The following is a 57671-nucleotide window of genomic DNA, read 5'->3' as shown; positions in this document are numbered from 1 at the left end:
GCAAGAATCTCTTTATATCCATCTTCAAGCACACCGGCATAAGTAACCCGTCTTCCTGCGGCGATAGTATTATTCCTATGAACTCTTGTTACATGTTGTTGATTACATTTGATCATAAAGTTCTATATGTTCATTACAAGCAGAACATTCAACGCGTACAAGCGTACCAATGGATGTCGGAATACACAGATAAGTTAGATGCCCCCACCAATTGCTACATGATACTCGTTTTTACATTTATCCCATTCGTCGATTTGCTTTTCCTGTTCATCAGTAACGTAAAAAGTTTTCATTGTGCATTCTCCTTGAAATTACGATTTAAATGGAATTTAATACCCGTACTAGCACTAGCAATGGTGTTTGCTGATTACTATGAAGATGCTCCATAACCCAACTAAATGGATCCTGAAATGCCCCACTACCCATTAACGCCGCTTTGTCTCTTGCGATTGTAAATGGTTTTCTACCTGCTTTACATCCGGATCGGAATCTTTCTTTGAAAACCGACCAAATCACAGCGAGTGGATCTATCTCAGATGAGGACGCGGGGACGTTTTACAGTTACTGATCTTCTCTTCATAACACCATCACCATAATATCTTTTCTGTCGCTCACGCTTTAGGCCATGTTCTTGTTCAAAGTACTTACGCCTTTTTGTGCCTCCAATAAAACAAGCCTCACATGAATGACCACAACGATCTTCGTGGACTTCCGCATAGCCGGACCTTCAACATGTACTCGACAAACGTGATTCATTCTTATTCTTGTGGGTTCTGTGTATTGCGATGTTTGTCGTGTCCATTAAGACAATGTAACAAGCTTTACGCTTAGTTCCAAAGCTACTTTGTTATACTTGATTCATGATCTTCTGGTCGATAGGTTTTATAGAGTATTTATCACCAAAAACTTTGAAACACCTTACTTGATGTAAACACCATGAGGCAATAATTACACAGATATTATCAAGTGTTTCTTCTGCACATGAATGTGTAAGCCTTAATTCATTATTATACGCTTCAAGCATTCCCATTTCGGAGGAGGATTTATAAAAATTTGATTCAACTATCCACATATTGATTAAACTACTTACTCTAAGGTCATTGCACTGTTCTAGGTATCCCTTTAATGACAGTACCCCGAATAAAGTTATTCTTAAAGTTTTCTCAATTAATTCTCTGTATCCGCAAAGAACAAGTTGTTTGGAACTTCTAGATTTTGCGTCCTGAATTTCTTCATAAAAATCGACTAGATCCTGATATAAATAGCTTGATTGATTTAATTCAATTAGTAGTTTTTTTAAATTCATTTTATACATCCTCATGTCGTTATAATCTTTGTTGTTCATAATATAAAATGATTGAATCCCATTTCTAACCTTATTGAAGGGCGGTGAACATCGGAATGAGCGAAGGAACTAGTCCAGGGTGAATTCCTCCAAAAACTTATCGATCTTTAACATACGCCATACTTTAATACCTCGCATATGTCTTTTACTTCCCTTTCACTTCTTTATAAGGAGTGACTACGGTATATCCAGCGTATAAATTATCCGCTGTATCCCAAGAAACCCTATCGCCCCACAGATTTTGCATGTAACGCACATCAATATCACGTTTATACCACTTATTTAATTCAACTCCCGCTAGACCGGGATCGGTTGTGAAGCGTGTATATTCTGTCATTCGAACGATATAATCTGTTCTGGAATCCTCAGTTTTTTTCTGTTTAAAAGTCAAGGATAGATCAGTCACGAAAAAACTTTCTTGAATGTATTTTCCAGATTTGACTTGCTTGACATAAACATCAAATAGTTTAGGTAAATCAGCAGCCGAGTAATAAACTCCCCCATAAGTGAAGTCCTTACTGTAGTAACGGCGAATCTGATTTTTCCATGCATCACCAATCGTTCTATAATCAAGATTTTCATACAAATTCATAAACCCAACCATATCATTCATCGCTTGTGTGACCAATTCGGTATCATTAGTTGATGAATTATGTCCCATAGGATAAATCAAAGCATCGTGATTTTCAGCCAAAGAAGTACCAGTGTAATGATTAATCGGTAATTTACTTAACCGCTCAATATCCGCCTCTTTATCAATCCATGCTTCTAGTTGGCTTTTTGAGAACTTATGGATGTTTGGTTCACCCTTGAACTTTTCTAGCAACTCGCTCAATACCGGTTTTTTATTTTTGGCATCCAGGAAACGTTTAAGCATGACTGTCGCCTCTGCTCTAGATGCGGATTTATCCATTTTAAACGTCCCATCTACGTAACCATTAACAATACCAGAGCTGTTCGCCAACGCAATATAAGGCACATCAGATAACTTCATTTTGTCTTGATCATTAAACGGAAGATTGATTGCGGGTAGCTGCTGAAATTCTGTCAGAACAGCTTTCCACAGTGGGCTTTCTTGGGCCAAACCTCTAGCAACCATCTTACTAATTTCCAGTCGCGTAATGTTTTTGTCCGGCCCATACCCATATGGATATTCAGATTTCACAATGATACCTTCATCCACCAAGCCATTAATCGAAGATTCCGCCCAATGTCCTTCTGTGTCTGCAAAAGCATTTTTTTCGTCTTTCGCATCGATGACTTCAGAAAGAATCTTACTGAACTCTGATCTCGTAATAGTACCATCCGGTCGAAAAGTGCCATCCGGATATCCACTAATCGCTCCTTGTTCTACCATGTATTCAATGCCACTTTGAGCCCAATGCCCTTCAATATCATTGAAATTTGCTCCTGCTGCACTTACTGATTGTTCAATACCCAATGCCAACAACATCATTCCAATGATCATTGTTTTTCTCATAGTAATTTCCCCTCCTTGAAATTTTTCGTCTTGCTTAAACTTTCGCACAAAACCACGTTTACTACAAATCAAGGAATATTAAGCCCCTTTTGCAGCATGATGTGGATAGAAATGAAAGGGCTAGTAGTTCCGATGCCGCTGGCTCTAGTTGTAAAGGAGTTGTAGAAATAAGAGTTAGCAGTTGCTTGATTACGCGTTAAAACGAGCGTAACTCTTTCGTGAGGAACGAGATTCACCAGTTTTGAAAGCTCCTTTACATTAATGAGGGCCTTTCCTCTATCTTGTAGTTACCTAAAAAACCCGCTCCCATTTTTATGTAGGGAACGGGTGCTTAAAAATTTCTTTAATCAAACGTAGGATAAAGACTGGTACATTTTTGGAGGTTCTTCGCCTGGACCTATGTGAATCACTTTTAAATTAAGATATGTATTCTCAAATTCATCGACTGCTTCGCCTTCATGAAAGATACTAGAGAATTTCGCGTTTTTAAAATCTCCTGTTTCTGCATTCCATACTACCATCCAATAGTTCTGAATTTCTTCCATTCCTCTCACCTCATATTAATTTTTCCATCAAACACATTGTTAGAATCTTATGACGAATCAGTTCAAAACACTTACTTTTGCAATCTCTATACTCATTATACCAGTATTAATACTTATTTGCTTATTTTTTTGTTATCTTTATACGTGTTAATTCATTACATTCTATTGCTTACACTCGAACAAGGGGTGTAGCAATTATGTCTGATATTTTAAGAATGGTCGGCGATAAGATTAGAGAGTATAGAAAAGCAATCGGTCTCTCACAAGAGGAACTTGGTGAACGGGCCGATGTTCATTATACATACATCGGTGGGCTTGAACGTGGTCAAAGAAATATTTCACTGGCGAACCTATACAAGATTTCAAACAGCTTGGGCATATCCATTAGTGAACTTGTTGACATTGATAATCCTAAAAGCCATGATGCAAAAGATATGGTTATAGAAGGAATCCTTAACTTACTTTCTGAACTTAACGAAGATGAAGTGAAAATGGCTTCTGATGTTTTGTACAGGATTTTCCAGACACAAAAAAAATCGGAAAATTAAATATGGGGCTGTTTTTTTATGCGGTAAAAATAAATGTTTAACATCCGAACCTAGTGAATAAAGCCACATCCCAATGATTAGTGAGCTAGCCTTTCGTAGATTTCAAAAGAGGAGCGGGTGTGATAGGCTACTCGCTACTTTATGGGAAGTCTTAAACGCTTTGCTTTATCGTGGAGAGAGATTGATTTCGTTAGATGGAAAAAGGATTGAATATTCTCGGACAATCAAGTATATTAAGTATAAATAATAATCACTGAATGCGGAAGCACCGCAGATTTTGCCTTTAACGGGCGAGGTCTGTGGTTTTTTGCATTCAGTTGACACCTGGAGGATGAATAAGATGAATCGTTGTACTCTCTGTTCAAATGAAGCTGAGAAGTTGTTTAGTCATATGATTCATGATCTAGGATCACTCTGTATTGAATGTTATATGAAACTACATGGTTCATGCGGAGTATGCAGCCAACACTTCTTACCTTCCGAACTCAAACCAGATGTTACTTATCAAATCCAGGCAAAGTTCATCGGGTTAAGCAATAAGAGTCTCATAGTCTGCAACAAATGCTATGATGCAACTCGCCAGCAATTCCCGTATATGTTTGCCTGACAGGGGCATCGGGTATAGAGCAATGCCGAAAACCGCCCCAACCACTTCTTCCATTGCAAATGAAAACTATGATGTTTATTTACCTTCTATTTGATATTTTATTTTCAAACAATTATAATATAATTAAGAACATATGTACTCATTACTTGCGGAGCACGCAAAAATCTCTAGAAGATTTTGCGTGCTCTTTCTACTTCATTTTTTCATGCAAGGACATCACGGTTAATGACCTTGAACTCTACTCCGCACATTTTACTCCACACGTTAATAACCAATCACTTTAATTACTGCTTTTCTTTTTGTTGTATTATGTGTGTCCTGTGTTTATGTATGTTCCTGGTTGGCAAAGACCATAATGATTACTACACCCTAGTTTTGGAAAGGAGAGAACAGATCATGATTAAACAACAGGTTTTAACCCGAAGGCAAGCCGCATTCAGGAGTGAGATTTTCCCCAATCAATTTAATTATCTTATTCAACAAGAGCCCTTTTCCTCCTATCTCATTAAAGATGGAGAGCATGAATGGCTAGTGAATTCGGAAGTGATTCCAATCATTAAAGACTACTATACAACGCATAATCATTCTTTTCATTATTACAATGCTCATCCAGACTATCTGATTGCTTATCAAGTTGCTCCAATACTAAATAAAACAAACATGGAATTGCTTAGCGAGATTCAAAAAGGCACATGGGATGACATGATTGTGAAAGTCCCGCGGCTTGCTCCACCTAAAGTATCGTATATTGCTGCGGAGAAATTTCACTATTTTTTTCTTAAATCGGAGCTATTTAAGAATCAGTACAATACCATTGAACAAATTGCATTGAAAACCACGCTGATATCAAGAACAAGACTACAGGAATACCGAAATTTGGGATTGCTGCCGCAACCTGATCATTTAAAAGGGACTAATCTTTATAATGAGAAGGAGATTTTAGAAATACTCCCAAAATTGAAAATGGAATTCAAAAAACAGACTCCGGATTCAAAAAATCATAATGCATTTGATTTGTTATCATCAGAACAACAACAATTGATAACAAAGTATCTTAAATACCGAGAAAATAGTGGCGTGACAGAGTATGAGGGATATCGCTCATCCCCTTCAATCGCCAATAAAAAAAAGACCCTTGAGACCATGAAATCTAAGTTGTCGTCAACTTTTATATTGATCATCTCAGGACGCTGTGGTATTGAGGAGGATTTTCACAAAAACCCTTTAAATCGGAATAAGGTTCCTGCTGCCTTTAATCCAGAAGTGTTTGATGTGCTTAACATTTCAAAGGATGATTATGCTTTTCTTGCGTCAAACCGAGCGCCCATGACACTCCACCAAATTTACCATAAGCTGCGTCCATTTTATTATTTTCTCTTGGAAAATTTTGAAGAGGAAGCAATTGAGAGTGATGACCTAAAAGATTTTCGTGATTTTAGGCGGATTGCATTACGGGTTAAAAAGTTCCTGCAGCAATTCCCGCATACGATTAATGAAATCAATCAATCGGACTATGAACAGAAAACTAAATCATTTTTAACCAGAGAACAGATGATTTTAATTAAGCAATATATATTAGAAGATGTAAGGACAATAGATCCAATCAAAAATGCTACTATGTGGCAAGTATCTTGTACAATTGGAGTCAGACCAGAAGAATTACCTCAGCTAAAAATAAATCATTTCAAGCTGAATGCAGAGGGGTTTATTGACCAAGATGAAAATGGTTGGGGTAACCTCATGCTTCCTGCTCCCATATCAAAAAAAGGTAACAGTCCTTCTCACCGGGACTTTCATACGCCTGTCCCCAAGAGTACGGTTAACCAATTAAACCAGTATCTAACTAGACTATATAAGCGTCAAGGAGAAAACAACCCCAGGGGGCAAGGATATCTGTTTAGACCAGACTACACGCTGCCTAATCTTCAAACTAAACGGATTCGTTTTAGATTTATTGAACGCCTACGTAAGCGGTTAGACTTCCTTGAAGAAAATCAACGGAAGGATTTTATCTTTAAAGCATCGCGCCATTCTTTAAATAACACGATCATGCGTACATTCATCACTGAAGATCATAGCTTAAATGAGGCAAAAAGAACCGCTTCTGATCATCAATTACGGCATAAACCCACTAAAACGGTTGGAGAAGAATATTATTTAGACGACATCACTAAGGAACAGTACTATCAAGTCCTAGACGCAACAATCAATTTCCCATGGGATCTTGAAAAGTTAGTTCTATGGGAGATTGAAAAAGGATATAGGATTTCCGTTAATCCTATACAAAAGGAACCAGAAGAAAACGTTGAATTTCAACAGCAGCTACGAAGAATTGAGGAGCAGTTGGATGTGATTGTAGAAAAGCCAAAACATATGACCGAACTTCAGTGGACCAAACAACGTCATATGCTACTGGAACAAAAAAATATGATTTTATCACAAAAAAGAGGAGGTGGTTAAATGTCCATACCTCCTGCCAATCAATCGAATCCATTAAAAAATTACCCAATAATTGACGAACTCGATGATGATATCATTCTGACAGTCAAAAATATTTCTAAGCTAATAAAAGTCCACGAAGAGACCGTTAGAAGGTGGTGCCGTAACGGATATGTTAAGACTCTAAGTCCGTTTGGAGCATATAAAATTCGTGGTATTGACTTTAAGAATTTTGTTATTCAATGGTACGATATAAAAGATAAACACCGTTAAGTCATTTTTGACTTACGGTGTTTTCTTCATAGTACTTAATTAATTCCCTAACTTTACTATTAATCTTTGACAAACCAGGTTCATCAGGGTACTTTTTTAATAGACGCTCTACTAACTGGAAAATTATTTTTTGTTCTTTTTTTGGAACATACAACCTTCTAAATTTCCCATTACATTTTACGAATTCAATCAATCTCAAAATATTTCCACCTTGATTACAATTTTCACATTTCCAATAGGAAGTTTGGCTGCACATTATTGCTGCATTTTGGCAATCTGTGCATGGAAATTCTATAATACTTAAATCAGGTCGGTATATATAATCCACCTTATTCTCTTTGAAGAACGATAAATATACATATTCTCTACTCATTTAACATCTGTTCCCACCTTGATTTGACCATCGACTGTTTCATAAAGTTTTTAAAATCCGATCCAACTACAATATATTTATTTCCGAAATTATAACTTTGTAATTTCCCACTCCTGCACCAGCGTCGCACACTTTCAACATGCATTTTAGTTATGTCGGCAATATCCTCGACATGTAGAACAGCATCATCCTCTACGTCAAATATCTTATGTATTTTTGTTGTATTATCCATATCACATCACCCTAAAAAGTTATTTTTAACATTATAGACACAAAGCTCAACATTAAAACATACGCGACTGATGTGCGGTGAAAAATTAGTATTAGACCAAAGTAGTTGAAATACCGCGGTTTTGAAGTTGAAGAATCGTCAGCCTTTAGAAAACAAGTTATAGACTGATCCATTGAAGGGAATCAGCGGCGGACTAAGACTACTGCCGTTGCTTTGTTTAACTAAAATCTCCGAATTGGCGCATATATCAGTATCTGTATCAAGTGCGAAGCGACTGATGTGCGGTGAAAAATTAGTATTAGACCAAAGTAGTTGAAATACCGCGGTTTTGAAGTTGAAGAATCGTCAGCCTTTAGAAAACAAGTTATAGACTGATCCATTGAAGGGAATCAGCGGCGGACTAAGACTACTGCCGTTGCTTTGTTTAACTAAAATCTCCGAATTGGCGCATATATCAGTATCTGTATCAAGTGCGCGAAATCAGGTGGACACTCTTCTAAAGCGCGATGCAGACACCTGCTCTAAACACTTTTTGGAGTTGCGATTACTCCAAAAAGTTAAAACCACCCCCCACCCGAATCAATCTACTCCTATAGATGATTAATACCCGGTCGATGTCACACTGCAAGATGCCTATGTAACGAAGCGTCACCGAGGGGCTTGAATGGTTAAATATCTGCTGAAGTAAGACAATATCCGTTCCCAATTTATATGCATGGTATCCAAACGTCTTACGATGGCTGTGACATCCAATCGCTTCTCCTACTTCAACCGACTCAGCTGCGTAGTTCAATATGTTGTATGCTTGCTGCCTAGTCAATGCTCGCGGTTGTCCATCCTTGCCTTTCTTACGCGTTCTAAACAAGGGTAAATGCCGATCACAGCCGATACTCTCCCCAAGGTAGTTCAGCAATCACCTTCTTCACGTTATCCGAGAGAACGATCCTTCGGTAATTCCCCGTCTTTTTCACCCTAGCCTCAAAGAAAGCCTTGAGCCTCCCCCTTGGACCAATCACATCGCCTACTTGCAAAGAGAGAATATCGCTTATCCGTAAGCCACAATTGATCCAAAGCGTAAGCATTAGCAAGTCACGCTTATTGTGTTCCATGAACTTCTTCATAGCTTCTATTTTGCTGCGCTCGCGTATAGGTTGCACCAGCTCCATACCGACCATTTCCCGTATTTGTCATATGCAGCAGGAACAGTAGCACGAGTCAAATTCGTATGTCCAGTCACTCATTGTTTGTCCCGAGGAAGAAAGCTGTGTTTGGCGTTAGGGTATTTTGATACAATACCCTTAGATGAACTAGGGAGGACGGTCATATGCGCTTGAAGAAAAATCTGATCCAATGTCTATGTTGCAATGACATAATTGAGTCGGTGTATACCCACGACTACAAGACGTGCCGCTGCGGCGCAGTCTCAATTGACGGAGGCTTGGAGTACCCTAAGAGATCATTTCCTTCTGGTGCGCCCGAGGAATGGTTCAAGGAGCTGTCTGATTATGAAGCATGATAGCAAACAAGCTACGCACATGTTCATGACAGCAAACAAATAAGCCGAGAATCCAATTAATACTTGGATTTTCGGCTTTCTTTCTTGCGAATTTGCTTCACTTCTATTTTGTCAAATTCAATAGAAGAGAATCTGCTAACAATAGAAGTTTACTTTCGACAAATAAGATCAACTTCATCTTTGCATATGACAGAGAGCAAATCTTCACTTCAGATGAATTGCAACGTGATACGGCTGGAGTCATCGAACAATTAAATCACAAGAAATTAAAACTTACCGATAAGATAAGAACGAACAAAGAAATACCCTCTTTTATCAGTAATTTGTTTAATAAGAGAAATGTTAGTCCTAGTATGGTTTACAAGAACATTCATCTACGTTACTTTGATTCTCCACATACTTTGAGAGACTACTGTGAATTTGCAAACTATTCCGGCAGAGGATATGCAAAATAAAGCGGCTGAAATGGAGTGGTTTTTCGACTGTTATTCAAATTAATTCGGCATGTGGGGATCAGGATGATCACATAATCACGGCAATCCGGCAGAAGTTTTTTTCCATAAACAAGCAGTCAGGTTTCTCCTGACTGCTTGAGGAAGTTGCCGATCAGGCAAGAACGAGATATACTCCATCTATCGAACCCGAATCCAATAGCTCACATCGGGGTGCAGATAGAACTTCGTGTTACTGAATTCAATGAACCATTCGCAGTCCATTTCGATTCGGCAGGGCAAGAAATGTTGTCCGACCTTCAGGTCAAAGGCTTCGCCGCAATGTAAAGGACAGGGCTTGGCGTAGAGATCCCACACTGTCCAGCGGTCATACCTGGCATCATACAACATGCGACCATCTCGGTATGTTCGTGTCATGGGCATCACATCCCAAACTCCATAGCGGCGATGCGAATCAGATCAGCATCAATCTGTTCCGCTTTCCGCTGAAAGCCGTGCAAGAGCGAACGGACGGCGATCTTGTTCACCAAACGAGGGTACCCTTTGGTACACACGGCCAGCGCCTCCATCGCGCTATCGATGAAAATCGGGTGTTTCGCACCTGCAAGATGCATATGGTGTTCGACGTACCCTTTCACTTCGTCCTTGGTCAGCGGCTCTACCTGGTGGCTCAGCAGGAGTCGCTGTGCCAGCGGGCGGTTGTGGTTCAAGGTCAATCGGTCTCGAAGGTACGGAAGACCGCAGAGCAGAAGCAGAAACGGGTTCGACGAATCCATGTTAAAGTTAAATAGCAGATTCAAATCGCTGAGGAATACATCCTTGGCCATTTGCATTTCATCAAGAATAAAGACCGGCGTTATCTTTCGTTCGTGGAATGAGGTTGTGACGGCGTGCTGGATTTGGCGAAACAGATCCACCTTGCGCGTTTTCGGCTCTTCGCCCAGTCCAAATGCCAATCCCCGGTAGAAATCATTCACCGAACCGGTGGACATTGGAAAATAGACCACCTTGTACAGCGCTTGGTTCAGCGAATCGCTAAACACCCGCAGCGCGTAAGTTTTACCGGCGCCGGGCTCGCCGACGATCATGCCCATACCGCGTGTCTGTTTCAGATAGGACATGCATGCGCTCGTCTCCTGAAACGAAGCCGATGCGTAAGCATGCTCGGGCTTCACCTCTTTGGCAAACGGCGCGGAAGCGAGCGAATAGAAGGCTCTATACATCCGCCGCACCTCCCGACTCCTGTAGCGCTTTGAATGAAAGCGCTGGCCGCTCACGCTTCACGTGGGCGTTGTCGGCGAACCGAACGATCTTCGCTTGCGCTGCTGGCTTACCTTCCACGTACACATGCACGTCATTCTCGTCATAGCGGACTTCCACTTTCTGTCCGGCAAACGTCTCCGGCACTTCGTAGAGTCGGTTCTCGAGTGAGAATGTGGCATCATGCTTCACGGTCCGTTTGGCCCGCCGCAAAAAGAGCGTATCCAGCATGGCCAGATCGGAGACGGTGCGTACCTGTTCGATCTGAGACAGATACACCTCCAGTGGCATTTTCCCTTCCAGGGACGCATGCGGCCTGCGGTGGTAATCTTCCTCAAGCCACTTCCAGAATCGTTCGTTCAACTCCTCGATGGAGGATGCCGGTTCGGCTTGAAGTAACGTGTAGAATCGGGTTTTGCATGTTAGGAACATACGTTCTATTTTACCCTTACTTTGAGGATCATAAGCGCGGGTATGTAGAAGCTGGATGCCAAGTCCGGCGCAAGCGAGCTGTAAAATGTCCGAACGAAAGATTTTTCCGTTGTCGGTGTAGAGCAACTTTGGGATGCCTCGCCGGATGAGCGCTTCTTTCATCACGATGCGCAGCCCGTCGAATTTCTCCGTTGGGACGAACTGCGCAAAAGGCACCAGCCGCGAACAATCGTCAATGAAGGCGATCAGATGCGTCCGAACAAGCTTGCCGTCGATCCGAAGCCGCGGTCCCTCACTCATGTCCGTCTGCCAAAGCATATTGACCTTGTCATGAGCGAACCGTTTTCGTTCTGTCCCCTGTGTCGCCTCGCCGCTAAGCAGTCCATGCAAGTTCAAAAAGCGGTGAATCGTCGAATAGGACACGCGACCTGGCAGAATCTCGCCTTTGGCAACCAGATAATCATAAAATACCGTTACGGGCATCTCCGCATGCTGTTTTCTGAGCGCTAATACATGATCTTGTTGATCCGGTGACATCGTACGGGATTTTCCCCGATCCGAACGCGTTCCCGGTTTCAAGCCGTCAAAGCCTTTGCGACGGTAGAATAGCAGCCATTCCAGGATTGTTTTAGCCGCATACATCTTTTCCCCGTAACAGGGCACATCATGCTTCTTGGCCGACACTTCGGCCAAGTAAGCGGCTCGATCGACTTGACCGTTTAACAGCGGTGCGATCAGGCCATAGCGAAATAACGCAATCTTTTCTCTCATTCCTTCATCCATCGGTTAATAGCCTCCTTTAAATGGCAGGCTAGCCGGCTAACCGCTCTTGACAGTATAACCGGGCGGCAAGCGGGAAGGCGATGAAAAAGGTTTGTGGAAACGTTATTCTGTTTTCGCAACGCGTGAGCCATGGTATAATGATGCTGCCATAAAGCTGTTTACTCGATGACGCCACCACCTTCTGACGAAGGTTGCTTTCCCCAAAGCCTGGATCATCTGTAGCATTTTTATGGCCTTTTCTTTTCCTGCACTTGGCAGAAGAATCTGTTCTCCTTCCTCCCGAAAAAACAGTTCGATCTCCGTTTGTTTGCCGTACACGCGTTTTTCATAAAAACGTCGCAATTGACGTGCTACGAATAGGGAGGAAGTCATCCAATACGTAAGCAGGATGCGGATGATACACGCCATCGTGTACTGGAAATACGGCAGAAGAAAGGTTGGCAAGATCGAAACCGTCTTTCCACAGTCCGGACATAATAAGCGGCAAATTGGAATGCGATACGTCATTTCCTCCTCCAGCGCATTCCGTTCATAGAATCCGTGTCGTTGTAAACGATTCTTTGCCCGGCAAATCGGACAGCAGTCTATATCCGGAAAGTCATTCTCCTTCCCGAGTTCCGCATAGCGCGGTAAATCGATTAGAAATTCATGGTAGTAAATCAACTAAAACCCCTCCGCTATAATCTGCTCAAAGTTTAGCAGATTACAACGGCATCAAAATACCGGGAAACCGTTCCAATGTGAAAATAAGCACCTGTTTCCTGCGGAAACAAAGTGCTTATTCACAACTACTTAACTGGGAAGTAATTGATTACACTTCCTCGAATCGAAATTAAAGGTTAGTTTACACATTAAAAATAGGCATACACACACAGCGCACATTGTAACACTGTTTTTCCTGTTACCTGCACCAATGGAAAAGGATAGACTGTAGTATCTTGTGTGTTGTGGGTGTATGTATGAGTAAGCATCATATTACTTTCCACTAAATGAAAAGCACCATAAAATGGATCTACTTGTTTCGTAGACATTTTATGGTGCTCCCACTATGACTGATTATTTAATTTGATATTGGTTAATTATATAGTTAGTTTTATTTAAACAAATTGAGATGTATCTGGCAAGAAAAAGGTTAAAAGATTTTACTATAAAGTAATCGCCTTAATGAAAGGTGGTTTATTGAGCTATCGTCTCCTGTTAGTTGCAGGGTCATTTATTATAATATTTTAGTCTTATTCACCTACCATGCCGTCACCATCACGATCATCCATATATTTGTACAGCCAGTGGTCACTCGTTATTGGCATACTATAACCGGCTGCCTTTGCTTCTTTAATCGTTACCTTTCCGTTTCCGTTTGTATCGACACTAGAAAGATCCTCTGAACTAGTTGAATCAGAAGAATCACTGCCTGTTAATCCAAGTGATGCGTTTACTTCATCCGGGTTCACATTATCAAATGTATCAACAACTACGTTACCCTTTAACGAATAGGTATACTGATAATTTGAAGGAATCTGAGTTTCTGTATTCGGGTATGTGATAATTGCTTCGAAATCAGTAGCTCCGCCTGCTTTGCGTATCGCATCTTCCATATATGCTTGATCACCATGTCGGTTGAGTGTACTATCTTGAGGGGTGATATTATAAGCATTCGATACCCCTCCGAGAGAATCGGCAATGACATGTCCTTCATCTAATACATCGCTTTCGACACCAGGGACTTTCGCCTCATCAGAGCAATATCTACCAGCCGATGAGACAGACTCGTTACTGTCATCTTGTAGAATGATTTTGTCAGCAATGACACGCACTAGTTGCCCGTGTTCGTTTGTAAATGCCCAGTATTCACGCTCCTCGTAACCAACATCCACAACGACATTAGATTCACGATGCCCAGACAAATCACAACCATCCACTTCAATACGTTTGTATCCTGAGAATAGTTCGTTATTTGATTGGACTGGTGTTTCCTCGGCTACCGGTTCGTCAACAACGGTAATAGTTTCTTCAGGTTCTTTACCAACTGTGGTTACTTCTTGTTGAGCATCTTCTGTATTTGTAATAGTTAAATTTTCTGCATTGGTACAACCAACCATTAAGATGATCATTAACAGTAAGATTAAATAGTTCATTTTCTTTTTCATTCTAGGACTCTCCTATAATAGTTTTATACCTGTTCATTTTAAAAACGACGACTTTAAGTTATCTTGTTCTATTATCTTACCATAAAAGACTATTATCATATTAAATTATCCCGTTACCTCAACGAACAAAGGCAGCCGGCTGCCGTCATCTCGTGGTGCTATCGTTCCCAGTTAGGTTAACGCCTTGAGCTCCTTGATCAAATGTATATGCCGCATTTCATGTAGCTCTATCCGCTGATCAAGTGGCAGCTAATCAAAGACAGGATGCCCAACTGAGAGTTGGTTAAATTTCGGCTACGCTGCTAAGTGGTTTTAGTTATAAAGTTACTATTGATAAGAGTTCTGAAGCGATCCGATCGTTTGAGAGTAAAAACAATGCAACTGTTCAAGTGCCCACCTATTCTCCGATTAAACCTGCAAATGTAGTGACTACTTTTTTTTGAGAAAGGAAATCAACTTTCCATAAAATTGACGAATGATAATGAGATGATTAATGTAATAATACATCATTATGGGAAGAGACAATTCCCGGCGAACTTAGGGAAATTAGTTCTTTTAAACGATGGTACTGAGGCTCGATACCATAATGGCCCTAATGAAGCGGAATTCCTCGTTTTCCACAAGGGACCCTTAGAATACGGTATCATTAATCAAAAACACAATGATAAAGGTATTGGGCTGAAGGTGTTAACTCGTATTGCTAACTCCTTGAAATAAAAGTAAGCGCAAATCCATTCAAGGATTGCGCTTTTTTTTGTCAGTAGCCATAGCACTATCGTCTCCCGTTAGATCAATCGGTTAGGGCATATCTGCTGAATATCGGCTTTCCAATCAACTAACTCTAGGAGATCCTTACGAAGTAAACACCTTTCAATTATGATTTATACGAATCCAGGCGTAATAACATTATCATCCCAATACGGAGTCAGAACTCTTACCCAACCTTGTCGAAGTGCATAGAGGTAGAACATATTATTGGAATGTCCAACATGATCCAGAGGATTACGGACTAACCAACCTTAGTATCGTTTCTGAAGATAAGAAGTTTATTGTATCTTACCATGTAGGACAATTCTTTTCCCTTTTGAATTAACCCCCATAACTCGATTCCTCTCATTCCATGCCGTCTATTCTTTCCTTCAATTCTAGGGGGGCTAATTTTTTCCCTGCCCAGTAGTTGAAGAAACGACATCCGCTGGCCGACTGTCGTCTTGTAGCATCTTACATGTTGTGGAATCTTACATGATTTGACCAGCAACTGTCGCCGAAGAACATACTCACTCATGCTTCAACTGACTAAACTTTTTTAAGGATGATATGAAATTGTGACATTTTGTTTTGATAGCCGAGTGCATATTGAAGCGTATTATAACATTGGGCGATCTCGAGGTTATTTGGGTTTAGTATATGTTGGTATATCGTATTGGAGATAATATCTACCATCCGTAGACCAGGATCATTTTTCGAGTCTTCAAACTCGAAATTCTTTAACAATTCATTTAAAAAAAATGCTTCCCTACCATCCTCCATTGTAATCATGTAACGGTCAATAAAAGGATGACCCGTCTTCCATACATTCGGGATTGGGATAGTCATTCCCATCTTGGACTTACCGTCTAAAAATGCCTTAACATAGTTTAATATATATTTCTCCATTGCTGATAATTTATTCGGAAGTTTCCGATCAAATAAAAATATAAAGTCCTTAAAATTCCGTCTATGCTTTCGCTCCATAAAATACACAATGCAAAACTTAATAACCCTTTCCATCTGCTGAGTAAGCAAGAGGGCCTGTAAAAACTCCTCATCACTAAGTCTACTTTGGTACATTGCTAATTTCGCAATACGATCATATTCTTCCAGTACCTTCTGAACTTTCCCACCAGCATTAATATACCATTCTTTATTTTTTTGAAACGTTTCAGCTTGATTGGTTCTGAATAGGTTCAAATCCTCATGCGTTACCACTGAGGGCAGTACAATTGTCATCGTTGCTTTTAAATGATCCCTGTTCTTTTTCAAAAATTCACATACACGAAGACGCTGCTCAAAAGTTAAATCTGAGCCCTTAATTTCAGCACCGCCATTATAACGTTTCTCCATCGTATTCATGAAACGCTTTATGCCTTCATACATATCTTCAGTGCATATCAAGCTTGCCACCATGCTTGGACTCGTTGAGTTCTTGAGCGAAAAGTCACCTGATTCATCAGTGAAAATCTTCATATGTCATCTCTCTATTCTTTTTTTTAGTACCTGAAAATCCAATTCGATCATTCGTGAATTTATTCAATTAACGGTTGCAATAGGTAAGCGTTTGATGACATCTCAGGCTTTTCCCCTGCGCCACACCGGACGTGCCAGTTTCCCAGCATCCGGCGTTCTATCTAACCGAATCTACTTGTTCATAAGTTCCTCGTTACTCACGAATTTGGAATTTAACATCCCAGTTCCGTTAAGCTCGCACTGTGGCATCACTTCACTCGGAAGGATGTTCCCACGTTACTACCCGACCGGTGCAATTCACGTGGAAGATGTTCGTTCTTTTCGGTTAGACTTGGGGCTGTTCCTCCACTCCCATTACAGGAGGTTCTTCAGTCGTGCCCCTGCCTCACAAAGGTAAATGCCTTTCGGCTATGGCCTTATAGCAACCGTTTCAGGTGACAGCCCTTGATTCAACGTCCTTTGCTTTCCAAGCCCCTTACAGCCTAGCTATCCGTTCAAAACTTAGGTGCTTCCTCTAAGCCTGTGAGCTGGGTGCCGCCTTCGTCCGACACAGCGTATTTCATAGGAAAAATTCTTACTTCACGCCACTCACCCCATCGTTTGATGGTCCGTATGTTTCTATACGTTCTATCTTTAGACCTGTACATTCGGAAGTTCGTCAGTCCCATTTCGCGGAACATTCTCACCATATCTTGTTTTTCAGCCGCGCGGCATATCCGTTGGCATACCTTCCCTAGCAGGGTGGCTAAAACCGCCGTTCTGCCGACTCCACCTGTACTTCATACCCTATGCCCTGTCAGACATGACGCATGCAGGAGTATTGGCGGGATGGTTTCGGGATACATGGTTCCGTCATTCCCATCCTCGGTTGTAAAGTTGAAAGTCATTGTTTGAATCTCCTGCATTTCACGCCGAAGGGCGCTTATAGCAGAACTTGTCGTACTTTCCCGATAGCTTAATAGTAAATACCTAAAAATAGAAAGTCATCAACAACGTGAATATTATTAATGGAGATATCGCTATTGCATAGAATGGCCGTAAATCATGTAGTTGAAGTATAGGGAACATCATGCAGTTAAATAACACTGATGATGGTAAGTTATAAAACCATTTTCTTTACCAAGCCATTCTAAGGAGGAATAGATAATTATCCACTTCATTAGATGACCTAATTTGGCGATCTTATTTATTGGAAAGTTGGACAAAAAAAACATTACAGTACACGGGAATACAATAAAGCTGTATAAGTTATCCTTTACGAATTCGTTAGGGATGATTTCGTTCGTGAGATCAGAAATGATAAGTGCTATGAGCAATGTACTGATAAAGCAAACTCATGCTCACCATGTAGTATATAGTCGGAAGAAACCCCCGACACCGTTACCAATTAGCCCATTTCCAAGCTGCAATTAGAGCCTATACAACTTTGTTTTTAATTCTTCCGGCTTGCTATGAAACCCTTCATACTGACCAGTAGTAGTTTCAGCTCCATTTTCGCTAGCTCTTCATCTTGTTTTAAGCCTGCTTCATTTTTTCAGACAATCTATCATAATTACTATAATCAAGTACTTTATGAAATTTGCCTTCAAAAGTTTCATTAATTTTCTTTATCATTATATCGAGGTTATGGTTGTGATGAATATCATAGCAACTATTCATATTGTTTAAAAGCAAGTTATATTCAGATTCATTAAACTCAGAGATAATCTCCTCTATTAATCTCCAAATACTAGTAGCCCCATTAAAAGTCATATTTCCACCAAAATACTCAATGATATATCTTTTTACTGTTGCTTCATCACCTCTCTCCTTAGATTGGTGATAGAGTAATAGCAAATCGTCATGGATTAAAGAATCATAACGATTGACTTCAACCCAATTTTTTCTTAATGATGAAGTATAGAACAGTTCATGTACCTTTCTAAGTGAATTTAACTGAACATCAATACTTTCAAATGCATAGCAAGCTATGGTAATAAAGCGATAATTTTTAGTTGCTAATCCCCTTATTATTTGCTTTCCATCCTCAGTGAAATAATTAAAGAAATTATTGTATTGTGCTAAGAAGAAAATTAGTGATGTATTTGAATTCTCAAACTCAGTGATGTACTCTATGTAACCTCTAGTTTCCTTAATTTCTATTTGGCTATATCGAGCAGGATTATCTTTAACAACTTCATAGTAAAGTTTTTCGTCATTTCTGACCAAGTAGAACAATGTGTAATAGTTATACTTTCTATCAAAATTACAATTATCATTTTCTAGTTTAAATACAAATCTCCACAAGGAATCAAAGATTGCCTTTTTCACCCTATCATTAATTTTACTAAAATATCTTGCTTTCAGATATGATTCCAAACCATCTATACCTAGTTTTTGCTGATAATTTTTTGAATCATTAATTAAATCATCTAATATTTTTTTACTTAGTAAAGGTTCTTTTTTAAAAACTATTTCAAAGCAATTTCTTATTAAAGATCTTGTTTCCTCTTTTGTTGGATTACTAAGTTTATATTCGTTATTGTAAATAGGATGGGCAGAATAATTTCTACACAGCTTTAAGTAATCTATCTTCTCCTTTTCCATATCATCAATCAATTGAGTATTTTTATTTACTAATTCCACTAAAATTCTTTCCCAGTCCGAACTTTTCTTTTCTTCCTTTTGTTTCCGCTCAATCTCATCCAATATTTCTCTCGCTTTTTCATCATTATAAATCTCACTCAATGTCTTCATTTTTTCTATTAAATCAAAAATAACTACTGTATACAGTACAACAATTGCTGAACGATAGTTACCATGATTATATGAGGATACTACTTCTTTCAGATATTCTTTAGTTTGCGGACTAACCACGTTTTCCATTTCATCTTCCAAAATAAATGCAGCCACAATTTCCCCTCCATTACATTAAATACTCTTCTATATATACCAGAAATCCAATTTTAGAATTCCAAATTGAGCAAGCGTTAGCTTGCCCTTAATTTATCCCTCGTAATGGGTCAGCAGCACCGTCCAAGAATCTCCTGTAAACGTCTTACAAATAAGTTCACCATAATTGACAATTAGATCCCTTAACCAAATATCTTTTTGGAATATTGCTTGGATCTTCCAATGTGATGAGGGCTCTGAAAGAACGACTGATGTCCAAGTTTTTTACTCCTTTCCTGAATGACAAAAAGATAAAAACAAATTATCAGAGCGCGTGCTTTTATATACTAATCCACTTACTTTCTTCAAATAACCATGCAGTATACTTTTCCTTAAAATCTTGATTTAACTTTAAAAGTGCATGTGACTCTCTAACGCGATCAGAATGAATAACAGTAAATCCCCCTGATTCACTCAATTTTACCTCTGGGTTATGAAAATTCTTCTTTTCCGTTTCTTTAAGAGCAGAATTAATGATTGGTTTTTTCATGAAAATTAGGATAGACTCAACAAAATTAATAAAGTCTTTTGCCAAAGCAGGTGATTCTTCTTTAGGTTTAGTAAGTTTTTTTATTTTTTCATAATAACATCTATCTGAAATTTCATCTAAATTGTATTTTAAAAATTCAATCGGTATGTATCGCATATAGTGTTTATTCACTAAACGATTATAGACAAGATGTTCATAAATAACTTGAATTTGTGCGAAATATATATGTTTCTTTTTTCCATCAAAATCAGGGTTATTCAAGTATTGTGTAGCTTTATGTCCATCTCCAAATCTATTCGAGTTAGAATTAGTTTGGCCTACATATACAATTTCATCCTCCTTGTCCTCGACAATAATGAAGTAGATTGGACAGAAAAAACCAATATAACCTCCTGTGAATCCATTTTTAAAACTCCAGTATTTCTCTTGAGCTTCAATAAAGCTTTGAGCTGGAACTCTGTCATGGGCATCATATACGCCTTCATAATGATCGTAAATAAATAAATTGTATCCGTGAACCGTTAACTCTTGGTTTTTCGATTTTGGATCAATTGAATAACGTCTTTCAGTTGGGTCGAGCTCTAAAGGTCCAATATGTTTTTTAAAAATGGACATGTATATCCTCACCTATCTACGAAGTAATTTACATATTAAGATTATTGTACAACTTTTGATTTTGTTTTGTTAAGTAAAACTCCCTTTAGCTTAATGAAGAAAGGGAGCAGCTGCCGGCGGCAAACTACTCCCTGGTTTGGTTCAACTATCGTTCCCAGTTAGGATGGTTTACTCCTGATACATTAATGAATAACGGAAACAGAATTGTGGTTGCCGTTTTTCTTTACCAAGCTATTTTTCCCCACACAACTAAGAAATAATTGACATTTAAACAAATAAGGCTATTCTACTTTAATACTTGTCTCGCAAAAGTCGAAAAAATCATTTAGATCTGTAAGTTGCGCTATATTTTTAATTCGATTTTTATTTTCAATCTCTTCAATTTCAAGCCCTTTCATTTCAACATATTCCATGGCTGCCTGGTTTGTAACGGGATTAGATTTCCAGACTTCTAATTGTGCTCTAGCGTGACTAAGTGTGTAATTCAAACTAGAATTTGTCGAGGTATCAATATGGGTGAACCTCTTTGACATATAATCTTCTGTAATATTCAATCCTACAATCATATATTTTTCTTGAAAATACTTTGCTCTAAATTCTGAACGCTGTTGGAAATATGCATAGATATAATATTCTTTTGTTTCATAAGGAGCTTCTACTGCTTCACCATATTTGCCAACAATCTCAGTTGGGTATGTAATACAGTAATCGAAATAGTGAATAAGTTCATGAACGATAACGGATTCGATTGTGGTAACAGAAACACCAATACCCTCCAGCTTCGTCAAGTTTACAACAATAATAGGTTTGCCTATCCTTCTAGTTTCTTCATTTTGAAAATTAGTTGGTATAAATATACCATTTGTGTTTCCGTTTTCCTTTTCACTTGGATTAAAGTGTCGTTTTTTTACGTCAGTAATATAATCCCTTGACATGACAATATGAACCTTGATTTTTTCAATAGGCAGACCTATTTCCTTACTAAAATACTCAATCGCATTTTTGATACATTGATTATATTTAATACTGACTTGTGCTGAACTGATTTCTACAGTTATGTCTCCTACCAATGAAAAATCCATATCTAGATCACACCACCCTTCTGATGGTAAATCTCATAGCCCACTTCGACTAGTTCTGACCTTTTTTACCTTTACATAGTCAGGATACCACTGTCAAGTTATTGGGATATCCTATCTACGATATTCACGGGTATAAAGCACTTGCTCCGCACACCTCATTAGGATGACTTAATGGACGTAGATATTTGAATCCTAGAGCCAGGAATTTTGAATTATTAATGCCACGGTCTAGTATTGCGGTCTTGCCCAGGTATGTATTGCTGGGGTCGGGCATTGTAACTAGAGTTGAACTGAAAGAGCTTTTTCATTTGGAGAGATTGCTTCTGCCCTTTAGTTCAATGAAAAGAAGCAGCTGCCGCGGCGGCAAACTGCTCCCTGAATCTTTGAAGTATCGTTCCCCGGAAAAAAAATCGGCAGCCTCGTCGTGGTTGTCTAATAGAACTAACGTTACCTGTTGAATATCTAAGATATCACTTCACTTTGTCGCATCTTAAGTATTTTTATCAATATCGACGACAACGTGCTACTATCTATTTGGTTTACGCCCCAGCCAATAGGACTTTTCAGGATTTGTATCCAATACGAAGATATCGATTGGCCCGCCTACAGTTTCTACTTGATTCATGACCTCAACAAAGCCTTTTTTATAGAATTCTATAGTTTCTTCTAAAGTCCAATTATCCGTATCTTCTTCGTAGTAAGGCTTTATGATAGCATATACCGCATCGTCGCCTATGACTGCTTTTCTTCCACCAAATTGAAATTCATTAAAATGCGACTGATAGGTATGAATTTTTGGTTCTAGTTCACCAGTTTCATTTTCAACAAAACTTCCCAATGCAAAACAGTAACGATTCTCAAGACTAAATGGATTTCGGTGCAGCTTTTCACTAAGTGTTCTGTTCCAAGTCGTTACGATACCTTCCAAGAGCTGCTTGCTGTTTAGTTTCGAGAGCGTACTTTCATTTATCTTTAAGCAATGATTTGTAACATCGCCCATTTCTAAATATTCACCATTGCCTAGATACGCCTTCCTTAAGCCGGCATGGCCAATAGAAAAGCGATTGCGGACAGGCATGATTTTTTCATTTTCGTCTTCGAACTCAATCACATTCCCATTTTTATCCGTTCTAGATGACCTACTGTCTGCCATCATGACGACTTTATCTTGCCATGCATAGGCAATTACCATTGTCATTGTGTGTTCTCCCCGATCTTAGATTACACCTTCTATGATAAAAGCATTATCTGTCTTCAGTGTTTGGTTTACTTGGAATTGTGCCATAAATCCCTCCAAAATCCTACATATTAAATTTGGTTTTTGTTCTCGAGTTTGGACAAGAACTTATATCCTTAAGCAATAAAAATGCTATTTACGCGGTTTCTAATGCATATATGTTCTTGTCCTCAGACAACGACGGTACATTTGAGCCCTTTAGTTGCTCAAGAAGTTCTGTATTGAATCTAGATTCTATAATTTAGTCAGGCAAATATTGCATGATATCTATAAAAGTTCTGGTCTTGAGATTCCGCTACACTTGAATGTAATTGGGAGTAAATCTACAAAATCCACTTTGAACTCGGTATGTTCACTTGTTTTCCAGAACAGAAAGGCGCATCATACCTGAGCGCCTCTCTCCCCTTACATACTGGCCTATTCACTCCAATGTATTCGTCCTTTACGGAAAAAAAAGTGACTTTTGCAACCAACCTTTCGCCACACAGAAGGATGCAGAGTCCCCGTTTTATCCGGGTTATAAGTAAACGTCCACCTTGGCCTACCTTCTTGGTGGAGGCTCATTTGAAGAAGCTCATTACAACCACAAGGACATATCATTGCTGCACTCCAAAGATGTCCGTTCTCACCAAGGATGTAAAGCACCTTTTCTCTAGGAACATCGGGAAGCTCCTCTAAAAACTCTGTTAGATAAGGCTGCTCGGGAAAAAGTGTTCGCCATAACCGCTTGAAAAATTGAGTTATTGCACTCAAACAATAATCCCCTCTCTGCTAAGGCCAGGGTTACCCAGCAACGGGGAGATGTCGCCTCGACCAACAAACCTAGAATAGAATGGGCAAGGCTCTCCATCGGGGGTATCACTGATCATCCTACCGTTTACCAAATCCATGCTAATCACAGCTAATTCATCATTCTTAAAAGAACGATATGGATGAATTCTTGCCAAGAAATCATTAACTGCAACCGCGGCAATTAACGTGTTTATGCTGATTACTGCCGGACTGTTTTCATTTACTCCAGCAATGTAGCCTTCGCCACGACGACGCTCGTATTCGGCAGGATTTGTTCTTTTTAGTGACTCGGCCGCTAGCCTTTCTTGAACCACTACTTTGCGAGACAGCAAACTGGACCCACCTGGTTGCAAATAATGAGCATTCCCGCTGGCTTGGCTAATTCCACCCATGCCATCTGCTTTTAATCCGATTCCCAAATCAAAATAAGGGATGCAGTAGTAGGTACTCAATGAATTCAACAGTGAACGACCTTCAACAGAGTCCAAGCAGCCGAAAATGACATCACATTGGGCCAGCCTTTTAACCACATCTGGGTTGAAGAGAGTATCGTTTATAGGCACGACCTTCGTAGGAAGCCCACTACGCTTAATCGCATCTTCAGCGACGAATACTTTGGCCTTTTGCTCCCCTGCATCGCGCATCGAAGAGTTGAAAATCCGATTAAGATTACGTTCCTCTATGATGTCTCCATCTACTAGAACCAGCTCACCTACTCCTGTGCGATACAGGAGTTCGACCACTGGGCTACCCGTTCCGGAAACGCCCACAACGCCTATGGAGAGCTCTGAAAGCATTCTAATCGTACCTTCACCAAAAGTTTGGGCTGTACGCTCTGCGTACCCTTGAATGTGTCCCTCGGAACCTTGTTGCTTCCAGAACATAATGTCTGAGCCGGCAACCAGTACAGACTCCACATCGGAGAATCTCCCCTCACCATTAACAGCTCGTGCTCGGATCGAAAGGTCAGGGAACATGATCGCACTAACACCTGGATTTTCGTTATCAAGCCACTCTGATGCTGTACGGAAGAACGCATAGTCCGAATCATCATCCGTACTCGAAAATTCAGGGTAGCCGTATGGATGGCTATGAATCTTGAGAATACGCATTTGCTTAGATGCGGCTTCATTGAGAAGATTTACAGCAAAATCGGCTGGCCATTGAATTCTGTCTTCCTCGCGCTCGCATATACTATACGGCACTGGGTAAATCTTGTGAACCGTTATGATTACCCCACTTTCGCTGCTATGTGCCCCACAAAGAGCGAGTGCGACTGCCTCTTTGTTGTCTCCAGGGAATAGATGGCGAGAGAGGGCCGCATGATCGCGGCCTGACATTCTTAGCTTGGTTGTCATATCTTTCCCACCTTCTGGAACTCTCTTTCCAGCCAATCTTCAACGAGACTCAGATGCGTGATAATTGAGTCCACACCAGGTCGCCATGGAAATTCGGCTGTTCGGTGACGCGACCAGCGTTGATAATTCTTTTGATCGATCAGCTGTGGACTTAACGCTCCGATTAGCTGACCATCCGTCCGGGAAAGTTCCGGATATACCCACATCATATCGAGCTGTTCAATCGGATATTGCGCCGGTATGGATATTGCCACAGACGCATTAGCATGGTTATAGCCATTAGGAATCGGGAAGTCATGGAGGAGCAACCATAGTTGCCCTCCTTCATTCACAGTTTCCCATGACAATCCACGCGCATCCAGATGTTCAATATCCTCTTCAGGAAGCGTAAATTGTCTCCGCATATCTAGCCCTCCGTCTGGTCGAGTTTCAGGGTAAGGAACTTCTCGACACCTGGAGCGCGTAGATCGATCGTATCCTCAAGCTCGATCTTTTTAGTGCCACCGCCCTTCAACTTCATGTCTAGGCGATACTGGCTTACTGGCGTGAGGCCAGCCTCAAGGAGTATTTCTCTCCCCGTGAAGACGGCATGATCGACAGTGTACTTCTCTTTATCGATTTTGATGCGGTAGTATTTTGCATCAGTGGGTACTGCTTGGCCCGCTTTGGCATATGCCTCCACATCGATTACTTCTACTTCGTTTGGTGTATATTGATCTGTCATTTAAATGACCCCTCTCGTGTTCATAATTTGTTCACAAAATAATTTTGAATGTTTGCAGGAAATACATAAGAATTATAGAAATATTAATCATAAGATTTAGAATTACGACACTCTTCGACATTTGCTAGAGTAGAATCACTGGCATGTTTCTACTCTCAGTTTGACAGACAAAGGCACCACCGACTCTCTCTCAATATTTTGGTACCTATAGGCAGTACCCCAAAACTATATTACCAGTCCAAAATTTGGACAGCGCCATTTTTCGTTGAATACCGCCAAAAACCCCTAATTCCCTCCACGTATGCGCTTAAACACTATATATAGACATATTATCTTCTTATCGCCCTATATATGCTCGTTTTTTGAGGTTTGAGTTACTATTCACTATACTTAACTGGAGGCTTTGCATAAGTAACGTCAGATAGAACTACTTCTTACGGTTTGACCATAGAACAATTACTTCTCCTTACGAACACCCTTAAATGTTCCACCGGATGTCTTTTGATCCATGATACGCCCTGTGTCAGCATCACGTTTTGCCCAATTCCCATTCGGAGTTTGGAATTGGGAACGATCATTTACTGCTCCCTTGCGATATCCGTTTCCTGTGTTTTTAGCCATATTAAAACCCTCCCACAATTTTATAATTCTTTTTTTGTCATGAAGCAGCTCCCCCTGCCACAGAGCCGCGTAGTTGAATATAAACTTGGCTTCTAACCCGCTTTGTCAGCCTTCTCTTTACTTTTAGGCTTGGTGTTGCTCGTCTGTCACTTCAAAGTAATTTGCTTTCAATTCCATTTGAGCTGCAGTCAAGTGCTACACGCCCGTAGGTTCCCGACAAGGGAATTTGCGGGCTGCTATTTTATCTAACATATCTCTGTCACCCTATCCGAACAGTTTTCGCCACATTGACTTGAAGAAATTAATGTTATGCCTCTTAACTTCAACTGTGCGTTGTCCCTCAACCACACTCTTTTTCAGTAATCCTGGCTCAGTCACCGCGACAGTGAATGTATCACCGATTTTCACATTCTTGTACTTATTCAATTCGATTAACTTATTTTGCGCAACGTATGTATCTCCCTGGGTAAGAACAACCATCTTATCCTCATTCCACTCGATAGTTGCCTTACCTCCATCGATAGAAACAACTTTCGCTTTGTATTCGACTGTTACCTTATCGCCAAAGAATGAGTTATACGCCGACTTCCCCAATGGAAGAATTAACAGCACTACAATTAACAAGAACACTACCGATGGAATAGCAAATCTATAGATCAACCTTGGTGCCAACCCCACATAAATCACCTCCCCTCATCGTTTTCAAATATGAAATTGAAATCGACTTTATTGATAAGGATTGAATCTAATCGATTTCAATCCTTTATTTGAAGTCCATTGTTGTAAAAAGGAGATCTCTCTCCTCAAAATAGACTGCTATATACAAATTGTCTACCGCCTTCTTCAAGCTGCTCCTCTTTGCGCTTCAGCAACCTTTGCTCATGAAGTTTGTTGAGTTGGGTGCTTACAAGATTAAGTTTTTTCTCCAGTGTGTCCGAAGCAAACCTTGCGGTGACTTGCTTGTGCTTGTAAGTAAGTTCAAGAAGTTCTTTTGAAGCATCACCAAGATCGCCGATAATTTCAAGCGATATCCCATTCTGAGCAACTACTACAACATCTTCGTCACGCAGAGTTTTCCTGAGGTTGTATAAATGGTCTTCCTCTTCGCTTAAGTTAATAAGATACAGATACTTATCCTGGGTCTTAAACTCTTGTCGAAGCCATTTTAACGGCTTGACGATAACTTCATCAATTCCAGAACCATTCATGCCTTCAACTTGCTCCATATCGTAAACAAACACTGTGCCGTACGGAGCCTCAACGATCTGCTTCATTACTAAATGGTTCAGCGGTATCATTATCCGTCTACCGATTAAGCTTACCTGCTTTTGTCCATCAGTTAGTAAGTTAATCTTAAGCATAATGATCCACCACTTCTATATAGTTTGTAGGCCGAGTTCAATTTGGTATTTGAAAACAACCTCTTTATAAATTTAGTTTATCTTTTGTAATCTGTCAAGCTTTAGATTACACATTTATTACGATGTAGTAATAAGTCCCGTGAAAATAATTGCCCACATCCAGAAGTTCAAGCTTATTCTTATGAATCCTATATACACTATCATGGGTTCTGACGTAGAACTCAGCATCAGACGACCAATCAAAAGTTGTTTGCTTTACATCCAATAAGCCCTTACCCCGATCTTGCTCAGGTTTACTAGTTGCACGTGTAAAGATAGCTTGTTTTACGATATCGTGCCTGTCCTTATAACTTATATGCTCTTTCAACGAACTAACGATCCCTTGGCCAGAATCACATATAGCGATCTCGACTCGCTCAGGGCGTGTAGGTGATTTCTTATAATACTGAACACAGGAATAGCTATCCGTTTCAGCATGTTCTACAGCATTCTGACCTAACTCCGTGACGATACCGGCTATGTCAGTTATTCTGTTTCTGTTAAGTCCCTTTGCCCTCATGATCTTTTTAACTGATTTATCGAGGTCAACGATATCATCATCAGACTTGGATACGCGAAGCTCGTCCAATTCATTGTCCTTCTTATTTCGATTACGGTGATAGTAGGTATCCATGTCGTTACTCTCGTCAAAGGAGTCCTTCACGTCCGTTGGGCACAACTTCAGGAAATTCATTCGTTCCAGATACCCCAAGATATTTAAACGATCCGTTATTTCAACCGACGGAGATTCTGTCTTTAAGTAATAATACTTATCCAAATAGTTCAGGGTCGATAAAAGCACCGTTATCCCCGCAGGTGATACCCATTTCAGCTTACCCAATTCGATATTGAGATTTTCACCAGTATCAAGCTCTTTATAAATCTCGGCGCACCGATTCAGCCATACATGTATTTCATAAATGGATTCCATTCTCACAGTAGATTGGAGCAATATCCGGTTCCCCTCATCTCTAATAGTGTACTACTATCCAATTTTACTCCACGACTTTGTTTTAGGTCAAAGTGATTTTTGCTACTTATACCCTGCTTCAATAAATAAAACAAATTAATTCAATGAATGAAAAAAAACCACGCTGCAGATCACAACTCGGAATACTAGCAAATACCAGTAACGCTATTACAGCCACCTGATGGATTGAACATGGCGAGGGCGAGCAAAAGACCTGAGAAGGGCTGAACAGAGACGTAAGGGGCATTTGAGCGCGTAGGAAGAGCAGGCCTTAAAGAGCTGAGCCAATACTCATTATCCAGTTCATCAGGTCAAAAAATCCATTTGATATGTTTCTTGTTCGATACCGTTTTCTCGTATTCCATTGGTCCATGTATCGTAACCGAGTCTAGTAATACTGCAAATACTGCATTATTTCAGTAGTATATGGTTGTTGCTAACGTTTTGGATATGGAATATGGCCGTTACCCGCTGCTTGCCGTCAGATTTGAAGTTCCAAGCTTTTCGTGTTCATGTAGGAGCTGAACACCCTCCGTCAGTAAAGAACACATTCTTGTCGGAGAGGTGGCTTCCGATAACTTCGTCTAGTTCAGTTGTCCGAATACGCCTATTCCCAATAACGGCCAGAGTAAGTCATCTTCTGGAGGTTGCTGGAAACCAGACACAAATCTATCTCCCTTGATGCCGCGGTATTTGGCTTTGCCGCCGACGGTTTTACATAGCCAAAGATAAAGAAATGGAAGCCGAACAATTTGATTGTGTTTACAAGCCGAAACACAACAAATTTCATTACAAGTTTCATTACAAAATATAAAACAAACCTAATAACAAAACCTATTGAGAACCAGAAGACCATTCATTTTAATTCCCTCGATTCCTTAAGTGACAAGGGATCGAGCCAATTTTTGATTTTTCAGAAATCATCACATAGTTTTAGGTCAATTGATTCTAAGGATATGAGTTTTATTTTCTTTCCATGAAATCGATCTTCATGCAGCTTACTTTTATCACCATGAACTCTAATTTGATTCCCTAATTCGTTAGTTGAATGATTCTACATAATAATGGAAGTTTTAAGCATAAAAATAAACCTGTCATGGGTCGGTTGCGATCCATAACAGGTTTTAGATGGTTTCCGGGGGATGCAGCTGGCGGTCATTCATCCCGATACAAGTTTATGTGAAATACGAATAAGCCGTTTGTCTACTTTTTTAAAAAAGTGACAACAGCTTATTTTTCCAGTATCCAGCTGTATAAAGGTCTTTCCTTCGTATGCTCAAGTGGTGGTTTCATGGGTTGTTCTTTTTCAAGGTTATACTCGAATGGCAATCGCTTCTTTTTGAAGAAACGGACAATTTGCTTGATCTTTTTAGTCTCTTCCTCAAGCTCTTTTTGTTGAGATAGAAGTGACTTTTTAGCTAAAGAAACAATAAGTTCTCTTGTATTAACTTTGGTGACCGCTTCGGACGGAATGATCATTTCATTGTTTTTGAATTCTTTAACGATCATTTGTTGGAGAGTGATTCCGTGTCGAGTGTATACCGTTTCAATGGATTCGTGTAAGCTCGTCCATGGCTCTTCGGATCCTAATGAATCCGGATGCATGAGTTCATGGGCATTTTTTATCAATTGAATATCTTGATCGATAATGACTTTATGTTCATCGCTTGAGTATGCGATGAAATACTCCACTAATTTAGGAATAGATGTTTCGTCAAGGTTGTATCCTGCTGCAGCAATAGGTCCCCCCTCCCCTATCGCTGACTTGAGCGCGGCAACAATAACCTTTTTGACTTCTTCTAATAAATAGAAGTCAGAAAAGTAATTAGCTGCTTTTTCGAGAAGATCGTAATATAGAACGTCTGAGTGTTTCTCTTTAAAATACTTCTTTAAGGAATGACGATACATTTCCAATCCGGCTTGTCCGAATAACTCCATGAAGTCATTTTTCTTGCCGGTAATGTAATTAATGGTTTCGTCTCTCATATCTTCATGGAACAGTTGATAACGATCAGCAAAAATGCGAAGTTCTGTTTCACTTGCGCGATTAATAATCGATTCCTGGCTAAATACATTAGGATGAACTCTTAGGCCGATTACATGTTTACGCTTATTATATTTGCTTGTTCTGCCTTTTCTGTCATTCACGAAGTCGCATGTCAGGTGGAAGAACTTTTTGTGTTCATGGTTAGAAGCTTCCAACGTTAAGTCCGAAGCATTTTCCCTTGGGATCCGGATGTTAATAAGTCCTTTATCGTTAAGAATCATTAAATCATCAGATACCCTTTTATATGCATCATAAACACGCAAACCATGTTTGCTGTCATGAAGTTTGTTGTCATATAAGTTTTCGATGGCAACCTTGTTGTATTGATTGTGAATGTTCGAAGTCAAGATATACAAGAACAGGCGTGTCTGGTTCAAAGTCAAATTTAAGAAATCGCTTGTAAAGAGGATCGGCAAGCTCTTCTGGTATGTGTTTTCTCCGTTTGAAGAGATGTGGAAACAAGAAACATAATAACCATTTTCGTGGGTTAACAGATTCTTGCCTTTGTATGAAGTATTCATCAGTTCATTAAGTGCACGTTTAAATACCTGGCGTTCGCAATACATTTCCTTCCGTATAACTTCTTCGTCGATATGTATGCGGCCATCACGATCAATGTATGGAGTTAGGCGGATAATGAGGTTTATAGCTGTTTTTGTGATGTCGAGGTTTTTGTTAGCGAAATCTCTTAGTAGATTTCTGTCTAACTTTGGCATACTGATGCTAAAAGTTTTCAACTCCACCACTCCTCACGTTTTTCCCTATCTTTAATATAAAAAAGGACATAAAGATTGCATAGTGCAATCTTTATGTCCTGGTGCTTCCAGCGACATTATGACTCATTATTATTACTTTTGTTGAAAATATTAATGCATTATAGAACACATGTCAATTATAAAAAATTTGGTTCATTGAAATTCATTAGGTAATTTTATATTTTGTGTTTATACAGTAATATGGCACGGAACCTCCGCGGCATGTTGACCCGCGAAGCCGCGACCATTGGTTTTCTGTTTACCATCATGAATCAACTAGGGATTTTTTGGCCTATATGCATTGTGTAGTATGGAGTAAGGCAAAGACTTTCTATTTAAACGCTTCGAGGCATTGAAGGGTTTCGTTGCCAGAGACACTGGACAATTTACATTGTCAACTTTTTTACAGCTACAACACCGAATCCAGTCAAAAAATATTTTTAAAATTTTTATGTACTTATGTTCGCCATTCATGTTTGGTTAGGTTATCATGAAATTAGAAAAACTAAGTAATTAAATATAGACAAACGGAAGCACCGTGACCCATTTTTTGAAGAATTACTTTCTTCGAAGAATAGTTCACGGTGCTTTTTATTAACTGAAGTAAGTAAGAATTTCTCTTCAGTTACCATTCGCACATTTACTTTATGGAGGTTGATTTTATGAGTAAAGCAAAGAATCACACAACTTGGGAATCGCTGCCAGATACACTAACTGCCCAACATATTTCCCAATTCCTCGGTATTTCGAGAAGAAGAGTCTATGAACTATTTCAAAAGTCTGTTGTGTATGGTGGCATTCCAAACTTCGAGATCGGTGCTTCTAAAAGAGTGGATAAGCTTGACTTTAAGCAATGGACCGAATCAATGAAAAAGGAAAAAGAACAAGGAAAATTAAAAAATTCACAAATTTAGAGTTGTCTCTTCGCTATACTTCGTGAGGCAAGTTGCTATTTGCGCAACTAATAGAGAGACTTGACATGGAACCACTACAGAAATGATTTCAAGCGAACGGAGAAATCACAAGGGTTTAGCAAGACAAGCTAACCTATCTTGCCCGCCTCTCCTATAAAGTCGCAGTCTATAGCCCATTTCGACTAGTGAAGATACAAATTTAGTGTATTCACAAAAAGAGAATTAACTAGAAGGTGGCTTCCCTCCCCTTTTTATCCTCTAACAAGTATCGATCATATATATTATGGGCATAACTGCAAATTGATATTCAGATTTCCCATAAAAGGAAAGGGTGAAAACAATTGAGGGGATCCGTTTACAGAAGAAATTGTACATGTGGTGGCAAGGAAAAAAAGGAAAAAAAGAAAAAATGCACATGCGGTGCTAAGTATGCCTTTACAGTAGACATTGGCCCAGATCCAGTAACAGGGGAAAGAAGACAAAAACAAAGAAGTGGCTTTCAAACACAAGAGGAAGCTCATGACGCAGCTAATGAACTTTTGTATGAGGTAAGACATGGAACGTATATCGAGGAAAGCAAGATGTTATTTAAGGACTTCGCACCCCAATGGCTAGCCATGTATTGCGAAGAACGTGAAGTTAAACCGGGAACCCTTCGAGTCAGACGACATGAAATTGATAAACTCATGCCTTACTTTGCTCATGTAAAGCTGAAGAATATCACTACAGAAATGTACAAACAGGCTATATATGCTTTAAAGAAAAGTTACGCTGGTAACACAGTGGATGGGGTGCATCGCACGGGACGTATGATTTTCAAAAAAGCGATTGAAAAGGATCTGATTAGAAAAGATCCCACCGCATTTGCAGTATTAAGAAAAGAAAAAAAGACTTTTGAAGAATTAAAGGAACCGGAAGTTCCAAAGTATTTAGAAAAAGAAGAGCTCGCATTATTCTTGGATACAGCCAACAAAAAAGGATTGGAGATGGATTATTTAACATTCCTGGTCTTGGCTTACACAGGAATGCGTGTCGGTGAATTAGTGTCACTTCAGTGGTCAGATATTGATTTCAGGAAAAACAGCATTAGAATTATCAAAACGTACTACAATCCAAACAATAACACCATGCAGTACGAATTAGGCACACCGAAGACAATGGGTTCTGTTCGCACCATCGTTGTAGAGGATATCGTAATCGAGGCATTAAAAGAACACAAGCTGGCACAAGAAAAAGTCAAAAAACGCTTCGGTACCTCTTACTATGATGAGGACTTTATTTTCGCAAAAACAGAAAGACATCCGGGTTACCCCGTTTTCATTAAGACCATTCAAAACAGAATGAATCGCTTATTAAAAATGGCGGGATTAAATGAAAAACTAACACCACACTCTTTGCGCCACACCCATACCTCCTTGCTTGCAGAAGCAGGAGTCGTATTGGAAGATATCATGAAAAGATTGGGTCACACGGATGACGATACGACAAGGAACATTTATCGCCACGCCACAGAAAAAATGAAAAAAGAGGCTTCTCAAAAATTTGGACAATTAATGAGAAGCCTCTAATTCGGCCCTTGTTGTTAGCAAAATGTTAGCATTTCACTTTCACCTTACTGAAAAACCCTTATTTATCAAGGGTTTTCGGGCGGTGCTTACATCATGCCGCCCATTCCGCCCATGCCGCCCATGTCAGGCATGCCTGGTTTGTCTTTTTCAGGCTTGTCGGCAACAACCGCTTCGGTTGTCAGGAACATAGCCGCTACGGAAGCTGCGTTTTGCAGCGCGGAGCGCGTTACTTTAGCAGGGTCAACGATACCCGCTTCGAACATGTTTACCCATGTGCCGGTAGCAGCGTTGTAGCCTACGCCGATTGGTTCGTTTTTCAGACGCTCAACGATAACGGAGCCTTCTTGGCCTGCGTTCGCTGCGATCGTGCGAAGCGGCTCTTCGAGGGAGCGAAGCACGATGTTAACGCCTGTTTGCTCGTCGCCTTGCGCTTTAACAGCAGCAACGGCTTTGTATACGTTAATGAGGGCTGTACCGCCGCCCGATACGATACCTTCTTCAACCGCTGCGCGAGTGGAGTTGAGGGCATCCTCGATGCGGAGCTTGCGCTCTTTCAATTCGGTTTCCGTAGCTGCACCGACTTTGATTACAGCAACGCCGCCGGACAATTTAGCAAGACGCTCTTGCAGCTTCTCGCGGTCGAAATCGGAAGTTGTATCTTCCAGTTGAGCGCGAATTTGGTTAACGCGGGCAACGATGTCAGCGGAGTTGCCGCTGCCGTCAACGATGATTGTCGTTTCTTTCGTGATGCGAATTTGACGTGCGGAGCCGAGCGACTCAACGCCAGTAGATTTCAGTTCAAGACCAAGCTCTTCCGTAATCACTTGACCGCCAGTCAAAGCAGCGATATCCTGCAGCATCGCTTTACGGCGATCGCCGAAGCCAGGAGCTTTAACAGCTACGCAAGTAAACGTTCCGCGCAGTTTGTTCACTACGAGTGTAGCTTGCGCTTCGCCTTCTACGTCTTCTGCAATGATAAGCAATTGTTTGCCGGATTGAACGACCTTCTCAAGAACCGGAAGGATCTCTTGAATGCTCGCAATTTTTTTGTCAGTGATAAGGATGTATGGGTTGTCGAGAACCGCTTCCATCTTGTCCGTATCCGTGATCATATATGGCGATACGTATCCGCGGTCGAATTGCATACCTTCAACCACTTCAAGCTCTGTAACAAAGCCTTTCGACTCTTCTACAGTGATTACGCCGTCGTTTCCGACTTTTTCCATAGCCTCTGCAATAAGTTGACCAACTTCATCGTCAGCGGAAGAGATCGAAGCAACTTGTGCGATCGATTGTTTGCCTTCGATTGGTTTGGAGATTTCTTTCAATTCTTCAACAGCTGCTTTAACGGCTTTCTCGATCCCTTTGCGGATTACCATAGGATTAGCGCCAGCCGTTACGTTTTTCAAGCCCTCGCGAATCATCGCTTGTGCAAGAACAGTAGCTGTAGTCGTACCGTCACCTGCTACATCGTTCGTTTTTGTCGCTACTTCTTTTACGAGCTGAGCGCCCATATTTTCAAAAGCGTCCTCAAGCTCGATTTCTTTCGCAATGGTTACACCGTCATTCGTGATGAGCGGGCTTCCGAATTTTTTCTCCAATACAACGTTGCGGCCTTTAGGACCGAGTGTTACTTTAACCGCATTTGCAAGCGCGTCAACCCCGCGCAGCATTGCGCGGCGAGCGTCTTCACTAAATTTAATTTCTTTAGCCATTATCCGAAAACCTCCCAAAATAGTTTAAGTACTTTACGCATCGTACTTTCTTGCCTTCTATGTGTCCCTCATCGGGCTGTTTATCCAAAAATCGCGTGAATGTCGCTTTCTTTCATAATCAAATACTCTTTGCCTTCGTATTTGATTTCAGTGCCTGCATATTTGGAGAACAAAACGCGGTCTCCTTCTTTCACTTCCAAAGCAACACGAACGCCATCCTTCAGCGTACCGCTGCCAACTGCTACCACTTTACCTTCTTGCGGCTTTTCTTTCGCCGTATCCGGCAATACGATGCCGCTAGCGGTAGTTTCTTCCTTCGCGATTGGTTCGATCAATACGCGTTCACCTAAAGGTTTGATCATTGAAAATAGCCTCCTTCTAAATTTGTCGCTTATTTTTTTCGTTAGCACTCATAAGCTTGAAGTGCTAACAACCATTTTTATCATACTCATTTTCGCATTCAATTTCAAGTACTTGGAATCAATTTTCTGTTAATTTACACGATGCTTAACCGATCCGCCTAATTTCCCCATCTTTCAGCATGATGATACCACTCAGTAACTCATCACTTCAAAGCCGTATCGATGCCAAAAGCTTGCCCTGACCACGCTTTCTGCGAGGTCCACGCCTCCGGCGCTCCGCTCCAAAACGGATGCCCGCCGCTTAATCCCAGCGGCAGAAATACCGCTGCGCACAAATACAGGCTTCCGGTTGATATATAACGCTCGCCAATCTCCGGCTGATGCCCGCAGAAGCCGATCGTCAGCCAACCCTCCGGCGTAAAGTTTCCAGGCATCTCAAGCGTTCGCCTTATAACCGCGCTAAGGCCGCAGCGAACCTGCGCCGCGCTTATGCCCTCTGGCAAATCATCGCGCCAAGCGTTTTGCGCCAGGCTGTGAAATGCGCCGAAGCGGTACGCAAGCGAGCGTCCGATTGGCGGGTACGTGCCATCAACCGCGATAAGCCGCTCCTGAACGGCTGCAAACCGGCGGGCACGATTCGATACGTCAGCATGCATCCGCTTCCATTCCTCATACTGATCGCCCGCCGCATCCAGCACCTCGACCAGCATGGGCTGAATAACAAAGCTGTTATAATAATCCCAGTGGAAATCCGGCCCGTCGCCATAGGCTCCGTCTCCTAAATACCACTGCTCATGCTGCTTCAAGGCATAGTCGATACGCATCGGATCCCAATCGCTCTCACCCAACTTAAGCAAAGCTGCTTCAATCGTCGCAGCAAACAACAGCCAGTTAGAGAAAACAGGCTTTCGCGTACGCGTTTGCTTTAACGCCGTTATGACATTCGCTTTCACACGCGGCTCAAGCCTTTGCCCCAGCTGAACGGGAGCCCGAAGCAAGGCCAATGCCAGAAATGCGGCATCTACAATCGGCTGAAAGCCGTCGTTAAAGTTCATATAATCGGGCGACAGCGGGTCGGTCCCCGCATCGATGGCCTCCCGGGCGAGCGCGGCATACCTTTCGCGCAGCTCCTCCTCGTCGCCATCCGCGCCGCCGTTCTCCAGCCATGGCGCTATTCCGCTCAGCAATCGCCCCAAAGCCTCCAAATGCGTATATTGGGCTCTGTCAGCTAATAATGAAGCCTGTGTTTCATTGCCGCTTGCTCCTGAAGACTCCGCGCATTCAATCGGCATATCCGCCTTGAATCTGCGTTCAGCGAGCGACTCCAGTACAGGAGCGCTAATTTTCACAAGCTGCTCGATCCAATATTTCCGGTCCTGTACACCGCTTGTACTTTTACTCTCTTTTTGCACGGCTATCACTCTTTTCTACCAAAATGTATCCGAGTTTCCCTTTAATCGGGCCAAGCCCTCCACGAAGAAATAATCGCCATAGATAAGCGGTACATCGACATTTCTCCGCTCCGGGTAATGGCTGGTGCCATGCAGAATCAAGCCCTCTTCTTCCTGATTATCCCATGCTCCGTAGTTTTCATAAAGAGACCGCAATATGCTGTCTGCCGCTTTCTGATAGAGTGCCGCCTCCTCCTCGGAAACCGACCTCGCGATTTCCAGCAATCCGCATGCCGCGCAGGCGCCTGCAGACGTATCGCGATAACGCTCCACTCCCGGCGGCAAACGGAAATCCCAATGAGGCACCGAATCCTCGGGCAGGTTCGCCATAAAGAAATGAGAGACGCGCTTTGCTGCTTCCAAATATCTGATCTCCCCCGTATAACGGTAGCTAAGCGCCATGCCGCAGATCGCCCAGGACGCCCCGCGCGACCATGCCGAATTCGGCGCATAGCCTTGTCCGCCGTTTACGCTTTCAAATTCCCCCGTTTGCGGATCAAAGATAACAATATGATTCACAGAGCCATCCGTCCGGATAAAATGTGCCAGCACCGTATCCGCATGCTCCATCGCCAAATGCTTAAATCTCGGATCACCGGTCGTTTCACTCGCCCAATAGAGCAAAGGCAAATTCATCATGCAATCAATAATAGCCCAGCCTTCATTACGATCGCCCTCGCCCCATGGATTCCATGCTCTTATGTAATTTCCTTTTACGTTAAACCTGCCGCTCAATACGCTTGCCGCTAGCAACGCACGTTTGCGCGACTGTTCCTCGCCAAACAGCTTGTACCTCGCCACGCTTGTGAGCGACCACATGAAGCCCATATCATGGTCTAACTGGTCATAGCCGATCAGCACATCGTCCAGCTGCTTCTCGCAAGCCTCGGCAATATCCTTAAACCGCTCGTCCCTGGACTCGGGATCGCGATACAATAGCCAGAGCAGCCCCGGCCAGAAGCCGGCTGTCCACCAATGGGGTGCTTCCAGCACATAGGCTCCGTCCACGCTTGCATGCGGAAATCTAGCGCCAATGCGAATACTCGTTCTCGTTACCTTCTCATGAACCTTTTCCCAAGCTTCATTTACCCATTTAATCTGTTCCATGTTCATTCCCTCTCTATGAGTCAAATTGAAAAATAAACGAAGCAACCAAAGGCAGCCCAGCTGCAGCAGCCGTATGGAAATCCAGCGAATACCATAATCTTTCACGTCCGAAATGATCGATATCGCTTCGGGAAGTCACGGCAGGCTCCCATACCTCATGATCATAGGAAATTGACAGCTGACGCTTCCCTTTAAGAAGGATTCGTCCTTCCGTTACAAGCTCGGGAGCCAGAAACGTAATAAATCGCTCCGTAACGAGCCGCTCTGCAATATCGCCGCTTTGCGCCGCAAACATAAAGGTATCGGTCAGAGTTAAGGCGGGAAGCCCTTCTTTTCTCCAATGAAAGCTGCGCTCCAGCTGACTAAGCTTTGGATTCGCATAGGCTGCGCTTAATTCCAGCACCAATTGATCAAACTGTTCGCCGGAGAAAGCCTCCTTGACCTTAGCATAGAATGACGATCCGTTTTGCTGAAAGCCGCCATCAATGATCGGGACCGAATGTCCCTGAGAACCGTTACACCAGAGCATATACCGTTCCGGGCCAAAATATTGCGCCGTATACATCCCGCTGCCCAAATCAGCTAAATAAGCTTGTCCGTCCGCATGCAGGATAAAGTGGCCTGCATCATTATGATTGTGAGGCTCCTCATTATGACCGCCTTTTGCCGCGAAGCTGTAGCTGCCTCCACCTTCCGTAATGTGACGGGACAGAAGCCACTGCACGTCCGGCAAATAATACGATTCGGAAGGCCAAATCGGCTTGTCATTGACTGCTTCGATCCATTCATCCTTAAGCCAGATCAAATTACGAATCGCAGGCGCCCATCGACCGCAATGATCCGCCGAATAGTCGGCCCTAAGACTCGCATCGGGCACCGCCACCTCTTCATACTCGCCATGCAGGTAGCAGCTAAGCCCCATAAAGATACCGCTCTCGGACGGCGAATCGGAGAAATTAACGACCGTATTGCCGCCTGTAAAGCATTTCTGCTGAAAGAGCGCAATTTCCTTCACCTTACTCGAAGCAAATAAATTGATTCCGCCATCCGTCGCGGCTTTTAGCAGCTGTGCAAAATAAACGTAGTAGCCGAATCCATACTGCCAGTAAAGATAGCCTTCCGCGCAAGCGCCGTCATTGCCGAAGCCGGTTAAATAACAATCGAGCGCTTCAAGCACCCGCTCCAGCACCTCGGACAACCGCGCTGGGTCATCGATTAAATGAATGGCTGCAGCACCAATGGACCCTGCGCATACCGCCGACCAATTGTGATCAGCCTTCTCCCACCCGTAAGGGCCTTCCTCCAAAAACGGACGCAGCAGCCGCTGCTCCACTTCGGCCTCTATCCGCTTACGAAGTAAATCAGGCATTCTATCACCTAATAAAAGTTGGATCTCACTGAGGGCAAAGCCTGTCTCTGCAGCAAACAAATCAATTTCTAATTTCTCAGCTCCCGCATTAAAATGTGCCGGTAAACACCAAGTAAACTCATTACAAATCGACCAAGCGGTATTAAAAGCCGCAGCTTGATAGTCCCCATTGTCTGGCTCAAGCAGCGTCATGATGACAAAAGCGTTTAACCGTTTGCGCCGTTCAAAATAAACGCGCTCATACGTTAAGCGCTCTCCCGTATCGCCGTATACGCGAAAGAGCGAATACGTAAGCTCGGGATCAGGCGTCTGCAGCATACGATCCGCTTCCGCCCTTATTTCGTCAAGCAGCGTCTGATTCGCTTCGGACCCAAGCAGACGCGCCGTTAATTCCCCGGTCGTGCTATCCGGAGCGAGCAGCGCAAGCCCCCGCTTTCTGCTTTGCTCCAGCACTTCTTTTATCAGCTCGCGCTTCATTCTTATTTCCCGCTCCTATTCTATACCCGCTTCTGCTGGCTTCTGTATTCGACGGGCGTTACGCCCGAAAACGATTTGAACAGCTTAATAAAGTAGCTTTGGTTGTCATAGCCTAATGTACCGCATATTTTCCCGACCGGAGCATCCGTCTGGTCAAGCAGCTCTTTAGCCCGGTGCATCTTCATCCGCGTTACATACTCAATGAATGTTTCTCCCGTCTCTTTCTTGAACAATCGGCTAAAATAGCTTGGATTCATGAACAGCTGCTCGGCAACCTCCTCCAAGCTAATCTTGCGGTCAAGATGAAGAGACACGAACTGGCAAGCTTCCGCCACTTCCGTTCTGCGGCTCTGCCCGCCGGTTTGATCCGCTGCCGCAATCGCCGACACGCAATGTCCAATTAACCATTCCGTAAGTTCCGCATGGCTGTCAATCTCCAGCAGCTCGCTATGGTTAATGTCAATCCATTGTGCTGAACGATAATGCAGGATCGACTGCAGCTTCAGCTTGGCATCGAGGAGCAGCTTCAGTATCCAATCCTTCACCATTTCAGGTGGGTACCTTTCCTGCTCAGCCTTTGCCAGCCAATTCATGACAGTCGCTCTAACCCCGCCGCCGTCTCTTCCAAGCAGCAGCTCCCGCAGCTGTTCGCTGGCTTGATTGAAGCCGTCGAACATGTCGCCCTCTCCAGCGGAGCATGGAATGGATCTGGTTATCGATCCGAAAGAACGATAAAACCGTCCTATTGAATTCGCGCGTATAGCGGTAATCGAAGCTTTTATTTGTTCCGGCGTCGTACAGCTGTCGCCGATCATGAATGACATCGACAGCTTAAGCGATTGCTTGACCGCGCGTTGAATGCTGCTCATCATGCCCCTTACCTCATCATAGCCGTTCACCTTCAGGCCTGCGGGAAACGTTTGCAGCAATACCGATTCTTGCGGATTATAGTTAAAATGCACGGACAACATCCCGTCGGCTCGAATCGCTTCCTCCACCACATTATCAACGGCAAATCGAAGCACGTCATCAGACAGGTACCGATGCTTCGCCAAGCGGTAATCATCCACGATGCCGATGACCGGTATAATAATCTCACCCGATTGGAACGGAAGCCCGAAGGATAGCAGCTCCTTCCTCCATTTATCCGAATCGAGTAATGGCTGATGTATGATCGAACGAATAAATTTTTCCTTCATTAACGCTTTATTGCGATCAACCAAGTGCTCCATTTGCAGCTGCTTCGTTTGGAGCTCATTTTCCTCTTTCAAGCCGCCTATAAATTGTACCAGCAGTTTGTGTATAGCAGTAGGTTCAAGCGTATCCTTCAGCAAATAATCCTGAACCTGGAGCTTAACCGCCTGCTGCGCATATTGGAACTCGCTGTGGCAAGAAAGAATGGCAGCCCGAATATCCGGCTTCAGCTCCTTCATTCGTTTAATTAATTCCAAACCGTCCATCTTCGGCATGCCAATATCGGTTATCAGGATGTCGGGCATTTCCTTCATAGCGGCCTCCAAAGCGCTGGCTCCGTTCTCATGGAGGCCGATCACCCGGAGACCGAGCGCCTCCCAATCAATCGCATAATGGATCAGCTCAAGCACCGGATAATCGTCATCGACAAGCATCACTTTATACATCGTCTCTCGCCTCCTGATTCGGAATGCACATCGTAATTTCAGTACCGCCGGCAGCATCGCTGCTTATCTCCATCGAGAATCGATCCCCATACGTTATCGCCATTCGTTCGAAGACATTAGAAAGCCCAATGCTTGAAAACTTGCCCCCGGTATCTATGCTTTTGTCTTCCTTATCTGCTGAATGCATCAGCTTCCGTCTGAGTTTGTCCAGTGCCGAGGCATCCATCCCTTGACCGTCATCCCGGACGATAACTCTAATATCGTTCCCGGTTGCTTCGGAACAAATATGAATCATGCCCGCTCTTTGGCTTAATCCGTGAATAAGCGCATTTTCGATTATGGGCTGCAAGAAGAAACGGGGAACTGCGGTCATTAAAGTATCACGTGACAAATCGAGCTGCAGCTGAACCTTTTCTTTCTGCCTCATATTCATCAGCTTGACGTAATCGGCTATCGTATCCACCTCTTCATGAAGCGGAATCGTTCCCTTATCTTGGCTAATGGTCATTCGCAGCAGCTTGGACAATGAGCTGATCATCTCTGCACTGTCCATATCGCCTTTTCTCATCACCTTCATGCGAATCGAGTTTAGTACGTTAAACAAAAAATGCGGATTTATTTGCGCCTGCAGCATGGCAAGCTCCGCCTTTCGTTTGCGGGCCTGTGTTATCGTTATTTCAGCAATCATCGTCTTCACCCGGTCCAGCATATGATCGAAGGACTCACCCAAATATCCGATCTCGTCGCTGCCCCTTATGTTCGAGCGCACCTCTAGATTGCCGCGCTGCACCGTCTCCGCCACTCTGCCCAGCCTTACCAGCGGTCTCGTAAATGTCCCGATTAAATAAACGAACAACAGCAGGAATATAAAAAACGAGATAAGCTGGAACGTAAATACGCGATTAAAAATGGCATTCAGCTTGAATACCGCTTTCTTATACGGCGTTAAAGAAACAAGCTCCCAGCCCGTGAGCGACAGCTTATGTGCGGAAATAATATAATTCTCGTCCCCGAAGCGCATAATATTCGGATCAGCCTGCTGCTCCGCCAGACTTGCATAAGGAAATTCCTCGCCGATCCGCTCATGATTCGGATGGGACAAAATAAGGCCATTCCCATCAAGCAGCATCGTTTCTTGGTCCGAAGCAAGCTTCTTAAAGATGCTGCTTACCTGATTCTCCAATATCGTCACGATGACGTAACCGTAAGGAGTCACTCCGCCTCCGCGCAAGGTTCGCGCCATCGATATTTGATATGGGCTTCGGAGCTTGTCCTGAAAGAAAACAGTAGGCGTCGCACCGATCCACGAAGACTCCAGACCCTTCAGCAGATTTAGTTGCTCAAACCAAGGCTCCTCGCGAAATCGGTTAGGGTTATATTCGTCAAGCGGATAATTGGCGAAATACGTGCCGTCTTTTAACAAAATCGTCACATAAGCTTTATCGCCAAGCACCGTCATGTTATCAATTTTATTGGTGATTTTCGTTCGGTCCGTGTATCGCTCATATTCAGCGTTCGGGCCCTCGTACATTTTTCCCGCTGCAACCGCCTTCAATATGACGTTCATTTCCGAATCGTTTTGCACGTTGTTTGCAATATAGAGCATATAATGAAACAAATTGGTCACATAGCCGTCGACGAGCTCCAGCTTTTGCTCGGCTTGCGACACCGCTTCTTCCTTTACGGCATCCTTCGTAAGCATGTTGTATACGGCTAGCGTAATAAAGGCAGGCAGTAAGATGCATACGATCGAAGCCGCTATCAGCTTAAAACGGAACGATCGGGGCCATATTAAAGGCTTCGAGCGATTAAACATATATGCCCCTCCATCCGGATGCGTATTTAGCATTTGCACAAAAAGGAGCGCAGTTTGGAAGCTGCACCCCTTATTCGTTAGAAAACGAATAGCTCAATAAATTATACTCTATTATTTTTTGTTAGCGTCAATAATTTGTTGAACCTTCTCTTGCATGGCTGCGATCGTTTTGTCGATATCCTGTTGATCAAAAATCAGCTTTTCATATTCCTCGTTAATTACTTTATACATTTCCGATTGATAAGTAACCGGAGGGATGATCTTCGAAGACTTCGCGTTGGAGAGAACGTTCAATAGCGACGCCTTGTCTACCTTCTCCGGATTTTTTGTTGCGCCGAGAATGATGTCAATGATGGATGCCAATTGCGAATCGTCCACGCCATTCCATGCCGGGATATTTTTACCCTGCGCGATTTGTCCTTCCGTCGTATACCAGCGAACGAACGTGTAAGCCGCTTCTTTATTTTTGGAGCTTTCGGCAACTCCGACATAGTCGGTCGTCACCATCGTGTAGCCGCCCTCGTCGCCGGCATTATTTTTCGGAATCGGAGCTACCGCCACTTCGAAATTAAGCGGGAATTGCTCGGTGCCCCCAAGCTCCGTATTCATCCAGCTTCCGATCATGATCATGCTTGCCGCTTGATTGAAAAATTGGTTGCGGTAGTGCAGCTTCTGCGACATCATGTCCGTGTAAGGCGTTGCCGATTTGTCCTGCTTCTCCATTTGCAGACGAAGCTCCAACGTTTTGCGGAACAGCGGATTATCTAAATTAGACGTTCCGTCCGCTTTAAGAAATTCACTATTTTCAGCTTGGTTGGCGAGCGCGAGCTTCATAAACTCCATCCATCCGCCGTTTTGAGGTCCGTGGAAGTAAGTGCCGTAATGCTTCGAGGCGCCTTCGCCCGTTGTCAGCTTTTTCGCATAGGAAGTGAAATCATCCCATGTCCAATCCGTCGGCACGTCCAGGCCCGCTTCCGTTAAATGTGTTTTGTTTAATAATACATACCATGGATTAAATTTACCGGGCAAAGCGTAAATGCTTCCATTTAAAGTTGTATCGACTTTGTAGTCTTCCGCTATAGTATAACCGTCTTTGGCAATGAATTCATCCAGCTTGGCTACCATGCCCAGACCGACGCGCTGCGCATAGCTTGCCGGATCGCTGAACATGAGAACGTCCATCTGCTCACTGGAGGATGCGGCCAAATCAAGCTTTTGAAGCGCCTCCTGCGTGTCGCCCTTCTCGCTTAGCACGATCACCTCTGGAATAATGTTAGGATATTTCTCCTTAAAAGCTGCAATGGTTTTCTCCCAGTTATAGCTTGCTTCGTTACCGAACGTATGCACCTTGATCGTAACCGGCTTCTCTTCTTCCGGCGCATTTGCAGCGGTTTCCGTATTTCCGCTTTCCCCTTTGTTTGCCGTTTCTTCCTTATTTCCCGAATTGCCTGAGCAACCCGTCAAAACAATGATGACTGACAATGTAAGAATGAACCATAATTTCATCTGTTTGTACATCGTAACCCTCCTCAAATGTTTGTGAAGCAACCCGCATGGAAAGCGTTGGCTTATCTATGGTGTATCCGCTTTCTCGATATCATTGTAGCAACGGCGCCATTCGTATCCATACCACTATATTGACTACAATTAATACTATTTTGACTTCTCTTATGAGGATGCCAAACACGTTACCCTTTTACCCCTCCAAGAGCAATCCCTTCAATAACGCTCTTCTGGCCAACAATAAACACGAGCAGCAGAGGTAAAATAGCCGATACGGCGGCCGCCATAATAAGCGAGTAGAATTCGCCGTTTATGGTCGTAAATTTTTGCATCGCCAGCTGAATCGTATATAGTTTGTCCGTCCGCAGGAAGATAAGCGGATTCTGATAATCGTTCCATGTCCAAATAAAACGTAATATCGCATAGGTAGCGACGGCTGGACGAACGAGCGGAAACGCGATTTTCCAAAAAATGCGCCAATGCCCCGCCCCGTCTATTTTAGCAGATTCCATATATTCATTATGAACGCCCATAAAAAACTGGCGCAGCATGAACGTACCGAGAACGCTGAAGCTGCTTAGAAAAATAAGACCCAGATGGCTGTCAAAAAAACCGATCGAACGGTACAAAATAAACTGCGGCACGAGAATGGCCTGATGCGGAATCATGTACGTAGCCAGCACGATTAAAAATAAATATTTGCTGGCGGCAAAATTAATTTTCGAGAAACCATAAGCAGCAAGCGCCGACACGCACGCCGAAGTGGCTGTCGTCAATACGGTCACCTTAACCGTATTCCAATAATATTTATAGAAAGGGAACTTGCCTACCCACACTTCCTTATAATTCTCTATGATATGCCATTTCGTCGGAATCCACTGGATGGGATAAGTGAATACGTCCGATTCAATTTTGAAGGACGCCGACAGCATCCAGATGAACGGGAGCAGGAACATGACGCTAACCGCGAACATGAGAACCGTTATGACTCCCCGTCTAATACGCTCTATATTTTTCACAGTCATTTGAGTTGCTCCCCCTTAATAATTGACCCATTTCTTTTGTCCGACCCATTGCAGCAGCGTAATGAGCATGACGCATGCAAAAAGTACAACGGCCATCGAGGACGCGTAGCCGATTTTCAAATTGACGAAGGCGGTATCGTACAAATACCAGACGATCATGCTTGTCGATGAGATCGGTCCGCCCTTCGTTAAGATAGCAATCAAATCGAAAACCTTGAACGTCGAAATAATCCCGGTCACGAGTAGAAAAAAGGATGTCGATGAAAGCTGCGGAAATGTGATGCTTTTGAATTTATTCCAAGCATTTGCCCCGTCAATATCAGCCGCCTCGTACAAATCGCGCGGGATGGACTGAAGACCGGCAATATAGACGATCATATTAAATCCGATGGAGACCCACACGGATATCATCATGAGAGAAGGCAGCGCATACTTCGGATCGGCGATCCACTTCGGCGGATTGTCGATGCCAAGTGATAAGAGCAGTTGGTTAACCGGTCCCGCAGATGGGTGGAACAGCACCTGCCATACAATCGCGACCGCAACGATGCTAGAAATATAAGGCATGAAGTAAGCGACTTTAAAATAGCTTTTCATGTACACATGCTTGTCGATCATAATCGCCAAAAACATCGAGACCGCCAAATAAATCGGCACAGTCAGCAAGAAATAGGCATTGTTTCTGAGCGATTTCAAGAAAGCATCATCCTGAAACAATCGCTCGAAATTGTCGAGCCCTACCCACTTCAAATCTTTGAAGCCGGCAATAAAATTCCAATCTGCAAGCGACAACATAAACGTTGCCAATATAGGAATGAGTGTCAGCACCGTAACGCCAATCAGCATCGGCCCAACGAACAATATTCCGGCCATCGTCTCTTTCTTTTGCAAGGAACCGGTTTTTCGTTTCAGCTTCGTTTTAGGAGTCTCCGGCGCGGTTTGTATCTCCTGCATGTTCTTCACCTCGGTTTGGTTGTCATACCCCTATTATAAAAAATGCATGATCATTTCTTTAACGGTATTTTGATGACCTATGCCGCTATTTTGACTTTCTTATATTCAGAACAAAAAATACCGCACAGCGATTTCTCGCGTACGGTATCCGTTGCTTCCTCAAACCATTAAAATTGGTGTCACGAATTCAGGATTAATTCATACACTAACCTAGAAACCAAAGTAAAGGATGGGATAGTTATGCTCTTTTTTGGGGGGCTAATCCTCTTAACCATTGCTGTGAGCTTGGATAGTTTTGGTGTCGGGGTTACTTATGGTATGAGGCGGATTCGCGTTCCTTTCATATCGTTATTAATTATCATGTTATGTTCTGGAGTTATGGTTTTGACATCTATGACCATTGGGAGTTTGTTAAGTTCTTTCATATCTGCCGATTTTGCAGGAATAATTGGGAGCTTAATCTTAATTTCGATCGGGTTATTTAGTTTATATAATGTTATCCGATCAAAAAAGAATATTGAATCCATTGAAGAGAACCCAATAACAAAAAATGAACCAGAAGAAATAGAATGGAAGCTTGAAATAAAGAAATTAGGTCTGTTCATAACTGTGCTAAAAAAACCACTACAGGCAGATTTAGACCGCTCAGGTACAATTTCAGCGAAAGAAGCCGTATTACTAGGTTTTGCCCTTGCTTTAGATGCATTCGGCGCTGGACTCGGAGCTGCTATGCTCGGTTATTCACCATTTGTAACTGCTATGTTAGTCGCATTAATGAGCGGACTATTTGTTTTCTTTGGCATTAAATCAGGTTTTGTTTTATCAAAAAGAAAATGGATGCAACAATTGGCATTTTTACCGCCATGCCTATTAATAACTTTCGGGCTTTTCAAGATGTTATAAACATCCTCCTCCATTTTACTATACGGGAGAAGTTTTTTGCGGTCTTAGCAGCAATCCTGTCAATCCCCTATAAACTTTGACTTTTTCGTTTCATCAAAAGTTTAATTAAAACAAACATTAATAAAAGAACAATAAGAGTTGCAGTAAAAGGGAGAGCATAGCCATTGAAAATTTCTTCAGCTTGGTTCCAATGGGGACCTAATTTAACCCCCAGATAGACGTAGAATGCCGTAATTGGCAACATCGCAAAAAAAGTATAAACTGAAAACTTCCAAACGTTCATGTTAGACATCCCACAAGGTATTGAAATAGCCGTTCTCACCACAGGTAAAAAGCGAGCAAAAAAAGCTACGCCCATACCATATTTTTCGAAAAAATAGTCTGAGGCATTTATTTGTTTTTGAGAAACGAAAAAATATTTGCCGTATTTCAAAACTAAAGGCCGGCCACCGTAACGTCCTAAATAAAATAAAGTCAAGGGACCTAATGTGCCTCCAACAGCACCAACTAACACCACTAGATAATAATTAAAATCTCCTTGATAAACCCAGTACCCTGCTAATGGCAAGACAACTTCAGCCGGTATAAACTCGAAGCATAATGAAAGCATGATGCCGAAATAAGAAAATTGCTTTAGAAATTCAACTAAGGCCACGATAAGTTCCGTCAATACAAACACCTCCTGTTTCTTGTAATTCCCCTTTTTTTAAAACCGTTATAATTGGTGTCATGGATTCAGGCTTTATTTAATGAATCCCCATATTCCGCTTCATACCTTGCATCCGCCGCAAGCTGCTTCTTATAAACCGTTCCCGATAGAAACACGCTAATCTCATACAACAGAATGAGCGGTATGGCCACGAGAACGTCGGATATGATATCCGCCGGCGTAATCATGACTCCTATAAGCACCATGATGAAATAAGCGAGGCGGCGCATCTTGCGAAGCCGCTTCGGGTTTACCAAACGAATGGCCGTTAAAAACATAATGAGCAGCGGCAGCTCGAACAATAACGAAATCGGAATTAATAAATTGAACATAAACGCAAAATATTGTGCGATTCCATACGTTTCCTCAAGGTTCAATTGCTGCGATACCGTTCTTGTGAAGTTAAAAGCGAGCGGAAAAACGACAAAATACGAAAATGCCAATCCGGTTAAAAACATCATAAGAGCGAAAGGCACGTATTTCAGCGTGGAACGCTGCTCGTTCTCCCGGAGCGCGGGCTTCACGAACGCCCATAATTGGTAAGCGATAACGGGCACGGCCAAAATCAAAGCAATGACGAATGCGAATTTCATATACATGCCGATACCATCCCCAAGCGAAAACGTATGTAGGGAAATCGTCTTGGCCGGCTCCTGGCTCATTAGAAAGTTATAAGCTGGTTCCGCGAATACGAGTCCGACTACTAATCCCAAAGCGAGCGCGATCAGCACGTAGACGAGCCTCTTCCTCAGCTCTCCCAAATGCTCAAGCAATGGCATGAGCCCTTCCTCTCGAATCAGCCGTTTACGTGATATATGTTCTGTCTTGTTGCTTGCTTCCGTTCCCACTTACACTTCCCTCCTTCGCCTTTGGTCAAGAAAAAAGCGGGCCCGATTAGTCCGGCAGCCGCTTGTTGTCTTTCTCGCTATTTTCCGAGCGGCTTACTTCAACCCGGTTCGCTTCCTTATCTTTGCGATCGTCCTCATCCATCATTTCTCTAGCGCCGGATTTGAACTCGCGCAGCGTCCGTCCGAAAGCCCGGCCAAGCTCCGGCAGCTTATTCGGTCCGAACAAAAGCAAAGCGACCAGCACGAGCAATATAATTCCCGTTGCACCTATTCCAGACATGTGGTTAACCTCCTAAATTTGTTATGCATCCGTTTCAAAGAACTAACAGCCGTACAAACCGCCGTAGCCCATGCTAATTACATCGTCGCGTACAATGGTATCCCCCGCGAGAATCCGCGGCAGAAGGACGTCAAAGGACGTGTATGGATCATGCATGACGCAGCCCGGCAAGCCCATTATTGGCACACCATTCAAGTAACCGATTAGAAGCATCGAGCCAGGCAGCATCGGTGTTCCATAGCTTACAATATCCGCTCCCGACGCTTTGATAGCGCCCGGCGTACGATCGTCGGGATCAACCGACATTCCGCCAGTCACTAGTATCATATCATACCGTTGACCCAGCAAATAGTGTATTTCCTTGACAATTGTTTGTCGATCGTCGGGCGCGAATCGCTGTTCGATAACCTCGGAACCGAGCTCCTCGAGCTTTCTTCTGACGGCAGGTCCAAATTTATCCACAATTCTGCCGTTAAAAACCTCACTGCCAGTGGTCAATAATCCGGCTCTTAGCTTTTGAAAAGGACGTACCCGAATCGGCGCCGCGCCGTCATTTGCCAGTCGGTATTCCGCTGAGAGAAGCTCTACCGCCTCGACCTTCTTCTTGGGTACAACAAGCGGTATCGCTCTAGTGGCGGCAAGCTGCCCGCCCGGCTTCACAACCGTATTCGTCTTAATCGTAGCCAGTGCGATTTCTCCCAGTTCATTAACGGCATCAACAATTCCTTTGTCCACCGTTGCCAAGCCAAGAATGGCTGACTTTAGACTGACCTTGCCTTCATGCGGCTCAGACAATTGCAAATGATCGCCGAATAATGCCTCCGCCATCCGAATAGCTGCATCGTCTTCATGCAGGTCATCCTCACCAAGCTCCATGATGTATATATGTTCCTTGCCGATATCGAGCAAACTAGGTATATCCGCTTCGGTAACCAAATGCCCTCTTTTGAACAAGCGGCCTTTAAACTCGCCCGGCACAATACGTGTCAAATCATGCGCCAAGCGCATCCCAACCGCGTCGTACACCGGCACTTCCTTTAGAACGGTCTTGCTTTGCTGAACCGCCGCTTCGCCAGATTGCTGCTCCAGCCCGCTCATACGCTATGTTCCCCCAGCTGCCCGGATAAAATGCCCAGCGCATGCGGAAGCTGATCCATAATCGCCATCAAGCTCTCATGAACGCCCTTCGGACTTCCCGGCAGGTTAACGATAAGAGAGCTGCCTCTAATTCCGCATACCCCGCGGGAGAGCATCGCTCTTCTCGTCTTCTGAAGCGCACCCATTCGCATCGCTTCCGATAAACCGGGGACGGCTCGGTCAATGACCTTAAGCGTTGCCTCGGGCGTAATGTCACGCGGAGCAAGACCCGTTCCGCCAGTCGTGAGCACAAGATCGGCATGGAAATATTCTGTCATCTCAATGATAGCCGCCATGATCTCATCCTGCTCGTCCGGAACGATCCGGTAATCGACGATTTCGCCGCCCAGCTCTTCTTCTATTAACTCTCGGATAACCTGTGCGCTCGTATCCTCTCGTTCCCCGCGCGAGCCTTTGTCGCTAGCTGTTAAAATTGCTACCTTCCACCGCATAAACGATTCCTCCCATCCCTATTCCGATCATGGGTTTGACGAAATTCGATAATCTCCGCTTTTGCCGCCGGTTTTGGAAACGAGCTGCGTCGGCCCGATCACCATATCCTTTTGCAAAGCCTTGCACATATCATAAACCGTGAGAGCGGCAGCAGACACCGCGGTCAACGCCTCCATCTCGACACCGGTTTTGCCCGTCGTCTTTACGGTTCCTTCTATGTAAAGCTCATCCGCGCCATTATCGCTAAACACGATATTAATACCGGTAAGCGGAAGCGGATGGCACATTGGAATCCAATCTGCTGTTTTTTTGGCGGCCATTACTGCAGCAACCTGGGCTACGGCCAGCACATCGCCCTTTCCCACCTTGCCTGCCTTTATTTGCCCCAATGTTTCCTGGTTCATCTTAACCGTCGTTTGAGCGACCGCTGTCCGTGAAGTGACTTCCTTATCAGAGATGTCCACCATACGCGCTCTGCCCTGTTCATTAAAATGCGTCAGCTCCACCGCTATCACTCCTCCATGCGTAAAAGGCTGCTATGCCCTCTATCGGCAATTGCTCATTTTGCGTATTAAGCCATATAAATATCCTGCTCTGTTATTAGGCCGTGCATCTGCACATCATGAGCTTCCCGCGGCACACGCTCTACGAGCTGCGCCTCGTAGGCCGCCCCCAGCCATAGCGTCCGCGTTGCCGCCTCTCCCAATTGAAGCTGCTCCGCCGCAAATCGGTCATAATAGCCGCCGCCGTAACCCAGCCGGCCGCCCTTACGATCAAATGCCAAACCGGGAACAAATACGACATCCGGTGCGAAGCCGTTGTAGATCGGCAGCGTTACAGCCGGATTCGGCTCCATAATACCATATGCACCCGGCATAAGCTCCTCCCAGCTTCGCAAATAATGAAGTGTCATGGAGTGGTCAGCAGCGTCACATCTAGGCACAATAACATCGCGGCCGGTTTGCCAGCCCCATTCAATAAGCTCCGCTAAATTGAGCTCGCTCCGAAACGAAACATAAGCCATAAACGCTGACGCCGAACGCTTCTCCAACAAAACCTTCGCTTTCGCGCAGGCGGCCTCAGACCAGGTTTGGCGATGCCGTTCCGGCAAGCTATTTCGTCTTTGTATCATCTGAGTGCGTATGTATGTTTTTTCCTCAAATGAATTCCGTTCAATCAAAAGCACTCACCTATTCTGCTCCCATACTTTTCTTTCATTAAATGTAGTTTACCACTGTTATACAACTTTCGCCAATGCCGGCGCTCGTTTATGGTACACTAATATGGAATGAACGCAACAGTTCTTTACAATTATTTGGTGGAGGTTTCAAAATGCTGCTGCAGGTTTCCAATATTACGAAGAGCTACGGCGTAAATGCCGTATTATCCCATATTTCGTTGCAAGTACAAGAACGGGAAAGAGTCGGTCTTGTTGGCGTGAACGGAGCCGGAAAATCGACGCTTCTCAAAATTATCGCGGGCGAAATGTCCGCGGATTCAGGCGCGATTCACAAAGCCAAGGAAACGAAAATCGGTTATTTAGCGCAAAACAGCGGATTGCAATCCGAGCGGACGATCGAAGCCGAGATGCGCGCCGTTTTTTCCCATTTAGTCGAAGCGGAGCAAGAGCTCCGCGAACTGGAAATAAAAATTGCCGATCCCGCCCTCCATGAGGATGAGAAGCGTTACGCAGATACGCTGGATAAATATGCCAAACGTTCCGATTGGTTCCGCGAACAGGGCGGCTTCGAAATCAATACACGTATTAATAGCGTTCTTCACGGAATGGGCTTCGGCGACTTCGCACCGGATACAGTCATCTCAACCTTAAGCGGGGGTCAGAAGACCCGGCTGGCTCTAGCTCGCATTTTACTACAGGCTCCTGATCTGTTAATGCTTGACGAGCCTACCAACTACTTGGACATTGAAACGCTTACATGGCTCGAATCGTATTTGCGCGGTTATTCAGGCGCAATTCTTGTCGTGTCCCACGACCGCTACTTTTTAGACGCGCTGGCCCAGACCATTATTGAAATCGAGCGTCATACTTCTAAGCGCTACACCGGAAACTATAGCCGGTACATGGAGCTGAAAGCGGCGGAGTATGAAATTAATATGAAGCAATTCGAAAAGCAGCAGGACGAAATTTCCCGCATGGAGCAATTCGTTCAGCGAAATATCGTGCGCGCGTCCACGACCAAGCGCGCTCAAAGCAGACGCAAAGCGCTTGAAAAGATGGAACGATTGGACAAGCCGCTCGGCGATTTGAAAAAAGCTCATTTCACCTTCGAAATCGAACGTCCCACAGGCAAAGACGTATTAGCCGTTCAGGATGTTTCCGTCACCTTCGCCGGCCGCGACAAACCGCTGTTCAAAAATGTCACGTTTCAGCTTACCCGCGGTGAAACCGTAGCCCTTATTGGTCCGAACGGGATCGGAAAATCAACCCTGCTTAAGGTTATCGTTGGTCAAAATGAACCGACATCCGGTTCCATTCGTTTCGGAACCCATGTCAAAATCGGATATTACGATCAAGAGCATACAAGACTTACCGGACAAAATACCGTTTTGGAAGAAGTATGGGGCAGTTACTCTCATATGGAGGAAGCACGTATTCGTACCGTGTTGGGCAACTTCTTGTTCAGCGGAGAAGATGTATTGAAAAGGATCTCATCACTCAGCGGCGGCGAGAAAGCGCGCGTATCGCTAGCTAAGCTGATGCTTGCCCAAGCAAATGTCCTCATCCTGGATGAGCCGACGAACCATCTCGACCTATTCAGCAAAGAGGTGCTGGAAGCCGCCCTTCTTGATTACGAAGGCACGCTGTTCTTCATCTCCCATGACAGATATTTCCTGAATAAGATGGCAGAACGAATTGTCGAACTAAAACCGTCGGGAACCGATCATTTCCTGGGAAATTATGACGAAATGATAGAGAAAAAACATGAAATCGAGGAGGAACGATTGGAAGCGTTGTCAAAACAGGCTGCTGGCAGCTCGAAAACTACAGCCAGTTCCGACAACGCACCGACAAACTCCTATGAAGCCGACAAGCAAGCAAAGCGCGAGGAGCGCGCTCGACAGCGTAGAATCGAGCAATTAGAGCAAGAAATAGCAGCATTAGAGCAGCAAATTTCCGGGCTGGAGGAACAGCTCGCGGATCCCGCCATTTTCAATGACTATGTTCGCATCCAAGAAATTCAAGCCGCTATTGAAGGCTGCAAAGCTTCGCTAGCCGCCTCTTATGAGGAATGGGAGCAGTTGATGTAAACTATCATTTAATATTTCGGAGAGAGGAATATGATCATGTCGCTTAACGCCGAGCTGCAAATTCCGGATCACATTCTTAAATGGGTAATCGAGGCTGTGGATCCTCAAGCCATCGTGCTTTCGACTAATCGACTTCATGGAGGCATCTCGTCCATCGTTCACAGCATAAAGCTGCAAGTTTATCATAGCGAAATAACGGTTGTTTTACGTCAATTCGACAACACCGAATGGCTGGTGGAAGAGCCCGACTTGACGCTGCATGAATCGGAAAGTCTCCGTTGGGCAGCAAAAGCCGACATAGCAACTCCGCAAATCATTGCCTATGATGCAACTGGAAGTCAATGCGGAATCCCCGCGGTGCTATTGATATATTATTTGGACCGCCGACCGTATACCCGGGGTGGACAGCATTTGGAATAAGCGGACTAACCGATGAACTAATGAAAGAAAGGTTAGACTTGTATATGATGAGCTTGATTAATACGACGGAACAGAAAAAACGACGGGCTAAGGACTAATCCTTAACCCGTCGTTATCCCTCAGCTAGTACTGCTCCAATCTAATTAGCCCTAACCGTTGTGCTTCTCTTATCGCTTCCGAGCGTGAGCGGACATTCAATTTATCAAAAATACGAGATAACTGGTATTCCACATTGCGCTGGCTGACATGTAGCATGACCGCCAACTCTTTATTGCTAATCCCCGTAGAAACCTCGTGCAAAATGGTTTGCTCTTTCTCCGTGATCGATACATCCTCAACGGATACTTCCGATCTTCCGATCGTAACCTCATGCCTTCTAAGCTGTTTTAACAGCGAAATCGGAATGACGGCGTCGCCGCGCATAGCGCATCGAATCGCATTATGAAGTTGCTCTCTGGAAACGGTCTTAGAAATAAAACCGGATACGCCTGACTCAATTAGCAGGTTAAAATGGGACCCGATCTCATAGCCTGAATAAATAATGACTTTGCGCTCTGGATCCTGTTGAATTAATCGCTTTGTCAATTCTAATCCGCTGATGCCGGGCATATTCAAGTCACATAATATTAAATCAAATGGCTGCATCTGGACAATATCCAATGCTTCAATCGCTGAAAGAACGACAGATACCGTCATTTCACTATCTTGCTCAATCATCGTTTTTGTTCCTTCTCCAACAGAAGGATGATCATCAACTAATAAGATACGAATCACGCGAAATTCCCCTCTCCGGTCGACCGGTTGTCATCATTTCCGGCAACAAAATAACAACCTCAAGGCCGTTATCGCGCTGAGAATTAAATGATATATCTCCTTCAAGACCCGTTACCCGCTCTTTTATACCTGACAAGCCCATATGCTCAAACGATGCTATCATTTGATTCACATCCATACCTATTCCATCATCCTTATAGCGGAAATATATCGTTCCTTTGCGAAGCTCAAGCTCAAGAGTTATTAATTTTGCTTGCGAATGCTTATCTGCATTGCGAAGCAATTCTTGAACGATTCGATAAATAGCCGTTATTTGCTCCTCATTTAGCGGGCGGGAAAACGGCTTCGCACGAAAATCGACAGCAAAATTCACGCGCATTTGCGTATGCTCAATAATCGACTCAACTGCCTCCACCACTCCCATCTCTTTCAATAGCGGCGGACGAAGCTCATTGCAAGTTTCTCGTATTTGATGTATAACGTCTAACAATCCCTCTTTAATATCCTCCAGCTCGCGTCCGAGCTTATCGGATAGTGGATGATCCATCATAATAGCTTCCAGCTTACGATACCAGAGCAACTGATCCTGAAGGGCTGAGTCATGCAAATCTGCAGCCAGCTTCCTCCGCTCGTTTTCTGACAAGCAGAACAACAAACGAAGCACCCAAGGCGAGGTAGAATGCTCCTTGCGAACCTCGGATTCCAAATCTTCAATCAACCCTTCGATTAAATATAAGTTTTCAAATACAATACTTGCATAGTTGGACATCGTCTTTAACCAGCGAAGCTCATCTGAATTAAAACGGGTATGATTCGTTTTCAAGCCAATCCACAAAATATGATACCTTGATCGCTGTCTGCCTATTACAAGTCCAAGACCGTAAGGCAATTCTATTAATTCCCCTACCTGCAGGGAGTTCACAGTGCCTAATAAAAACTCGGCCGTTATAAGCTCTTCCGGATGTTCTCCCATTGGATATACGGTGTTTTCCGATTGCTCAATGAGTAAGAACGTAATCCGGTTTACCGGAAGCAGCTCGGTAATTTCTTGCTTTAGAACGGCTTCCAAGTCCGTTTGCTTCATGACCCTTGCTATTTTGCGAGAAAATCGATCAAGACTATCCTGATAGCTGTACATGGCTTTGAAGAGCTTTGGCCGAAAACGTTGGTCAATTTGTTCCTTCGCATATAAAAACAACGTGGTTCTTCCCAGTTTAGCATGACTATTTGCTGTCAATCATTGTAGTAGAACCCTGAAGGGAGATACCATTGATGACGGAAAATGAGATATTTAAT

General features: G+C 43.1%; 54 protein-coding genes and 1 pseudogene. 9 read left to right on the top strand and 46 right to left on the bottom strand.

The features are described from left to right. Window positions 1-847: 847 nt before the first annotated feature. The 3 genes from L1N85_RS17160 to L1N85_RS17150 form a co-directional block, all read right to left on the bottom strand. On the bottom strand, window positions 848-1306 hold the full coding sequence (locus L1N85_RS17160) for a hypothetical protein (RefSeq protein ID WP_235240291.1): 459 nt from the start codon (window positions 1304-1306) through the stop codon (window positions 848-850). A gap of 184 nt (window positions 1307-1490) precedes the next feature. After that, window positions 1491-2825, bottom strand: coding sequence for an S-layer homology domain-containing protein (locus L1N85_RS17155; protein WP_235240290.1), 1335 nt, complete (start codon window positions 2823-2825; stop codon window positions 1491-1493). A gap of 347 nt (window positions 2826-3172) precedes the next feature. Then, the gene (locus L1N85_RS17150) at window positions 3173-3370 is read right to left on the bottom strand and encodes a hypothetical protein (RefSeq protein ID WP_235240289.1); all 198 of its coding nucleotides are present in this window, start codon (window positions 3368-3370) and stop codon (window positions 3173-3175) included. 197 nt (window positions 3371-3567) lie between these two features. Between L1N85_RS17150 and L1N85_RS17145 the strand changes: the two genes are divergently transcribed. The 3 genes from L1N85_RS17145 to L1N85_RS17135 all read left to right on the top strand — a co-directional run bounded on the left by L1N85_RS17145 (window position 3568) and on the right by L1N85_RS17135 (window position 7237). Beyond that, window positions 3568-3918 carry a helix-turn-helix domain-containing protein gene (locus L1N85_RS17145; RefSeq protein ID WP_235240288.1) on the top strand — a complete coding sequence of 117 codons (351 nt, stop codon included), beginning with the start codon at window positions 3568-3570 and terminating at the stop codon, window positions 3916-3918. 1003 nt (window positions 3919-4921) lie between these two features. Beyond that, window positions 4922-6985, top strand: coding sequence for a hypothetical protein (locus tag L1N85_RS17140; RefSeq protein ID WP_235240287.1), 2064 nt, complete (start codon window positions 4922-4924; stop codon window positions 6983-6985). Beyond that, a complete protein-coding gene (locus L1N85_RS17135) occupies window positions 6986-7237 on the top strand; it encodes a helix-turn-helix domain-containing protein (RefSeq protein WP_235240286.1) in 252 nt (83 codons plus the stop codon). A gap of 365 nt (window positions 7238-7602) precedes the next feature. On the opposite strand, the gene L1N85_RS27985 is transcribed toward L1N85_RS17135, so the two are convergent. The 3 genes from L1N85_RS27985 to L1N85_RS27255 all read right to left on the bottom strand — a co-directional run bounded on the left by L1N85_RS27985 (window position 7603) and on the right by L1N85_RS27255 (window position 9008). Further along, a complete protein-coding gene (locus L1N85_RS27985; RefSeq protein ID WP_407946484.1) occupies window positions 7603-7842 on the bottom strand; it encodes a helix-turn-helix domain-containing protein in 240 nt (79 codons plus the stop codon). Window positions 7843-8386: 544 nt separating this feature from the next. Continuing rightward, a complete protein-coding gene (locus L1N85_RS27260; RefSeq protein WP_268818337.1) occupies window positions 8387-8635 on the bottom strand; it encodes a site-specific integrase in 249 nt (82 codons plus the stop codon). An 85-nt stretch (window positions 8636-8720) separates the two neighbouring features. Beyond that, entirely contained in the window at window positions 8721-9008 is a 288-nt protein-coding gene (locus L1N85_RS27255) for a tyrosine-type recombinase/integrase (protein ID WP_268818333.1), read from the bottom strand. Between the two features lie 158 nt (window positions 9009-9166). Here L1N85_RS27255 and L1N85_RS17125 point away from each other — a divergent pair, with 158 nt between their 5' ends. Further along, on the top strand, window positions 9167-9358 hold the full coding sequence (locus L1N85_RS17125) for a DUF7695 domain-containing protein (protein WP_235240285.1): 192 nt from the start codon (window positions 9167-9169) through the stop codon (window positions 9356-9358). A gap of 632 nt (window positions 9359-9990) precedes the next feature. Here L1N85_RS17125 and L1N85_RS17120 read toward each other — a convergent pair. From L1N85_RS17120 to L1N85_RS17025, 21 genes and pseudogenes are all read right to left on the bottom strand, one after another. Beyond that, complete coding sequence (locus L1N85_RS17120; protein ID WP_235240305.1) at window positions 9991-10200, bottom strand: DUF5348 domain-containing protein; 210 nt, start codon at window positions 10198-10200, stop codon at window positions 9991-9993. 32 nt (window positions 10201-10232) lie between these two features. Then, window positions 10233-11033, bottom strand: coding sequence for an ExeA family protein (locus L1N85_RS17115; RefSeq protein WP_235240284.1), 801 nt, complete (start codon window positions 11031-11033; stop codon window positions 10233-10235). After that, complete coding sequence (locus tag L1N85_RS17110) at window positions 11026-12285, bottom strand: Mu transposase C-terminal domain-containing protein (RefSeq protein ID WP_235240283.1); 1260 nt, start codon at window positions 12283-12285, stop codon at window positions 11026-11028. Before L1N85_RS17110 ends, L1N85_RS17115 begins: the two co-directional genes overlap by 8 nt. 102 nt (window positions 12286-12387) lie before the next feature. Then, the gene (locus L1N85_RS17105) at window positions 12388-12948 is read right to left on the bottom strand and encodes a DUF6431 domain-containing protein (RefSeq protein ID WP_235240282.1); all 561 of its coding nucleotides are present in this window, start codon (window positions 12946-12948) and stop codon (window positions 12388-12390) included. Window positions 12949-13136: 188 nt separating this feature from the next. Continuing rightward, a complete protein-coding gene (locus L1N85_RS17100; protein WP_235240281.1) occupies window positions 13137-13316 on the bottom strand; it encodes a hypothetical protein in 180 nt (59 codons plus the stop codon). 201 nt (window positions 13317-13517) lie between these two features. Then, entirely contained in the window at window positions 13518-14432 is a 915-nt protein-coding gene (locus L1N85_RS17095; RefSeq protein ID WP_235240280.1) for a DNA/RNA non-specific endonuclease, read from the bottom strand. A 1296-nt stretch (window positions 14433-15728) separates the two neighbouring features. Continuing rightward, a complete protein-coding gene (locus L1N85_RS17090) occupies window positions 15729-16658 on the bottom strand; it encodes a DUF3800 domain-containing protein (RefSeq protein ID WP_235240279.1) in 930 nt (309 codons plus the stop codon). 1515 nt (window positions 16659-18173) lie between these two features. Continuing rightward, entirely contained in the window at window positions 18174-19550 is a 1377-nt protein-coding gene (locus L1N85_RS17085) for a hypothetical protein (protein WP_235240278.1), read from the bottom strand. A gap of 319 nt (window positions 19551-19869) precedes the next feature. After that, window positions 19870-20694, bottom strand: coding sequence for a hypothetical protein (locus tag L1N85_RS17080; RefSeq protein ID WP_235240277.1), 825 nt, complete (start codon window positions 20692-20694; stop codon window positions 19870-19872). Window positions 20695-20975: 281 nt separating this feature from the next. Further along, window positions 20976-21776, bottom strand: coding sequence for a mitochondrial inner membrane protease ATP23 (locus L1N85_RS17075; RefSeq protein ID WP_235240276.1), 801 nt, complete (start codon window positions 21774-21776; stop codon window positions 20976-20978). A 526-nt stretch (window positions 21777-22302) separates the two neighbouring features. Beyond that, entirely contained in the window at window positions 22303-22974 is a 672-nt protein-coding gene (locus L1N85_RS17070; RefSeq protein ID WP_235240275.1) for a hypothetical protein, read from the bottom strand. A gap of 456 nt (window positions 22975-23430) precedes the next feature. Continuing rightward, window positions 23431-23613 (bottom strand): DUF6527 family protein, encoded by a 183-nt coding sequence (locus L1N85_RS27665; RefSeq protein ID WP_235240304.1) that lies wholly within the window; start codon window positions 23611-23613, stop codon window positions 23431-23433. Window positions 23614-23762: 149 nt separating this feature from the next. Then, window positions 23763-25163: a ThiF family adenylyltransferase gene (locus tag L1N85_RS17060; RefSeq protein WP_235240274.1), complete on the bottom strand. Its 1401-nt coding sequence runs from the start codon at window positions 25161-25163 to the stop codon at window positions 23763-23765. Further along, window positions 25160-25567, bottom strand: a complete 408-nt coding sequence (locus tag L1N85_RS17055) for an E2/UBC family protein (RefSeq protein ID WP_235240273.1) — start codon at window positions 25565-25567, stop codon at window positions 25160-25162. The genes L1N85_RS17060 and L1N85_RS17055 overlap by 4 nt, the downstream gene beginning before the upstream one ends. A gap of 2 nt (window positions 25568-25569) precedes the next feature. Beyond that, window positions 25570-25887 (bottom strand): multiubiquitin domain-containing protein, encoded by a 318-nt coding sequence (locus L1N85_RS17050; RefSeq protein ID WP_235240272.1) that lies wholly within the window; start codon window positions 25885-25887, stop codon window positions 25570-25572. Window positions 25888-26343: 456 nt separating this feature from the next. Next, the gene (locus L1N85_RS17045) at window positions 26344-26508 is read right to left on the bottom strand and encodes a hypothetical protein (RefSeq protein WP_235240271.1); all 165 of its coding nucleotides are present in this window, start codon (window positions 26506-26508) and stop codon (window positions 26344-26346) included. A gap of 264 nt (window positions 26509-26772) precedes the next feature. Next, entirely contained in the window at window positions 26773-27186 is a 414-nt protein-coding gene (locus L1N85_RS17040) for a hypothetical protein (protein ID WP_235240270.1), read from the bottom strand. Between the two features lie 125 nt (window positions 27187-27311). Beyond that, window positions 27312-27869, bottom strand: coding sequence for a hypothetical protein (locus L1N85_RS17035; protein WP_235240269.1), 558 nt, complete (start codon window positions 27867-27869; stop codon window positions 27312-27314). A 106-nt stretch (window positions 27870-27975) separates the two neighbouring features. After that, a complete protein-coding gene (locus L1N85_RS17030) occupies window positions 27976-28860 on the bottom strand; it encodes an ATP-binding protein (RefSeq protein WP_235240268.1) in 885 nt (294 codons plus the stop codon). A 432-nt stretch (window positions 28861-29292) separates the two neighbouring features. Then, a pseudogene (locus L1N85_RS27980) lies at window positions 29293-29585 on the bottom strand (IS1595 family transposase); the annotation flags it as partial. A 523-nt stretch (window positions 29586-30108) separates the two neighbouring features. Next, window positions 30109-31662 (bottom strand): hypothetical protein, encoded by a 1554-nt coding sequence (locus tag L1N85_RS17025; protein ID WP_235240267.1) that lies wholly within the window; start codon window positions 31660-31662, stop codon window positions 30109-30111. Between the two features lie 680 nt (window positions 31663-32342). Here L1N85_RS17025 and L1N85_RS17020 point away from each other — a divergent pair. Together L1N85_RS17020 and L1N85_RS17015 are read left to right on the top strand one after the other, a co-directional pair. Then, window positions 32343-32594, top strand: a complete 252-nt coding sequence (locus L1N85_RS17020) for a helix-turn-helix domain-containing protein (protein WP_235240266.1) — start codon at window positions 32343-32345, stop codon at window positions 32592-32594. Window positions 32595-32935: 341 nt separating this feature from the next. Next, on the top strand, window positions 32936-34162 hold the full coding sequence (locus tag L1N85_RS17015) for a tyrosine-type recombinase/integrase (RefSeq protein WP_235240265.1): 1227 nt from the start codon (window positions 32936-32938) through the stop codon (window positions 34160-34162). 86 nt (window positions 34163-34248) lie between these two features. On the opposite strand, the gene groL is transcribed toward L1N85_RS17015, so the two are convergent. The 10 genes from groL to L1N85_RS16965 form a co-directional block, all read right to left on the bottom strand. Further along, on the bottom strand, window positions 34249-35877 hold the full coding sequence (gene groL, locus L1N85_RS17010) for a chaperonin GroEL (RefSeq protein WP_235240264.1): 1629 nt from the start codon (window positions 35875-35877) through the stop codon (window positions 34249-34251). An 80-nt stretch (window positions 35878-35957) separates the two neighbouring features. Continuing rightward, entirely contained in the window at window positions 35958-36239 is a 282-nt protein-coding gene (groES, locus tag L1N85_RS17005) for a co-chaperone GroES (RefSeq protein WP_028609403.1), read from the bottom strand. 203 nt (window positions 36240-36442) lie between these two features. After that, complete coding sequence (locus L1N85_RS17000; RefSeq protein WP_235240263.1) at window positions 36443-37651, bottom strand: DUF2264 domain-containing protein; 1209 nt, start codon at window positions 37649-37651, stop codon at window positions 36443-36445. Between the two features lie 15 nt (window positions 37652-37666). Then, window positions 37667-38803, bottom strand: a complete 1137-nt coding sequence (locus tag L1N85_RS16995; protein ID WP_235240262.1) for a glycoside hydrolase family 88 protein — start codon at window positions 38801-38803, stop codon at window positions 37667-37669. A 7-nt stretch (window positions 38804-38810) separates the two neighbouring features. Continuing rightward, window positions 38811-40643 carry a heparinase II/III family protein gene (locus L1N85_RS16990; protein WP_235240261.1) on the bottom strand — a complete coding sequence of 611 codons (1833 nt, stop codon included), beginning with the start codon at window positions 40641-40643 and terminating at the stop codon, window positions 38811-38813. Window positions 40644-40663: 20 nt separating this feature from the next. Then, a complete protein-coding gene (locus L1N85_RS16985; protein ID WP_235240260.1) occupies window positions 40664-42283 on the bottom strand; it encodes a helix-turn-helix domain-containing protein in 1620 nt (539 codons plus the stop codon). Beyond that, on the bottom strand, window positions 42276-44099 hold the full coding sequence (locus L1N85_RS16980) for a cache domain-containing sensor histidine kinase (protein ID WP_235240259.1): 1824 nt from the start codon (window positions 44097-44099) through the stop codon (window positions 42276-42278). Before L1N85_RS16980 ends, L1N85_RS16985 begins: the two co-directional genes overlap by 8 nt. Window positions 44100-44210: 111 nt before the next feature. Then, window positions 44211-45617 carry an ABC transporter substrate-binding protein gene (locus L1N85_RS16975; protein WP_235240258.1) on the bottom strand — a complete coding sequence of 469 codons (1407 nt, stop codon included), beginning with the start codon at window positions 45615-45617 and terminating at the stop codon, window positions 44211-44213. 170 nt (window positions 45618-45787) lie between these two features. After that, on the bottom strand, window positions 45788-46627 hold the full coding sequence (locus L1N85_RS16970; RefSeq protein ID WP_235240257.1) for a carbohydrate ABC transporter permease: 840 nt from the start codon (window positions 46625-46627) through the stop codon (window positions 45788-45790). A gap of 15 nt (window positions 46628-46642) precedes the next feature. Then, window positions 46643-47581, bottom strand: coding sequence for a carbohydrate ABC transporter permease (locus L1N85_RS16965; RefSeq protein ID WP_235240256.1), 939 nt, complete (start codon window positions 47579-47581; stop codon window positions 46643-46645). 240 nt (window positions 47582-47821) lie between these two features. On the opposite strand from L1N85_RS16965, the gene ytaF reads away from it, so the two are divergent. Further along, on the top strand, window positions 47822-48484 hold the full coding sequence (gene ytaF, locus L1N85_RS16960; protein ID WP_235240255.1) for a sporulation membrane protein YtaF: 663 nt from the start codon (window positions 47822-47824) through the stop codon (window positions 48482-48484). A gap of 67 nt (window positions 48485-48551) precedes the next feature. Here the strand turns inward: ytaF and L1N85_RS16955 are convergent, their stop codons facing one another. The 7 genes from L1N85_RS16955 to L1N85_RS16925 form a co-directional block, all read right to left on the bottom strand. Beyond that, on the bottom strand, window positions 48552-49154 hold the full coding sequence (locus L1N85_RS16955; protein WP_235240254.1) for a DedA family protein: 603 nt from the start codon (window positions 49152-49154) through the stop codon (window positions 48552-48554). Window positions 49155-49219: 65 nt separating this feature from the next. Further along, window positions 49220-49972 (bottom strand): twin-arginine translocase subunit TatC, encoded by a 753-nt coding sequence (gene tatC / locus L1N85_RS16950; protein WP_235240303.1) that lies wholly within the window; start codon window positions 49970-49972, stop codon window positions 49220-49222. A 115-nt stretch (window positions 49973-50087) separates the two neighbouring features. Beyond that, a complete protein-coding gene (locus tag L1N85_RS16945) occupies window positions 50088-50321 on the bottom strand; it encodes a twin-arginine translocase TatA/TatE family subunit (RefSeq protein WP_235240253.1) in 234 nt (77 codons plus the stop codon). 42 nt (window positions 50322-50363) lie between these two features. Further along, entirely contained in the window at window positions 50364-51419 is a 1056-nt protein-coding gene (locus L1N85_RS16940) for a molybdopterin-binding protein (protein ID WP_235240252.1), read from the bottom strand. Next, complete coding sequence (locus L1N85_RS16935; protein WP_235240251.1) at window positions 51416-51910, bottom strand: MogA/MoaB family molybdenum cofactor biosynthesis protein; 495 nt, start codon at window positions 51908-51910, stop codon at window positions 51416-51418. Before L1N85_RS16935 ends, L1N85_RS16940 begins: the two co-directional genes overlap by 4 nt. Window positions 51911-51937: 27 nt before the next feature. Further along, window positions 51938-52417 carry a cyclic pyranopterin monophosphate synthase MoaC gene (gene moaC, locus L1N85_RS16930; RefSeq protein WP_328285235.1) on the bottom strand — a complete coding sequence of 160 codons (480 nt, stop codon included), beginning with the start codon at window positions 52415-52417 and terminating at the stop codon, window positions 51938-51940. Between the two features lie 65 nt (window positions 52418-52482). After that, on the bottom strand, window positions 52483-53097 hold the full coding sequence (locus tag L1N85_RS16925) for a 5-formyltetrahydrofolate cyclo-ligase (protein ID WP_328285234.1): 615 nt from the start codon (window positions 53095-53097) through the stop codon (window positions 52483-52485). Between the two features lie 146 nt (window positions 53098-53243). Here L1N85_RS16925 and L1N85_RS16920 point away from each other — a divergent pair, with 146 nt between their 5' ends. Next, on the top strand, window positions 53244-55181 hold the full coding sequence (locus L1N85_RS16920) for an ABC-F family ATP-binding cassette domain-containing protein (protein ID WP_235240249.1): 1938 nt from the start codon (window positions 53244-53246) through the stop codon (window positions 55179-55181). A gap of 36 nt (window positions 55182-55217) precedes the next feature. Further along, on the top strand, window positions 55218-55601 hold the full coding sequence (locus L1N85_RS16915; protein WP_235240248.1) for a hypothetical protein: 384 nt from the start codon (window positions 55218-55220) through the stop codon (window positions 55599-55601). Window positions 55602-55724: 123 nt separating this feature from the next. Here L1N85_RS16915 and L1N85_RS16910 read toward each other — a convergent pair whose 3' ends face one another. Further along, window positions 55725-56375, bottom strand: a complete 651-nt coding sequence (locus L1N85_RS16910; protein WP_235240247.1) for a response regulator — start codon at window positions 56373-56375, stop codon at window positions 55725-55727. Next, window positions 56353-57573, bottom strand: coding sequence for a sensor histidine kinase (locus L1N85_RS16905; protein ID WP_235240246.1), 1221 nt, complete (start codon window positions 57571-57573; stop codon window positions 56353-56355). The genes L1N85_RS16910 and L1N85_RS16905 overlap by 23 nt, the downstream gene beginning before the upstream one ends. Window positions 57574-57671: the final 98 nt, after the last annotated feature.

It is taken from the genome of Paenibacillus alkaliterrae, from assembly GCF_021532375.1.
Lineage (GTDB): Bacteria > Bacillota > Bacilli > Paenibacillales > Paenibacillaceae > Pristimantibacillus > Pristimantibacillus alkaliterrae.
This window is presented reverse-complemented; position numbering and strand designations above follow the sequence as displayed.

Bases quoted from the DNA above. Each gene is read 5' to 3' on its own strand.
- L1N85_RS17160 (WP_235240291.1), bottom strand. From the start codon at position 1,306: ATGAATTTAAAAAAACTACTAATTGAATTAAATCAATCAAGCTATTTA.
- L1N85_RS17155 (WP_235240290.1), bottom strand. From the start codon at position 2,825: ATGAGAAAAACAATGATCATTGGAATGATGTTGTTGGCATTGGGTATT.
- L1N85_RS17150 (WP_235240289.1), bottom strand. From the start codon at position 3,370: ATGGAAGAAATTCAGAACTATTGGATGGTAGTATGGAATGCAGAAACA.
- L1N85_RS17145 (WP_235240288.1), top strand. From the start codon at position 3,568: ATGTCTGATATTTTAAGAATGGTCGGCGATAAGATTAGAGAGTATAGA.
- L1N85_RS17140 (WP_235240287.1), top strand. From the start codon at position 4,922: ATGATTAAACAACAGGTTTTAACCCGAAGGCAAGCCGCATTCAGGAGT.
- L1N85_RS17135 (WP_235240286.1), top strand. From the start codon at position 6,986: ATGTCCATACCTCCTGCCAATCAATCGAATCCATTAAAAAATTACCCA.
- L1N85_RS27985 (WP_407946484.1), bottom strand. From the start codon at position 7,842: ATGGATAATACAACAAAAATACATAAGATATTTGACGTAGAGGATGAT.
- L1N85_RS27255 (WP_268818333.1), bottom strand. From the start codon at position 9,008: ATGGAGCTGGTGCAACCTATACGCGAGCGCAGCAAAATAGAAGCTATG.
- L1N85_RS17125 (WP_235240285.1), top strand. From the start codon at position 9,167: ATGCGCTTGAAGAAAAATCTGATCCAATGTCTATGTTGCAATGACATA.
- L1N85_RS17120 (WP_235240305.1), bottom strand. From the start codon at position 10,200: ATGTTGTATGATGCCAGGTATGACCGCTGGACAGTGTGGGATCTCTAC.
- L1N85_RS17115 (WP_235240284.1), bottom strand. From the start codon at position 11,033: ATGTATAGAGCCTTCTATTCGCTCGCTTCCGCGCCGTTTGCCAAAGAG.
- L1N85_RS17110 (WP_235240283.1), bottom strand. From the start codon at position 12,285: ATGGATGAAGGAATGAGAGAAAAGATTGCGTTATTTCGCTATGGCCTG.
- L1N85_RS17100 (WP_235240281.1), bottom strand. From the start codon at position 13,316: ATGTCTACGAAACAAGTAGATCCATTTTATGGTGCTTTTCATTTAGTG.
- L1N85_RS17095 (WP_235240280.1), bottom strand. From the start codon at position 14,432: ATGAAAAAGAAAATGAACTATTTAATCTTACTGTTAATGATCATCTTA.
- L1N85_RS17090 (WP_235240279.1), bottom strand. From the start codon at position 16,658: ATGAAGATTTTCACTGATGAATCAGGTGACTTTTCGCTCAAGAACTCA.
- L1N85_RS17080 (WP_235240277.1), bottom strand. From the start codon at position 20,694: ATGTCCATTTTTAAAAAACATATTGGACCTTTAGAGCTCGACCCAACT.
- L1N85_RS17075 (WP_235240276.1), bottom strand. From the start codon at position 21,776: ATGGATTTTTCATTGGTAGGAGACATAACTGTAGAAATCAGTTCAGCA.
- L1N85_RS17070 (WP_235240275.1), bottom strand. From the start codon at position 22,974: ATGACAATGGTAATTGCCTATGCATGGCAAGATAAAGTCGTCATGATG.
- L1N85_RS27665 (WP_235240304.1), bottom strand. From the start codon at position 23,613: ATGATATGTCCTTGTGGTTGTAATGAGCTTCTTCAAATGAGCCTCCAC.
- L1N85_RS17060 (WP_235240274.1), bottom strand. From the start codon at position 25,163: ATGACAACCAAGCTAAGAATGTCAGGCCGCGATCATGCGGCCCTCTCT.
- L1N85_RS17055 (WP_235240273.1), bottom strand. From the start codon at position 25,567: ATGCGGAGACAATTTACGCTTCCTGAAGAGGATATTGAACATCTGGAT.
- L1N85_RS17050 (WP_235240272.1), bottom strand. From the start codon at position 25,887: ATGACAGATCAATATACACCAAACGAAGTAGAAGTAATCGATGTGGAG.
- L1N85_RS17045 (WP_235240271.1), bottom strand. From the start codon at position 26,508: ATGGCTAAAAACACAGGAAACGGATATCGCAAGGGAGCAGTAAATGAT.
- L1N85_RS17035 (WP_235240269.1), bottom strand. From the start codon at position 27,869: ATGCTTAAGATTAACTTACTAACTGATGGACAAAAGCAGGTAAGCTTA.
- L1N85_RS17020 (WP_235240266.1), top strand. From the start codon at position 32,343: ATGAGTAAAGCAAAGAATCACACAACTTGGGAATCGCTGCCAGATACA.
- groL (WP_235240264.1), bottom strand. From the start codon at position 35,877: ATGGCTAAAGAAATTAAATTTAGTGAAGACGCTCGCCGCGCAATGCTG.
- groES (WP_028609403.1), bottom strand. From the start codon at position 36,239: ATGATCAAACCTTTAGGTGAACGCGTATTGATCGAACCAATCGCGAAG.
- L1N85_RS16995 (WP_235240262.1), bottom strand. From the start codon at position 38,803: ATGAACATGGAACAGATTAAATGGGTAAATGAAGCTTGGGAAAAGGTT.
- L1N85_RS16990 (WP_235240261.1), bottom strand. From the start codon at position 40,643: ATGAAGCGCGAGCTGATAAAAGAAGTGCTGGAGCAAAGCAGAAAGCGG.
- L1N85_RS16985 (WP_235240260.1), bottom strand. From the start codon at position 42,283: ATGTATAAAGTGATGCTTGTCGATGACGATTATCCGGTGCTTGAGCTG.
- L1N85_RS16980 (WP_235240259.1), bottom strand. From the start codon at position 44,099: ATGTTTAATCGCTCGAAGCCTTTAATATGGCCCCGATCGTTCCGTTTT.
- L1N85_RS16975 (WP_235240258.1), bottom strand. From the start codon at position 45,617: ATGTACAAACAGATGAAATTATGGTTCATTCTTACATTGTCAGTCATC.
- L1N85_RS16970 (WP_235240257.1), bottom strand. From the start codon at position 46,627: ATGACTGTGAAAAATATAGAGCGTATTAGACGGGGAGTCATAACGGTT.
- L1N85_RS16965 (WP_235240256.1), bottom strand. From the start codon at position 47,581: ATGCAGGAGATACAAACCGCGCCGGAGACTCCTAAAACGAAGCTGAAA.
- ytaF (WP_235240255.1), top strand. From the start codon at position 47,822: ATGCTCTTTTTTGGGGGGCTAATCCTCTTAACCATTGCTGTGAGCTTG.
- tatC (WP_235240303.1), bottom strand. From the start codon at position 49,972: ATGCCATTGCTTGAGCATTTGGGAGAGCTGAGGAAGAGGCTCGTCTAC.
- L1N85_RS16945 (WP_235240253.1), bottom strand. From the start codon at position 50,321: ATGTCTGGAATAGGTGCAACGGGAATTATATTGCTCGTGCTGGTCGCT.
- L1N85_RS16940 (WP_235240252.1), bottom strand. From the start codon at position 51,419: ATGAGCGGGCTGGAGCAGCAATCTGGCGAAGCGGCGGTTCAGCAAAGC.
- L1N85_RS16935 (WP_235240251.1), bottom strand. From the start codon at position 51,910: ATGCGGTGGAAGGTAGCAATTTTAACAGCTAGCGACAAAGGCTCGCGC.
- L1N85_RS16920 (WP_235240249.1), top strand. From the start codon at position 53,244: ATGCTGCTGCAGGTTTCCAATATTACGAAGAGCTACGGCGTAAATGCC.
- L1N85_RS16915 (WP_235240248.1), top strand. From the start codon at position 55,218: ATGTCGCTTAACGCCGAGCTGCAAATTCCGGATCACATTCTTAAATGG.